This is a genomic window from Arthrobacter zhaoguopingii, assembly GCF_009828595.1.
Lineage (GTDB): Bacteria > Actinomycetota > Actinomycetes > Actinomycetales > Micrococcaceae > Arthrobacter_D > Arthrobacter_D zhaoguopingii.
On the sequence record NZ_WPNY01000004.1, the window covers coordinates 111,835 to 167,385 of the forward strand.

Here is a 55,551-nt window from a genome sequence, read left to right on the forward strand (position 1 = left end):
CCCCACGTCCAGGCCCGTTGCGCAGTCGATTGTAGGACGATCCGCGGCGCATCGGCTGCTGCAATGGTGGATATTAAGGTATTGGTGGACTGGAGCCACCCGGTGCCATCCCTGCCCGCTCCGGGCGGAGCACGCACCTCCACGCAGGCGGGGCCGGTGTTCAACCGATGCCCTTCTGCTGGTTCCCGACTCTACTCCCCGCCGTCAACTCAGCCGCCTCGAACGCCACGGTTTTGCTGGGTAGTTACCTTTCCGGCAGGAGCCCGCGCCCGCGGATCCCGCGCCGAACCCTGCAGGGGCCGCGCCGGGCCCCTGCGGTGTGCGGCGACGGCCGTCATACCATCGTGAGGACCATCCCCGGGTCGGCCAGGACGGTGCCGACGTCGGCGAGGAACCGCGAACCCTGCTCGCCGTCGACCAGTCGGTGGTCGAAGGAAAGGCTCAGGGTCATGACGGACCGCAGCGCGATCTGACCCTCGTATTCCCAGGGCATGCGGCGGACGGCTCCCATGGCAAGGATCGCCGCTTCCCCTGGGTTGAGGATCGGCGTTCCGGCATCGATGCCGAAGACACCGATGTTCGTGATGGAGATGGTGCCGCCCGAAAGGTCCGCCGGCCCCGTCTTACCGGCGCGTGCGCGCTCGGTGAGGCCCGTCAGCGCTCCCGCCAGTTCCAGCAGGCTGAGGTCGTGGGCGTCCTTGATATTGGGCACGAGCAGTCCACGCGGGGTTGCGGCGGCGATGCCGAGGTGCACGTAGTTGAACTGCACAATGTCCCCGGCGGCTTCGTCCCAGCGGGAGTTCAGCGTCGGGTTGCGCTGCAGGGCGATGCACACGGCCTTCGCGACGATTGTCAGCGGCGTGATCCGCACACCCGCGAACACCTTCGATTCCTTGACCCGGCCGATGAGTTCCATGGTGGGAGTGACGTCGACGGTCAGGAACTCGGTCACGTGCGGCGCGGTGAAGGCGCTGGCCACCATGGCCGCCGCCGTGTGCTTGCGCATCCCCTTGATCGGCGTGCGCGTCTCCCGGGCGGCCTCCCGCGCTCCGGCCGGTGAGGAGGTGGCCGGTGAGGGGATGACCGATGCCAGCGCGACGCTGCCCGCACCCGACGCGGAAGCTGGCTGCGCGGCTGCCAGGACGTCGTCCCGGGTGATCAGCCCGCCGGGTCCGGTGCCCGGAACTCCCTCGAGGCGGATGCCGAGATCGCGTGCGAGCTTCCGTACCGGAGGAGTCGAGCGCGGACGCTCCCTGCTGATCATTGGAAGGACCGGGGAGGCGGAATGCGGACCGGCGGATTCGAGGGCAGGCGCCACGGCAGCGGCCTCGGCGGCAGGGCGGGCAGGGACGGCAGGAACGGCCTCGATCATCGGCACGGACCCGGGAATTGCGGCCAACCCGGGAAGGGCGGATCCTCCGGCAGGATTCGCCCCACTCGACAGCTGGGCCTCGAAGCGCCGGGCGCGCCGTTCGGGCCGCCCGCCCTTCTCGACAGCGGCACCGTAGCCGACGAGGTTCGGCTCACGCTTGGCGGGGGCGCCTGTGTCCCCGGCGGGCGCGGCGCTGCCGGTGGAGGAGGGCGCTCCCGCGGGCCCGGCCACCTCGAAGGACACCAGCGGCGCGCCGACCTCGACGACGGTGCCAGGCTGTTCGTGAAGCTCGGCGATTACCCCTGCGTAGGGCGAGGGCAGCTCGACGACGGCCTTTGCGGTCTCCACATCGGCAATGATCTGGTTCAGCTCGACGGTGTCCCCCACCGCCACATGCCAGTTGACGATTTCAGATTCCGTGAGGCCTTCGCCCAGGTCCGGAAGCCGGAACTCCTTGATCACGCCTGCCACTACCTTTCGAGTCCGCTCAGAGAGTTGGGCCGGCCGAGCACGCGGTCGACGCCGTCGAGGATGCGGTCGAGGTCCGGCAGATGGTGGAATTCGAGCTTGGAGTACGGATAGGGGATGTCGAACCCCGTGACCCGGACCGGCGCGTGCTCAAGGTGGTAGAAGCACCGCTCGGTGATGCTCGCGGCGATCTCCGCCCCGAGGCCGCCGGACTGCGCGGCCTCGTGGGTGATGACGAGGCGCCCGGTCTTCCGGACGGAGGTTTCGACGGTCTCGAAGTCGATGGGTGCCAGCGAGCGCAGGTCGATGACTTCCACGGAGACGCCGTCGTCGCCGGCGGCCACTGCGGCGTCGCGCGCGGTGGGAACCAGTGGCCCGTAAGTCACCAGGGTGACGTCGGAGCCCTCGGTGACGACGCGTGCCTTTTCCATGCTCGAGGCCGCCGGGTCGGAGCCCTCGTCCACCTCGCCCTTGACGTGGTAGCGGCGCTTGGGCTCGAAGTACAGCACGGGGTCATCGGAGCTGATGGCCTGCTGGATCATCGTGTAGGCGTCCTGCGGGTTCGACGGGCTGATCACGCGCAGGCCGGAGGTGTGGGTGAAGTAGGCCTCGGGCGATTCCGAGTGGTGCTCCGGGGAACCGATGCCGCCGCCGAAGGGAACCCGGATGGTGATCGGCATCTTCACCGCGCCCTGGGTGCGGTAGTGGATCTTCGCTACCTGGCACACGATCTGGTCGAACGCAGGGTAGATGAAGCCGTCGAACTGGATCTCGACGACGGGCCGGTAGCCGCGGTAGGCCATGCCGACGGCGGTGCCCATGATGCCGGCCTCCGCGAGCGGAGTGTCAAGGACCCGGTGGGCGCCGAAGTCCTTCTGCAGTCCGTCGGTGATGCGGAAGACGCCGCCCAGCTTGCCGATGTCCTCGCCCATGAGGATCACCTTGGGATCGTTGTCCATGGCCCGGCGCAGGCCCGCGTTGATCGCCCGGCCGAAGGTAAGAGTGGACATCAGGAGTTCCCGTCGGAGGATGCGCTGTCGGCAAAGGATGAAAGGTACCGCTCGTAGTGGTCCTGCTGGCGGTCAAGCCAGGAGTTCGGGGTGCTGTAGACATGCTTGAACACGTCCGACGGTGCCGGTTCGGACATGCCCAGGCAGCCGGCGCGCAGCTCGGCGGCGACCGCATCGGCCTTGGCCTTCACGGTGGCGGTGAAGGCCTCATCGAACAGGCCTTGAGAGTCGAGGTGCGCCTCGAGGCGCTTCAGCGGGTCCTTCGCGGCCCAGTCCTCCAGTTCGTTGGCGTCGCGGTACCGGGTGGGGTCGTCCGCCGTGGTGTGCGGGCCCATCCGGTAGGTCACCGCCTCGATGAAGGTCGGGCCGCCGCCGGAGCGTGCCCGGGCGAGCGCCTGGCGGGTGACGGCGAGGCAGGCGAGCACGTCGTTGCCGTCGACCCGCACGGAGGGGATGCCGAAGCCGGGGGCGCGGTTCGCGATCGGCACGTGGGCCTGGAGACCGACGGGCTCGGAGATGGCCCAGTGGTTGTTCTGGCAGAAGAAGATGACCGGGGCCTGGAAGCTTGCGGCGAAGACCATCGCCTCGTTGACGTCGCCCTGGCTCGTGGCGCCGTCGCCGAAGTAACTGACCGCCACGGCGTCGTCGCCGTCGTTGAGGATGCCCATCGCGTAACCGGTGGCGTGGAGGGTCTGGGCTCCGATGATGACCTGAGGGGTGGCCATATTGATGGCGTAGGGGTCCCAGCCCGAGGAGGCGTTGCCGCGCCAGACGCGCAGGATGTCGGTGAGGTCCACGCCCCTGCAGTAGGCCACGGCGTTCTCGCGGTAGCTCGAAAAGACGAAGTCATCGCTGCGCAGCGCGCGGCCCGAGCCGATCTGCGCCGCCTCCTGGCCCAGCAGCGGCGGCCACAGGGCCAGTTCGCCCTGGCGCTGGAGCGCCGTGGCCTCGGAGTCGATCCTGCGGACGACGACCATATCCTCGTAGAGGCCCTGCAGCGCGGCGCCGTCGATATCGGCGACCAGCGCGTCGTAGGCCGGTTCCGCAACGCGGACGCCGTCGGCGGTGATCAGCTGGATGAGTCCGGAGCCCGGCTCCCCCGGGCCGCCGGGAACGGATTCGATATTTTTCAGAGCCACAATTGCACTTCGCCTTCACTGTCAGGCCGGTCCGTCCGCGGCGCCTCAGCACCTCCAGGACACCCCGGGCGCCATTACCCGAAGTACCTGTGACCCTACTCACACACCACAGGTGGCACAACCGAAATGTTATTCGTTGAGCATTATGCTCTATTTCCGGCGGTCCAGACGTGTTATCGTTGCGCACTATGCAACCCCTCGATGGCACCGATCTCCGCCTGCTCCTCGCGATGGCCAAGGACCCCCGGCGGACCGTCGTCGCCCTTGCCGAAAAACTGGGGCTCTCACGCAATACGGTGCAGGCCCGCATGACCCGGCTCGAGCAGAAGTCGGTCTTCCTCTCCTTCGAACGGCGCATCAATCCCGCCGCCCTGGGTTATCCCCTGATGGCCTTCATCCATGTCCACGTCCAGCAGCAGAAGCTCGCCGAAATCACCGCCCGGATCAGCGAGATCCCGGAGGTGATCGAGGCCTACGGCCTCAGCGGGCAGGCCGACATCCTCGTGCGCGTCGTCTCGGCGGACGCCGAGGACCTGTTCCGGGTGAACGGGAAGATCCTCGCCTGCGACGGCGTCGAACGCTGCGACACGTCCCTGGCGATGGGTGAACTCGTTCCCTTCCGGGTCGAGCCCCTGCTGCACCGTGGGCCGCGCCCGCCGTCCTGACCGATGCCCCGGCAGGCGGCGGTGGCACCCGGATGCCTCGGCGGAGCCCTACTGCGGCGGGCACCGGCGGGCACGCTTCTCTTTTCCCTTTTGGTTCATCCCGGCCGGGGCTAGGGTCGAAACACCGCCGGGTGTCCCGGCGGAACGGCGCACTGCACAGGTGCAACCACGCCTGCGAAGGAGTAGATCATGGCCCCCGAATCAGAAGATCCGTCGAGCCCGGTCCGTGACGGACTCAGCCAGGGGGCCAACCCCGTGCCCCGCGAACGGACCGAACAGACGGCCCCTGCCGACGACGCGGATGGCTCTGCCAACCTCGACTTCGACTTCAGCGGCGCTGATGAGGCGGGCCAGCCCGAGGAGGCTCCCGGGCTCAACGTCGCTGCTGGCCCGGCCGAGGAGGCCGACCGCGAGTCCGGCGATGAGGAGGACCTCACCACCGATATCAGCCCCAGCGACTAGCTCGGACACGGCACGGGCCGGTACGGCCCTTGCCGCCCGGACGCCGAAGGGCCGCAGCACCACCATTGGTGCTGCGGCCCTTCGTCGATGCTGGTCGGGGAGATGGTTGCCCGCGCCCTAGTGGTCGACCGCCTTCTCGGCGCCCACACCGGTGAGCGAGCGGACCTCCATCTCCGCCTGGACGAGGGGATCCTCGGTCCTCTTGGACAGCGTGGTCCCGAGCCAGCCGAGGAAGAAGGCCAGCGGAATCGACACGATGCCGGGGTTGTTGAGCGGGAAGATCGAGAAGTCGGCTCCCTTGATCATCGACGTCTCGCCACCCGATACCACCGGGGACAGCGCGATCAGCAGGATCGCCGAGCCGAGGCCGCCGTACATGCTCCACATGGCGCCCTGGGTGTTGAACTTCCGCCAGAACAGCGAGTAGAGGATGGTCGGCAGGTTCGCACTCGCGGCGACCGCGAAGGCGAGGGCCACCAGGAAGGCGACGTTCTGACCGGAGGCCCCGATCCCGCCGAGGATGGAGAGCAGGCCGATGACGACGACGGTGCGCCGTGCGACCTTGACCTCGCCGTCCGGGTCGACATTGCCGCGGCGGATGACGTTCGCGTAGATGTCGTGGGCGAACGACGCCGCCGCCGTGATGGTCAGGCCTGCGACCACGGCGAGGATCGTGGCGAAGGCGACGGCCGAGATCAGGCCCAGCAGCAGCGGTCCGCCGAGCTCGAAGGCGAGCAGCGGGGCCGCCGAGTTGACACCGCCTGGCGCCGCGACGATACGGTCGGCACCGATCAGGGCGCTGGCGCCGTAGCCCAGCACGAGGGTGAACAGGTAGAACGCGCCGATGAGCCAGATGGCCCACACCACCGAGCGGCGGGCCTCCTTGGCCGTCGGCACCGTGTAGAAGCGCATCAGGACGTGCGGCAGGGCCGCCGTGCCGAACACGAGGGCGAGCGCCAGGGAGATGAAGTCGAGGCGGGTGGTGCCGGTCAGGCCGTACTGCAGGCCCGGGCTGGTGATCGCCGCGTTGCCCGAGGTTTCGATGGCCGCGCCGAGCAGGGTGGAGAAGTTGAAGTCGTGGATCGCGAGGACCCACACGGTCATGATGAACGCACCCGTGATCAGGAGGAAGGCCTTGATGATCTGCACCCAGGTGGTGCCCTTCATGCCGCCGATCAGGACGTAGATGATCATGAGGATGCCGACGACGGCGATCACCAGGGACTGGCCGACGCGGTCGTCGATGCCCAGCAGCAAGGAGACGAGGCCGCCGGCACCGGCCATCTGGGCCAGCAGGTAGAAGAAGCACACGGCGAGGGTGGTGATGGCCGCCGCGATGCGGACCGGTCGCTGCTGGAGGCGGAAGGAGAGGACGTCGGCCATGGTGAACTTGCCGGTGTTGCGCAGCAGTTCCGCAACGAGCAGCAGGGCCACGAGCCAGGCGACGAGGAAGCCGATGGAGTAGAGGAACCCGTCATAGCCGTTGATGGCGATGGCGCCGACGATACCCAGGAAGGAAGCTGCGGAGAGGTAGTCCCCCGCGATCGCCGTCCCGTTCTGCGGGCCCGTGAAGGAGCGGCCTGCGGCGTAGTAGTCGGCAGCGGTCTTGTTGTTGCGGCTGGCCCGCAGCACGATCACCAGGGTGATTGCGACGAACAGGCCGAAGATCGTGATGTTCAGCCACGGCTCGCCGACGCGGGTCGACTCGGTGGTCTGCAGGGGCAGGAACGGACCTGCAGAGAGGGGACTGATCATTTCTTCCCGCCTGTCGGATCGCTGAATGCTTCGGGGGCGGCACTCTCAAGCTCGTGCCGAAGGTTGGCCGCGATGGGATCGAGCCGCCGGTTGGCGTAGCTGACGTACCACATGGTGATGGCGAACGTGCTGACGAACTGCGCCAGCCCGAGGAGGATGCCGATATTGACGTTGCCGAAGACCGGGGTGGCCATAAATTCGTGGGCGTAGTCGGCCAGCAGCACGTAGGCGAAGTACCACAGCAGGAACGCCACGGCCATGGGGAAGACGAAGCTGCGGTGCCGCTTGCGCAGTTCACGGAACTGCTCGCCCTCCTGGACCTCCGTGAAGTCGACGGCCGGCTGGTTGGCCGTACCTGCGGTGTGGGCACCGGCTGCCGGGGCCCCCTGGTGTGCCGGGGCGCCGTCGGTCCGGCCGGTCTCCGGAGTTCCGCCGTCGGGGCCCGGCGATCCCCCGTCCGGTTCGATTGGGTGCGAACCCATTGTTCCTCCTCTGCTTGGACTTTTCCCTGCTGTGCCGGCGGCATTGCCGGGCAGGGTCGACCTGCGATGTGACTTCACTCACTCTCACTCCTGCCGGCGCGCTTTTCCAGCACTGCGCAATGCCCCCGCGCCCAATGGGCGGCGCGCTGCGCCGAACGGTCAAAGGCTCGATGTCAGTGCCGGGATATCGGGCCGGGATGCCAGGCCGGGATGCCAGAGGAGACGTGTCAGAGCGGCGTTGCCAATTGTGGAATCGGCGCCGGCCTTCAGCTGCCGGCCCGTCGGCCGCCAACCCGCCGGGCCCGCCGCCCGTCGTCGACCGAGCCGTTACTGTAGAGCCATGGTCAGCCCCGCCGTCGACACCGCCCTGGTGTTCGCCGTCGCCGCCATCACCCTCGCGGTCGTCGGTTCGGTCGGGTTCCGGTTGTCCCGCTCCTTCCGGGACCTCGGATCCGACGCCGACCGCGCCACCTACACCACCCTCCACACCGCAGCGCTCGCCTCCGAACACCTGCGGGAGGGACTGACCCCGGCGGGGGCCTCCAAGGCGAGCCGCCACCTCCGGGGCCTGCTGCGGTGCGACACCCTCATGATCACCGATGAGGCGGCCGTGCTCGGCTGGGACGGCGCACGCACTCTTCCGGCCGGGGTGATGGACGCGATCGGCGGGTCGCTGGCGAATGGACGCACGCAGATCGTGCGCCGGCCCCAGCTGGAGCAGGCGGGCATCACCGGCCTGGGCGAGCTCGTCGTCGCACCGATCCGGGTGGACCAGCGGGTGGTCGGGACCGTCGGCGCTTTTGCCGCAGAGGCCAATGCCGGCCTGGTGCGCGCAACGAACGAACTGGCGGGCTGGGTTTCGACGCAGGTGGAACTGGCGGAACTCGACTCCTCGCGCCGGCTGCTGATCGAGGCCGAGGTCCGGGCGCTGCGCGCCCAGATCAGCCCGCACTTCATCTACAACTCGCTCAACGCCATCGCCTCGTTCATCAACACCGACCCGCAGCGGGCCCGGGACCTCGTCGTCGAGTTCGCCGACTTCACCCGCTACTCCTTTCGGCGCCACGGCGACTTCACCACTGTGGCCGAGGAACTCCGGAGCATCGACCGGTACCTGCTCCTTGAGCGCGCCCGCTTCGGCGACCGGCTGAAGGTCCGGCTTGAGATCGGCCCGGAGGTGCTGGGCACGGTCATCCCGTTTCTGAGCCTTCAGCCGCTCGTCGAGAACGCGGTGCGGCACGGCCTTGAGTCGAAGGAAGGCACCGGGCACATCACCATCACCGCCCGCGACGCCGGGACCTTCGCGGAGGTCACCGTCGAGGACGACGGTGTGGGCATCGAGCCCGATCACCTCCGCTCCGTCCTCGCCGGCCACGCCGACGGGGTCCACGTGGGCCTGCGCAACGTCGATTCGCGGCTGCGCCAGGTGTACGGCGACGACCACGGCCTGATCATCGACACCGCCCCCGGCGCCGGCACCCTGATTACGCTGCGGGTCCCGAAGTTCCAGCCCGGGAACCGCGCCTGAGCGTACGCTAGGGATCATGGTCAACGTGGTCATCGCCGACGATGAGCTTCCGGCAGTGGAGGAGCTCGCCTTCCTGCTCTCCCAGGACAGCAGGGTCCGGACCATCCACCGCGCCTCGAGCGGCGCCGAGGTGCTGGCCACCCTCGAGCAGTCCGACGTCGACGCACTGTTCCTCGATATCCACATGCCCGCCGTGTCCGGACTCGATATCGCACGCTCGATCGCTGCCCTCGACCGTCCGCCCGCCGTCGTCTTTGTCACCGCCGACGAGGACCGGGCGCTTGAGGCGTTCGACCTCCGGGCCGTCGACTACCTGCTGAAGCCGGTGCGGCGGGAGCGGCTGTCCGAATCGGTCCGGCGCATCTGCGAACTCGCCGAGGGAAGCGCTGCGGCACCGGAGGTCATCACGGTCGATCAGGGCGGGATCAGCCGGAGGATCCGCCGCGATGAGGTCCGCTACGTCCAGGCGCAGGGCGACTACGCCCGGCTTCACACTCCCGGGGCGAGCTACCTAATCCGCATTCCGCTGAACGACCTCGAACGGCAGTGGGCCGATGCCGGATTCCTGCGCATCCACAGGTCATACCTCGTGGCCATGGACCAGGTGCGCCTGGTGCGCCTGGGCGCGGGGCGCCCCAGCGTGACCGTCGGCGACACCGAACTGCCGGTGAGCCGCAGGCACCTGCCCGGGGTCCGCGAGCAGCTCGAGGCGACCCGCCTGCGGCCCGGCCACTAGACCGCCCGCCGTGACCACCCCCGGGCCGCACCGGCCGCCCCCTGCCCCCGACTCCGGGCCCCCCGCCCGGGTGCGGGTCACCGCCCCGCGCACCAGCGCCCGGCCCAGTTCCGGGACCTACCCGGTGACCCGCGAGGTGGCCGAACACTCGGCGGTCGGTGAGGTCTTCGTCGCCTCCCTCATCCGGTCCCAGCTGCGCCTGGCGCTCGTGGTGGCCGGCGGATTCCTCATCATCCTGATCGGCATCCCGGTCCTGCTCGGGCTGTTTCCCTCGATCCGGGAGGTCACCGTGCTCACCGTGCCCGTGCCCTGGCTGCTGCTCGGGCTCGGGGTCTACCCGCTGTCCATCGCCTGCGCGGCCCTGTACGTCCGCAGCGCCTCACGCAACGAAAAGCGGTTCCAGGACCTGATCGATGAGGGCTGACGAAGTGGGCGACGCCTTCGGGCTCAACCCCGCCGTCGGGTACGCCGCCCTGCTGCTCGTGGCGGTGACAACGCTCCTGATCGGAATCTACGGGCTGCGCATCTCGCGGACCACCGGCGACTTCTACGTGGCGTCCCGGACGGTGCGGCCCTGGTGGAACGCCTCGGCCATCGGCGGGGAGTACCTCTCGGCTGCCAGTTTCCTCGGCGTCGCCGGGCTGATCCTCATCTCCGGGACCGACGCCCTGTGGTTCCCCATCGGCTACACCGCCGGGTACCTCATGCTGCTGCTGTTCGTCGCCGCACCGCTGCGCCGTTCGGGGGCCTACACCATCCCCGACTTCGCGCAGGCACGGCTGGAATCCCTTCCGGCCCGCCGCGTCACCAGCCTGCTCGTGATCATCGTGGGCTGGCTGTACATCGTGCCGCAGCTCCACGGGGCCGCGCTGACCGTGAGCATCACGACGGGGCTGCCGGCCTGGGTGGGCCCGCTCGCCGTCGTCGTCGTGGTGTGCGCGGGCGTGATGGGCGGCGGGATGCGCTCGATCACCTTCGTCCAGGCCTTCCAGTACTGGCTCAAGCTCACGGCGCTGGCCGTGCCCGCCGTGTTCATCCTGCTGCGCCTGGGCGTGGAGGGCCTGCCCGTGACCGACGGCGGCGCCGCGTTCACGGCGGACCTGAACACCACCGCCGGTGCCTCCCTGTACAGCACGAGCTCCCTGGTGATCGCGCTGCTCTTCGGCACCCTGGGGCTGCCCCACGTGCTGGTGCGCTTCTACACCAATCCCGACGGCGCCTCGGCACGGCGCACCACCCTCATCGTGCTGGCCCTGCTGTCGGTGTTCTACCTCTTCCCCACCCTCTTCGGCATTCTCGGGCGCATCTACACCCCCGACCTCGCGGTGCCGGGGGCGGCCGATGCCACGGTTCTGATGCTGCCCGGAAGGATCTTTGACGGCGCCGCCGGGGACGCGCTGACGGCGTTGGTCACTGCCGGGGCGTTCGCCGCATTCCTCTCCACCTCGAGCGGCCTCGTGGTCTCGCTGGCCGGCGTCGTCAGCCAGGAGTTCTTCTCCGGCAGCGTTCGGGGGTTCCGCCGGGCCGCCGTCCTCTCAACCCTGGTGCCGCTGGTCCTGGCGCTGCTGACAGATTCCCTGGCGCTTGCCGGCAGCGTGGGCTCGGTCTTCGCCTTCACCGCGTCAACGTTGTGCCCCCTGCTGCTGCTGGGCATCTGGTGGCGCGGGCTGACCGACGCCGGCGCGGTGGCCGGCATGCTCGCCGGCGCGGTCCTGTGCGGGGGCTCGATCCTCGCGGCCGCGCTCCTCGGCCCGGAGGCGGCGTCCCTCGACTGGCTCCGGCAGCCCGCGCTCTGGACGGTGCCGGCCGCGTTCCTCGTGATGATCGTCGTGTCCCGGGCGACCCGGGGCAGGCGGCCGGCGGGCACCTCCCGCGTGCTGGCGAGGCTTCACACACCGGAGGCTCCCGGGCCCCGGCTCGCCGGCCCGAGGACCGAGCCGTCAGTCGATTGACGCCATGAGTTCGACGACCCGGTCAAGGAAAGCGTCGACTTGGTTCTCCTCGTAGCCGGCGGGCCCCACTGTCTCCCGGAAGACGGCCCGGCGCACCACGTCGACGCTCAGCGGCAGATCGTTCTCGAAGTACCGCAGCAGCTGGTCGCACAGGGCGTCGACGTCCCCGGTGTTGTAGCTCAGCGCCTTTTTCCTGGTCGGCCTGCGGAAGCGCTCGCCGGGGGCCCGGTGGAGCCGGCCGCGCAGGACGGCGGAGGCGCGGCCGATCTGCATCAGCCAGGCGTCTTCACCCTTGGCCTCGATCAGCTGGTCGCGTTCCCGCTGGGCGAAGGCGTCCTCGAGCCGGTCGAGTGCGGCGTCGACGTCCTGCGGCTCGTAGCCGCCCTTCGCCGGTTCGAACACGATGGCGCGGACCTGGGCGCTGGTGATCGGCCCGTCGCCGGATTCACCGCTGTTGTAGAAGTTGCGGGCCTGGACCAGGAAACGGTCCACCTGCCGGGTGTTGTAGCCATAGCTGCGCCGGCCGACGCGCGCAAAAGGTGAGCTGCCCTGGCGAGCATCGTCCATGGTGCCTGTGTCTTTCTGCTGAGACCAAAAAGGCTGGCGGAATCCCCGTCCGCTAGATCAGCCCTGGTACCAATGTAGCGGACAGCAGGAACGCCATCGGCGAGGCGAAGACCACCGAGTCGAGCCGGTCCATGACTCCCCCGTGGCCGGGCAGCATGGTGCCCATGTCCTTGACGCCGAGTTCACGCTTGATCATCGACTCGGCCAGATCGCCGGCGGTGGCCGCCGCAACGATGGCCACGGCAAGGACCAGACCCACCCAGAGCGGCTGGTCAAGCAGGAAGACCGCGCACAGCGCGCCGATCACCATGGCGCCGCCGACCGAGCCGCCGAAGCCCTCCCAGGACTTCTTCGGACTGATCTTCGGCGCCATGGGATGCTTCCCGAAGAGCACGCCGACCAGGTAACCGAACGTGTCGTTGGCGACGACCAGCAGCAGGAGCGTCGCGATGAGCAGGTACCCGCCGGGAAGCTGGAGCAGCAGCATCGCAAAACTGAGCATGAAGGGCACCCACAGGAGGGTGAAGGCGCCGGCCATCACGGCCCGCGGCGCCCCCGGTGCGGGGTCGAGCGACCGCCACAGCAGCAGGGCCAGGAATGAGAAGACCGAGGCGAAGGCAAGGCTCTCCGCGCCACCGAAGTAGGCGGCGAAGGGCAGCGCCACGCTTGCGGCCACCGCCGGAACCAGGGGCATGCCGATGCGGCGCACCGCAAGGGCGCGCGAGACCTCGAGGACGCCGAGGACGCCCAGCACCGTCACCAGTGCGACGAAGGCGAGCGGGAAGAAGAGGAGGCCGCCAAGGACCAGGATCATCAGGCCCACCCCGACCCCGATAGCCGCCGGCAGGTTCCGGCCGGCCCGCGAGGGCGCTCCGGGCTCGCGCGGCGGCCGGCGTGACCGGCGGAAAAGGCGTGGACTGCGCTTGCGCGCCTCACGCAGTTCGCGCCGGGTCACTGGTCCGGCCGGCGCTGCGGCCGCGGGCGACCCGGACGTGCCGGGATGCACGGTGGCCGGAAGGGGCCCGGGGGTTTCCGGAACGGCCGGCGTGGGATCCGCGGGGACGGAGGCGGTACCTCCGGCCGGGCCGGTGCGGGGACCGGCGGCCGTGCCGGCCGCCGGCGCGGCGCCGGTCACCCGCGGGACTGCGGTTGAGGCAGCGGACGGACTGGGCGCGCTTCCACCGGGTGCGTCCCGGGCGGCGCCGTCACCCGAGGGGACGTTGCCGCCCACTGAGGGCTTAGGAACATGCATCAGACTTCGAGGAGCTCGGCTTCCTTACGCTTGAGCATGTCGTCGATGGTGTCAGTGTGGGACTTCGTCAGGGAGTCGAGTTCCTTTTCGCCGCGTGAACCCTCGTCCTCGCCGGCGTCGCCGTCCTTGACGGCCTTGTCCAGGCCGTCCTTGGCCTTGCGGCGGATGTTCCGCATGGAGATCTTCGCGTCCTCGGCCTTGGTGCGCACGAGCTTGACGTATTCCTTGCGGCGCTCCTGGGTGAGCTCGGGGAGCACCACCCGGATGACGTTGCCGTCGTTGGAGGGGTTGGCGCCCAGATCGGAGTCCCGGAGGGCGCGCTCGATGTCATTGAGGGCGGCCCGGTCGAACGGGGTGATCAGCAGGGTGCGCGCTTCGGGGTTCTGGAAGGAGGCGAGCTGCTGCAGCGGCGTCGGGGCGCCGTAGTAGCTGACCATGACCTTGGAGAACATCGCAGGGTTGGCCCGCCCGGTCCGCACTGTCGCGAAGTCGACCTTCGCCGCTTCGACGGCCTTGTCCATCTTCTCGGTGGCCTCTAGCAAGATCTCTTCGATCACGATGTCTCCTTAGCTCTGCGTTCAGTTGCCCGGCAACCGGTCCAGTGTTCAATCCTAGTTCACCGACCGGACCCCGGGGCCCGGATTCGGAGCCCGCGGGCTAGTTGGTGACCCGCGTGCCGAGCTTCTCGCCGCGGATGGCGCGGGTGACGTTGCCCTCGCCCTCCATACCGAACACCACCATCTCCAGGTCGTTGTCCTTGCACATGGTCATCGCGGTCTGGTCCATCACCCGGATATCGCGGCGGAGGGCCTCCTCGTAGGAGAGGGTGATGAGCTTCTCCGCGGAGGGATCCTTGTGCGGATCGGCCGTGTAGACGCCGTCGACCCCGCTCTTGGCCATCAGCACCTCATCGGCGTGCACCTCGAGCGCACGCTGGGCCGCCACGGTGTCGGTGGAGAAGTACGGCAGTCCCGCGCCGGCACCGAAGATGACCACGCGGCCCTTTTCCAGGTGGCGGATGGCGCGCCGGGGAATGTACGCCTCGGCGACCTGCCCCATGGTGATTGCGCTTTGGACCCGGGTCTCGACGCCCGCCTGCTCCAGGAAGTCCTGGAGTGCGAGGCAGTTCATCACCGTACCGAGCATGCCCATGTAGTCGGCGCGCGAGCGGTCCATCCCGCTCTGGGAGAGTTCGGCGCCGCGGAAGAAGTTTCCACCGCCAACGACGATCGCCACCTCCACCTCGCCCACGGTGGCCGCAATCTGCCTGGCCACGGCCCTCACCGTTTCCGGGTCGACGCCAAGCTTGCCGCCCCCGAACACCTCGCCGGAAAGCTTGAGGAGCACCCGCCGTCGTCCGTTCTTGCCACCCGTGATTGCCGGTTCAAGGTTGTCCATGATGCCTCCCAGGGCGTAAAGCGGTGCGTTCTGCACAATCGATAAAAGAATACGGTGCGCCGCGTGGGCGCGAAAAAGGGTGGCCACCAGCGGCGGCCACCCTTTCCATTGTTACAACCGATCCGGCGTGTGGACCTACGCGCCGACGCGGAAGCGGGCGAAGGCAGTGGCCTTCACTCCGGCGTCGCTGAGGACCTGGGCGATCGACTTCTTGGTGTCCTTCGAGAAGGGCTGGTCGACCAGGACCGAATCCTTGAAGAAGCCGGTCATGCGGCCTTCGACGATCTTGGTGAGCGCCGCCTCGGGCTTGCCCTCTGCGCGGGCGGTCTCCTCGGCGATACGGCGCTCCGACTCCACCAGGTCCGCGGGAACCTCGTCGCGGGTCAGGTAGGTCGGGGTGTACGCGGCGATGTGGAGCGCGACGTCGTGGGCGGCCTCGACGGCAGCGGCACCTTCACCCTCGACGGCGAACAGCACGCCGACCTGGGCGGGGAGGTCCTTCGAGGTGCGGTGGAGGTAAGCGTCGACGACGGCACCTTCAACGCGGGCCACGCGGCGGATGTCGACCTTCTCGCCCAGCAGGGCGCCGGCCTCGATAACGTGCTCCGACATGGGGCGGCCGTCGACCTCGAAGGCGAGCAGCGCGTCGACGTCGGTGGCGCCCGAAGCAATGGCGGCGTCGAGGACCTTGTTGGAGAAGTCGATGAAGGGCCCGGCCTTCGCGACGAAGTCGGTCTCGCAGTTGACCTCGACCATGACGCCGACGCTGCCGTCGACGCGTGCGGCGACGAGGCCTTCGGCGGTCGAGCGGCCTTCACGCTTGGTGGCGCCCTTGAGGCCCTTGATGCGGATGACCTCGAGGGCCTTGTCCGGATCGCCGTTGGCCTCGTCGAGGGCCTTCTTGACGTCCATCATGCCTGCGCCGGTGCGCTCACGGAGGGCCTTGATATCAGCGACGGTGTAATTCGCCATGGAAAACTCCTAAATTCTGGTTGATCTGCGAAGAAGAGGATCCCTGCCGGCGCTCAGCCGGTGGAACATGCGTAAGGGGCGCGGAATCACCCACACCCCTTACGCAAGAGAACTACTTGGTGTCGGCTGCGGCGTCCTCGGCGGGAGCTTCCTCAGCGGCAGGAGCTTCGGCGGCGGGGGCCTCGGCAGCAGGAGCTGCTTCGGCGGCGGGGGCCTCGGCAGCAGGAGCTGCTTCAGCGGCGGGAGCTGCTTCAGCGGCGGGAGCCTCGGCGTTGGCCTCGGCGGCGCCCAGCAGTTCGCGCTCCCACTCGGCGAGGGGCTCTTCGGCTGCGGCGGCGTCGGTGCCGTTGGCGCGGTTGTTGCGGGCGATGAGGCCCTCGGCAACGGCGTCGGCGACAACACGGGTCAGCAGGTTCACGGCGCGGATGGCGTCGTCGTTGCCCGGGATCGGGAAGTCGACCTCGTCCGGGTCGCAGTTGGTGTCGAGGATTGCGACGACGGGGATGTTGAGCTTCTTGGCCTCGTCAATGGCGAGGTGCTCCTTCTTGGTGTCGACAACCCAGATGACCGAAGGGGCCTTCGTCAGGTTGCGGATACCGCCGAGGTTGCTCTGAAGCTTGGTGAGCTCACGCTTCAGGAGAAGGAGTTCCTTCTTGGTGTGGCCCGAGCCGGCAACGTCGTCGAAGTCGATCTCTTCTAGTTCCTTCATGCGCTCGATGCGCTTGGAAACCGTCTGGAAGTTGGTGAGCATGCCGCCGAGCCAACGCTGGTTGACGTAGGGCTGGCCGACGCGGGTGGCCTGGTCGGCAATCGCTTCCTGGGCCTGCTTCTTGGTGCCGACGAACAGGACGGTTCCGCCGTGGGCGACAGTGGCCTTGACGAACTCGTAGGCGCGGTCGATGTAGGACAGCGACTGCTGCAGGTCGATGATGTAGATGCCGTTGCGCTCGGTGAAAATGAAGCGCTTCATCTTCGGGTTCCAGCGACGGGTCTGGTGGCCGAAGTGGACGCCGCTGTCGAGCAGCTGGCGCATGGTTACTACTGGCATGGGATGCCTTTCGTTTCAGCAGGGCGTGCGCGCGACATGGCGCTTCCGCTGCTTTGTTGACGGTTATTAGCGTTCCGCCCGGGATGGGCGGTCCTCCTGGCGCCTGGTCGTTGGAAAACCCACTCCCCCAACCGGATCGCTCCGGACCGCTGGGATAGTGCCCCGCACGTCGTCGAGACGAAGGCGGGTCGCAGGCACGCGTAGTCAGCCGGCACATCTCCTGCGCGGTTTGGTGGTGTTCCAGAACGCGGGGAAAACGGCAGACTGCTCCGTCAAGTGTACTACAGCGGTGTTATGCCTCCGGACGGCCCGGGTGCCTCCCGCACCGGGCCGGACCCTGAAGCCACGAGCGGACCCGAAAACGACGAGCGGACCCGAAATATCTGCCCCTTTTGTCGCTTTCGGGTGCGCCGGCCGCTTTCAGGTGCGCCGGGTCGCACCCGAGCCGCGACGGCATCCCTGGGCGGTCCTGGAATCCGGTTTCCACATACGAGCCGCGGACAACCACGCACGCGTTGAGGGAGCGCATCGTCGAGGGCATGAGGCTGACCCCCGCATCCCTGGTTCGCCCACCGAGGAATCACCTTCACCCGGCGGCCGCCGGGCGCGAGATGGATCCCGGTCCCCCAACCCCGCCGATCCGGGCCGCTCCAGGCGGGTCCGCACAGCTGTCCCGGAAGGACCTCTGGCCGGACTCCTGCGGGATTGCAACGTGGTGGCTGCACCGGCGGTTGATGATCGCCCTGATCGCCGTGGTGCTGTCGGCTTCGGCAGGACCGGCAGGACCGGGGATGACGACGGCGGGGCCGGAAGGATCGGCTGAACCGACGGCACTGTCTCGGCCAGAAGGCTCGGCCGGGCTGGTGCAATGGGCCAGCCCGGTCGAATCGACCGAACCGATGGCACGGTCCGGGTCGGGAGGCTCTGCCGGGCTGATACAGATGTCGGGTCCGGGAGGGTCGGGAGGCCCTGCCGGGCTGATACAGATGTCGGGTCCGGGAGGGTCGGGAGGCCCTGCCGGGCTGATACAGATGTCGGGTCCGGGAGGGTCGGCGGAACCGATAGCGCTGTCCGGGCCGGGAGGTTTTGCCGGGCTGATACAGATGTCGGGTCCGGGAGGTTCTTCCCGCACGGAGTCCCTGCAGGGCGCACCGGCGGGCGACTACGTGCCGCCGTGGTCCTGGCCGCTTCCGCCCGTCCCTGCCGTCACCCGCCACTTCATCCCGCCGCCCGAGCCGTGGCAGTCGGGCCACCGCGGGGTGGATCTTGCGGTCGGACCGGGGAACGACGTGCTCAGCCCGGCCGATGGAGTTGTGACCTTCGTTGGCATGGTCGCCGGCCGGCCGGTGCTCAGCATCGGCCATGAAGGAGGCCTCGTGAGCAGCTTCGAGCCGGTGAAGAGCACGCTCACCAAGGGAGCCCAAGTGGAGCGGGGCCAAAAGGTGGGCACTCCCGCGGGGCCGCCGCACTGTCCCTTCGCCTGCATTCATTGGGGCGTTCGCCGTGACGGAAAGTACGTCAATCCGCTCAACTACGTCACCGATCGCCGCCCGTCGGTCCTGCTTCCCCTCCCGGGGGGGCTGAGATGACGCCCCGAACGCAGGAGACCCCCGGAATCCTTATGATCCCGGGGGTCTGCGCGGCCAGCTGGCTGCTACACGAACGCGGCGATGCCGGTGATTGAGCGCCCCGCCACCAGTGTGTTAATTTCCTGAGTTCCTTCGTAGGAGTAGATCGCCTCGGCGTCCGAGAAGATCTTCGCCATTTCGTAGTCGGTGACGATGCCGTTGCCGCCGAGGATGTTCCGCCCTGCCGCGACGCTCTCGCGCATGCGCGCCGTCGTGAACGCCTTGGCCAGCGCGGAGTGCTCGTCCTTGGCCTGGCCGAGGTCCTCGAGCTGGGAGAGCCGGACCATCATGCCCATCGAGCTCATCGCGTTGCCCAGGATCTGCACCAGCTGCTGCTGCACCAGCTGGAAGGACGCGAGCGGGCGGCCGAACTGCTGGCGTTCCACCGCGTACCGGCGTGCCACATCGAACGCCGCCATCTGCTGACCCACCGCCTGCCAGCCGACCGACAGCCTCGTCACCTTGAGCACCTTGTTCGTGTCGCGGAAGCTGTTGGCCCCCTTGAGGTGGAAGTCATCCGAAACCACAACGTTGTCCAGGACGATATCGGCGTTCTCCACCGACCGCAGTGCGATCTTGTTCTCGATCCTCGTGGCCGAGTAGCCGGGGAGGGTTGTGTCGACCATAAAGCCCTTGACCTGGTTGTCCTCGACGTCGCGGGCGTAGATGACGACCCAGTCGGAGAAGGTCGCGTTGCCGATCCAGCGCTTGGCACCATTGAGGATCCAGTTGCCGCCGTCGCGGCGGGCCGTGGTCCGGGTCCCCCCGGCGACGTCGGAGCCGCCCAGGGGTTCGGTCAGCCCAAACGCCCCAATCTTGCGGAAGGCGTAGATGTCCGGCAGCCACTCCTCCTGCTGCTCCTTGGAGGCCAGTGCTTCGATGGAGCCGGTGAACAGCCCGTCGTGGACGCCCATGAACGTCGCGATGGAGGTGTCGGCGCGGGTGAATTCCGAGTGCACGATGCCTGCGAAAAGGTTCGAGTAGCCCTGGCGACGGATGGGGCTGACGACGTCGAGCTCGGCAAGCTTGGGGATGATGCTCTTGGGGAACACGCCCTCGTTCCACCAGCCGATGGCGTTCGGGCGGACTTCGGCGTCAAGCCACGTCCGTATTTCGGCCAGCCGCGAGCGCTCCTTGTCGCTCAGCAGGGCTTCGAATGCGAGGAAATCGCCGTCGGCATAGGGCAGGTTGTTTAGGTCGATCTGGAGCTTGCTCATGAGGGTTCCTTCGTCCCGATCCTCAACGATCAGGAATGTCGGCCGGCCGGTGCTGGTGGCGCGCGGGGCGCCGTTCACCAAGGTTACCCGTCGGTAACATAGTGCGCCAGTAGGAGCCGGAGGGCGTGCCGCGGGGATGGCAACGGAACGTCGGACACAGGGAACGTCGGACAGGGGACGGCGAACAAAAAGATCCCCGGAACCTTCTGGTTCCGGGGATCTTCCGTGTAGGGCTGCTGGGGCTTGAACCCAGGACAAACGGATTATGAGTCCGCTGCTCTAACCAGCTGAGCTACAGCCCCGCGTGCCGGGCGACGACGGACGCGCCGGCGGCACGGTTTATTGTATCCGCTCGGCCGGAGCCGATTGCCGCCCCGAAATGGAACGGGAAAGCCGGTCCTGCCGAGGCCACGGGCCGGGCTCGCACCGGGGCGCGGGGAGGAGCCGGCGAGGGACACAAACCGGAACTACGCGAGTTCGACCTCCACGCTGAGCCCGTAGTAGAGCCGTTCGAAGGTTTCGAGGGTGGCGTCGATGCTGTGCTTCTCGACGAGGGAACGGCTTGCCTTGCCCATCCGCTCCCGGTCGGCGTCCGGCAGGGTGACGAGTTCGGTGATGCGGCGGCCCAGCTCGTGGCTGTCGTAGGGCGTGAAGAGATAGCCGTTCTCGCCGTCGGCCACGAGGTGCGGCAGTGCCATTGCATTGGCCAGCAGCACCGGGGTCGACGCCGACATCGCCTCGAGCGTCACCAGCGACTGCAGTTCCGCGGTGCCGGGCTGGCAGAAGATGTCGGCGCGGAGGTAGGCGAGGCGGAGTTCCTCGTCACTGACCAGCCCGAGGAACTTCACGCGGTTCCCGATTCCGAGGCGTTCGGCCTGGGCCTGCAGCGCCCGCTTGACCTCACCACCGCCGATCACCTCGAGGTGGACGTCCAGCTCGGCGGGGGTTTTCGCCACGGCGTCGATCAGCACGTCGACGTGCTTCTCTTCGGCCAGGCGCCCGACGAAGAGTACCGTCGGGTGCTTTCGCGGGGGCAGCTGCTCGCCGGGGCGCGGCTCGTACGCCGCCGCGTCGATGCCGTTCGAGATCGGCAGTACCCGGCGCAGGAACGCGTGATCGTGCATCGCCTTGGCCGCCAGCGGGGTGGGCGTGGTGACGGCGTCGGCCTTGCCCATCACCCGGCCCATGTCGCGCCAGGAGTTCTTGGCGACGATGCGCTTGAACCACTCGGGGAAGGGCAGGAACGGGTTGAGGTTCTCCGGCATGAAGTGGTTCGTGGCGATCACCCGGATGCCGCGCTTCACCGCTTCGTAGAGGGTGTACTCCCCCACCATGTAGTGGCACTGGACGTGCACGACGTCGGGCTGGACGCGGTCGAACAGCATGCTGATATCGCGCTTGATCTCCCACGGCAGGCAGATGCGCCAGTAATCGTGGGTGGGCACGCTGTGCGAACGGAGCCGGTGGACCGTCCATGCCCCGGCCGGCTCCTCGGTGTAGCTCCGGCCGTTGGCCGGGTTAGGCGCCAGGACGTGCACGTTGTGGCCGCGGGCGGCCATCCCCTTGGCCAGGCGGTACCCGAACTGGGCGGCGCCGTTGATATTGGGCGGGTAGGTATCTGCGGCAATCAGGACGGTCAGTGGCTTGGTACCAGCCGGATAACTCACTTTGGATCCCCTACGTAGGTGTATCGGTAGCGGCAGAGCGCCGTCGTCGTCAGCGCCGCCGCCTCACGACATCAGGATGATGGCGCGATAACGCAACCACTCCAACGATAGCAATCAATGCGGCCCCGGCCATTCCAATCGCGGTGACGGTGGGAACCTCTGGCTTGAGTTCCCCCAGAATCGTAATGCCGACGGCGATTCCCACGATCGGGTCGATCACCGTCAGCCCGGCGATCACGAGGTCCGGCGGGCCTGTGGCGTAGGCGCTCTGCACGAACCACGACCCGAGCAGGGCGGCGGCAACCAGCGCGACGACGCTATACCAGGGGACGTTCAGAAGGAACCGCCCGTTGGGGTCGAGCAGGTGCGTCGCGACGATCTTCGTCAGCACCGCCACAAACCCGAAGAGCACTCCGGCGCCCAGGATGTAGGCGAAGGCGTTAAGCCGCCGGCGCGCCACCAGGCCAAGGGAGCCAAAGACGACGACGGCGAGGGTGAGCAGCAGCACCGCCGACAGTTCCTGGTTCACGCCCACGCGGTGCTCCTCCCGGGTGACGTTCACCGCGAGCAGGACGAACAGGGCGCTGCCGGTGACGCAGGCGGTGATCGCGGCCACGGTGGGCCGGTTGAGCCGGATCCCCTGGTCCTTGGAGTTGATGATGGTGGTGATCACCAGGGCGACGGCGCCAATGGGTTGGACGACGGTGAGGGTCGCCATGGCCAGGGCGACGACGTTCATCCCCATTCCGGCCACCAGCAGGGCGAGGCCGAACACCCAGCGGGGGTTGCGCATCAGGCGCAGGAGGGCGGCGGAGCCAAGCGCCAGGCCTCCGGTGTTCGCACGCACGGCGCTGCCCTGGCGCTGGGCGCCGAGGGCGAGGCAGGCAGCCCCCAGCAGGGCGAGGAGAATCGCGACAAGCGTCATGGGCGCACCGGTTGCCGCCGCTGCCCGCACCCTCCGCCTGGCCCCCGCCGGTGGGGGGTCGCCCGCGGCGGATCAGCCCTCACGTGCCGTCTCTGCCGCCGGCTGGGTCAGTTGCCGGCCGGCCGCGCGCTCGGCGCGGTGGAGGCGGTGGGCCGCGGTGAAGTACCCGTAGAAGGCGATCAGGTGGCCCACGCAGCCCGCGATCAGGAGCCCATGGGCGACCGCCAGGAGCGCTGGGTCGTCATACCCGGGCACCCGGTGAAGGAGCAGCAGCGGCGAGCCGAGCAGCAGCAGGGCCGTGCGGATCTTCCCCACGACGCTGACCCGCAGCCGCAGCCGGCTGCCGAAGAGGATCAGGGCGTTGGTGATGAGGATGGCGTCGGGGATGACGATGGACCACACCAGCCAGGCTGGTGCCACTCCGTCGACGACGAAGGTGATGGCAACGATGATGAGGGCCGTGCGGTCGGCGACCGGGTCGAGCCACTGGCCCACCGAGGACACCTGGTTGAAGCGCCGGGCGAGGTAGCCGTCAACCCAGTCGGTTGACCCGACGAGCACCAGGGTGACCACAGCCGGACCATACTGGTCGGTGATGATGAACCAGACGAACAACGGAACCCCGAGGAACCGGACCAGCGTAACGGCGTTGGGCAGGGTCCACGCGGTCGCCAGCACGGGCCCTTCTCCGCCGGGACGCGTGCCGGCGCCGATAAGTCGAATCACTAAGTGCCTCCACTGCCATTATGCAGGCAGATCCGGGCCGATCCGCTATTTGGCAGCCAGGCGGCGGACCATCACGGCCAAAGCCACGAGGGAAGCGCCAAGGACGCTCAACGGCTGCCAGCGGTCCTTGAGCTCGATCGTGTGCGGAACGGGCTTCTCGACGGCGGTCGCGGCGACGGGGGTACCCTTCCGTTCGGCGCGCTCCGCGCGGGTCTGCGCGGCGCGCGCCCTGACCTTCTCGCGGTTCTCGGCGAAGCGGCTCTTGACGTCGAGGCGGCTCCCCAGCGAATCGCGGGCCTCGGCGATGTGGATCCGGCGCTCCCCGGAGCGTCCGCGCAGTTCTTCGTACGAGGGCGTGGGCTCCTTGGGCTTGCGCTCCTGCGCCTTCTCGGCCTCCTCCTGCTCGTCCTTGGGCTTCTTGACGTCGAGCGTCGCGGGGTCGAAGCTCCGGCCTTCGCGCAGGACACCGATGTCGTACCGTACGCCGCGGATCGCGTCCTCGGGCAGCAGCGGGAGGGCCTTCTTGAAGCGCGAGACACCGATGAGGCCGATGATCGCCGCGAGGACGAGGAACAGCGCGGCAACCAGCAGGGCGGCGAGCCAGGCCGGCATGATCGTCGCGAGGCCCATGATGCCCGCCACGAGCAGGGAGATCGCGAAGGCGACGAGAAAGACCACAGCGACGGCGAGGAACGCAGCCGCGACCCCGGCCTTGATTCCCTTTTGCTTCATCTGCTCCAGAGCCAGCGAGTATTCGTCGCTGAGCTGGCGTGGGGTGAGCCGCGCGAAGAGCCGAAGAATGCCAAAGAGGGAAAGCGAGCCGGTTGACCGCTTGCCGCGTGTACTAGCCGAGCTGCTCATACGCCCTGCCTCCATTCGTGATCCTGCTGCCTGAGAGATACTGACCCTAAAATTACCACCGGTGGGAGGAGGGTCAGCCGTAAATTGTTTCCTCTGCGTACTTGCGGACGGCTCTTGCTCCGGCTGGACCGGCCCGCTGCCCGCATTCCCAACACACTACGTCAGTGGGAAGCCTGCTTAGCACCCATTTCCCCGGGAGACGTTCTAAGATATCCAAGACACTGGTTCGCCACAGCAACTAAAAGGCGGGCCTGATGCGGCCTCGATCCGTCGGCCCACGTCATGAAACGGCGCAGCGCGGCGCCTCCCTACCGTTTCGATCCCCCGGTGGAATAGCGTTGCTGACGACCGGGGCCGCCCGAGCCACCCCGAACCACCCCGTCCCGATAGGTATCCCTTGACCACCCCGATCTCCCCCGGCGACAGCCTCTCCCGCAGGGAGAAACTGATTTACGTTGGCATTCTCGGCGCCCTGACGGCGCTGGGCCCCTTCACCATCGACCTCTACCTTCCGGCCTTCCCCGCGCTGCAGCGCGACTTAAACGTCACGGAAGCCGAGGTCCAGCTGACCCTCACCGGCACGATCATCGGTCTTGCCGTGGGCCAGCTCATCGTGGGCCCGCTCAGCGACAAGGTCGGCCGGCGGATGCCGCTGATCCTGGCCACCTCGCTCCATGTCGGAGCGTCGATCGGCGTAGCGCTGTCCATGGACATCAGCATGCTCATGTTCTTCCGCGTCCTGCAGGGCGTGGGTGCCGCGGGCGGCGGCGTCGTGGCCCTGGCCACGGTCCGCGACCTGTTCAGCGGGTATGCACTGGTGCGGATGTTCTCCTACCTGGCCCTCGTCAACGGTATGGCCCCGATCTTCGCCCCGGTGATCGGGTCGCAGCTGCTGGTGGTGGTGGACTGGCCGGGGATCTTCTGGTTCCTGGCCGCCTACGGGATCCTGGTGATTGTCGCCGTTTCGGTCTTCATCATCGAGACGCTTCCGCCGGAGCGCCGGAAGAGCTCCGGCTCGACCGCGCTCCAACGGTACCGCGCGGTGCTCACGGACCGGATCTTCCTCGGGGTGCTGCTGGTCGGCGGAATGAACTTTTCGGGCCTGTTTTCCTACCTGTCGGCATCGCCGTTCCTCTTCCAGAACCTCTACGGGCTCAGTGAGCAGCAGTACGGCCTGCTGTTCGGGATCAACTCCCTCGGCATCGTCGCCGGCGTGCAGATCAGCTCCCGCGTGCTGCGGAGATACGGGCCGCAGTGGGTGATTGCCGCCGCCACAGTCGTCATGCTGGTGATGTCGCTTCTGATCCTGGCGTTCGACCAGCTGGGGCTGGGCCTGTGGGGCACCGCGGTCCCCCTGTGGTTCTACATCATGGCCGCCGGATTCGTCTTCCCCTGTGTACAGGTGCTTGCCCTCTTCAACCACGGCGCACAGGCCGGCACCGCCGCCTCGATCCTCGGGGCAGTGACCTTCGGTCTGGCCGGTGCCGTTTCACCGATCGTGGGCGTGCTGGGCATCGACAGCGCCACCCCCATGGCGGTGGTGATGGCCGCCTGCATCACCCTGGCCATCGTGGCCCTCTGGACGATCGTGCGGCCACGCAGCGTGCCCGCGCTGGCCTAGCCGCCGGGCGCACATTCCCGGCACGACGGAGGCCGGAGGGCCCGGGAGCGCCGCCCCGGTCCGCTCAGTCCGCCGTTCGGGCGGCCTGGGCCTCGGCGGCCCGGGCGATGTTGCGGGCCATCGGTTTGAAGATGAAGTTGTGGAAGGGCAGCACCGCGAGCCAGTAGAGGCGCCCTGAAAGCCCACGGGGAAAGAAAACTGCGCGCTGCCGGTAGGTGCTTCCGGTGCCATCCGGTTCGACGCTCAGTTCAAGCCAGGCCCGGCCGGGAACCTTCATCTCCGCCCGCAGGCGGAGCCGCTCCCCCCTGACCAGCTCCTCTACGCGCCAGAAGTCGAGCGCTTCGCCGGTGAGGAGTTCGTCGGCGTCCCGTCGGCCCCGGCGCAGGCCGACGCCGCCGACCAGCTTGTCCATCCACCCCCGGGCGGCCCAGGCGACGGGCCAGGAGTACCAGCCGTTCTCGCCGCCGATGCCTTCGACGACGTTCCACAGCGCTGCGGCCGGGGCGGACGAGCGGTAGGTCTGCAGGTCGGTGAAGACGGTGTGGCCGGCCCACTGCGGGTCCGACGGCAGCGGGTCCGCCACGGCGTCGGAACTCGAGGCACCCGCCCAGCTGGTTTCGACCTCGCCGCCGCGCATCTTGCCGAGCGCCAGGTCGACCGCCGTGCGGTAGCCCGTCAGTCCGCCGTCGGGCACGGGGATGTACTCGTCGATGTCGTGTTCGGCGGTGATGGCGTCGTGCTGGAGCGACTCGATGAGAGGCATGGCCATCACCCGCGGAATGGGAGTGACGAGGTTCACCCAGTGCCCGGCCAACCGCGGGGTCAGTACGGGCAGGGCCAGGATCGTCCGGCGGGGCAGGCCCGCCGCCTCGGCGTACTGGTTCATCATCTCGGCGTAGGTCAGCACCTCCCGTGAACCGATGTCGAAGGTCCGGTTCACGCCCGCGGGGAGGCCCAGGGCACCGATGAGGTACTGGATGACGTCGCGGACGGCGATGGGCTCGATCCGGTTCAGCACCCACTTGGGCGCGGGCATCACGGGAAGGACGTCGGCAAGGTGGCGGATCATTTCGAAGGACGCGGATCCCGAACCGATGACGACGCCGGCCTGGAAGGCGATGGTCGGGGTGCCCGACTCGAGCAGGATGCGTCCGACCTCGGTGCGCGAACGCATGTGGGTCGACAGGGCCACCCCGTCGGGGTGGAGCCCCCCGAGGTAGATGATGCGCCCGACCCCGGCGGAGGTCGCAGCGGAAGCCACAGTGGCCGCGATCGATGATTCACGGCGTTCGAACCCGCGGCCCGACCCCATTGAGTGAACCAGGTAGTAGAGGGCGTCGACGCCTTCGCAGGCGGCCTTCATGGTCTCAGGATCCTGCAGGTCGCCCTGGACGACCTCGACACGCTCGGCCCAGGGGACGTCCTTGAGCTTTTCGGGCGTGCGCACCACCACCCGGACGGTGTGGCCTTCGTTCAGGAGGCGCGAGACGAGCCGTCCACCGATGTAGCCGGTGGCGCCCGTGACGAGGATGACACTGCCGTGGGAGTTCATGGCTCAACCCTACGCCCGCAGGACCCTCCATCAGCAGGGCCCCGGTGCCGCAGCAGCCGCACCCCGCGAGGATGCACGGCAGGCCGGCCGGGCCGAGGCGGCCCTCGAGCGTTCCGCGCTGGCCTCGCTGCGGTAACCGGGAACCCGGGAGGTTCGAACCCAGGAACCGGACCCAAAAAAGAAGGGCCGTTGACGGGAAAACCCGTCAACGGCCCTGATTGCTCCTCCGACTGGACTTGAACCAGTAACCCTTCGATTAACAGTCGAATGCTCTGCCAATTGAGCTACGGAGGAAAGCGGCAGATACAACTTTACATACGAAACCGGGTGAAGTGAAATTGGCGCCGGATCAGTCCGGCCGGAGCTGCCGGCGCTGCATCTCGAGGTCCATCAGCTCACGCTGCAGCTGGTTGTAGAGCACCGGATCGGCGGCCGGATCCATGCGCTGAAGCTGCCCCAGTTTCTCGGCCTTCTGCTGGGTGATCCGCAGCTCGGTCAACCGGTTCAGGATGTCCCGGCAGTACACGGCCATGGCATCGGCGTCCTTTGCCGGCAGGGGACGCACGGCGAGCTCGCTCACGAGCGGCCGCAGCACGTCGGGCACCTCCCGGCGCACCCGCTCGACCCACTGCGCGGCATCGGCCCCGGCGGCTCCCGCAGCGAGCACGGCGGTATGCAGCGCGGCGTAGACGGGCACCGAGAACGGGGCGTCGCCGAACCGCTCCCACTGGGTCGCATCGAGCAGTCCCGGCTGCTGCAGCACCACCTCCAGGGCTTCACGCTCCATCCGCGCCATGGGATCGCGCGGATCCGGCCGGGTGAACTGAGGCTGGTCAAGGACCCCCTCCGCGGCGAGACCGTCCTGCCCGGACCCCGGAGACCCCATTTGTGCGTCCCCGGCCGGGGAGGCTGGCCGGTCGCCGCCGGAGGGCCCGCCGTACCCGGCGCGGCCGGATTCCGTACGCCCGGACCCGGAGCCCGCCGAGGCCCCTTGAGTGGCCGACGGCGCCGCACCCTCACGGCGTGCGGCGGCCGAGACGGCCCGCGCCACCTGGTCCTCCCCCACGAACTGCATGCCCAGCCAGCGCGAGAGCTCCCGCGTGTAGGTGGAGCGCAGGGACACGTCGCGGATGCGCGCAACGATGGGGGCTGCATGGCGCAGCGCCTTGACCTGGCCCTCGCCGGTGGTCAGGTCGAAGTTGGCGAACGAGGCCTTGATGGCGAATTCGAAGAGGGGCCGGCGGTCGGCGATGAGGCTCCGCACCGCCTCGTCGCCGCGGGTCTGGCGCAGGTCGCACGGGTCCGCGCCCGAGGGCTCCACGGCGACATAAGTCTGGGCGATGAAGCGCTGGTCCTCCTCGAAGGCCCGCAGGGCGGCCTTCTGCCCGGCGGCATCGCCGTCGAAGGTGAAGACGACCTCTCCCCCGGTGCCGTCGTCGGAGAGCAGCCGGCGGGCGATCTTGATGTGGTCCGCGCCGAACGCCGTACCGCAGGTCGCGACGGCGGTGCCCACGCCCGCGAGGTGGCACGCCATCACATCGGTGTACCCCTCGACGACCACCAGCTGGCGGGTCCTGGCGATGTCCTTCTTGGCGAGGTCGATGCCGTACAGGACCGACGACTTCTTGTAGAGCGAGGTCTCCGGAGTGTTCAGGTACTTCGGCCCCTGGTCCTCCTCGTACAGCTTCCGGGCCCCGAATCCGACCGTGTCGCCGGTGATGTCGCGGATGGGCCAGATCAGCCGGCCGCGGAAGCGGTCGTAGAGGCGCGAGGCGTTCGTCGAGGAGACGCTGAACATGCCGGTGAGCTTGAGCTCGTCGTGCGTGAAGCCCCGCCCGGTGAGGTGGTTCAGCAGTCCGTCCCAGCCCTGCGGGGCGTAGCCCACCCCGAAGTGGGCGGCGGCCTCACGGTCGAAGCCGCGCTCCTGAAGGAACTGCCGTCCGGCGGCCGCCCCGGGGGTCAGCAGCTGGTCGCGGTAGAACTCCGCGGCGATCTTGTGCGCGTCGAGGAGGCGCTGGCGCCGGCCGACGTCCTCCCGGCGCGGCCCGGTGCCCCCGTCCTCGTAGTGGAGCTCGAGGCCCAGGCGTGCGGCGAGTTTCTCCACCGTCTCGGTGAAGGAGGTGTGGTCGAGCTTCTGGAGGAACGAGATGACGTCGCCGCCCTCGCCGCAGCCGAAGCAGTGGTAGGAACCCAGCTGGGGGCGCACGTGGAAGGACGGCGACCGTTCGTCGTGGAAGGGACACAGCCCCTTGTAGGAACCCACGCCCGCGGACTTGAGGGTGACGTAGCCATCGACGATTTCCTTGATGTCGGTGCGCTGGCGTACCTCATCGATGTCTTCGCGCTTGATGAGTCCGGCCATGACAACAGTTTAGGCCCCGCCACTGACACCTTCTGCGGCGGCGCCCCGGCGGGCCCGCTGCGCCCCCGCAGAGGTGTGCGGCGGCCGCGGCCCCGGAACCGCGCTACCAGAGGGCAGGGACGGGCCCGACGATCCTCTCGTGCAGGGCAAGCGCCGAACCGTCAGTGAGGGACGCCACCTGGTCGATCACCACGCGCAGCCGCGCGTCGTCGTCGCCGGCGGCCTGCCAGTCGGCTGCGAAGGACTGTTCGAGGTAGCGGTCCCCGTTGGCGGCCATCTGCGCCACGAGCGAGGAAAGCACCTCGCGCTGGCGTTCGTAGAGCGGCTGCCGGTGATCGGTGGTCATCACGTAGGTGGTGGCCAGGCCCTTCATGACGGCGATCTCGAGCTGCGTCTCCTCGGGGACCACCATCTGCGCCGTGTAGCGGGTAAGCGGGTCCGTGCCGTAAATCGCGCGGGTCGCCTCGAGGGCGCTGAAGCAGAACCGGCCGATCAGCTGGCTGGTCATGTTCTTCAGCGCGGCCATGGAGCGGCGGCTGCCGTCAGCCTCCCGCACCCAGACGGCCGTCTTCTCGAGCCGCGCGAGGGCCGCATCGACGGCGGCCGGGTCGCTGCCGGGCAGGTACCACTGCTGGGTGTAGCCCACCACGCGGGCCCGCGCGTCGGGGCTGTCCATCCAGCGCAGCTGGAGGTGCCCGGCGACGATCGCGTCCTCGACGTCGTGGACCGAATAGGAGATGTCGTCGGCCAGGTCCATCACCTGGGCCTCGAGGCAGGAACGGCCGGCCGGGGCGCCGGAGCGCAGCCACGAAAAGACCGGAAGGTCGTCGTCGTACGCGCCGAACTTGGAGGTGCGGTGCCCGTTGATGAGCGGGGCGTCCGCGGCCGTCCACGGGTACTTGCAGGCGGCGTCGAGGCTGGCCCGGGTGAGGTTCAGGCCCGCCGACGTGCCGTCGGGGCGGATGACCTTCGGTTCGAGGCGGGTGAGCAGCCGCAGGGTCTGGGCGTTGCCTTCGAACCCGCCGATGCCGTGGGCGATCTCGTTCAGGGCCGTCTCGCCGTTGTGCCCGAAGGGCGGATGGCCGAGGTCATGGGCGAGGCAGGCGGCGTCGACGATGTCAGGGTCGCAGCCCAGGGAGCGGCCGAGCTCGCGGCCGACCTGGGCGACCTCGAGGCTGTGGGTGAGCCGGGTCCGTACGAAGTCGTCGGTGTCCGGGGCCACGACCTGGGTCTTGGCGCCAAGGCGCCGGAGCGCCGAGGAGTGGAGGACCCTGGCACGGTCCCGTTCGAAATCGGAGCGGTGGGAGCTCTTGGCGGGCTCGTCGACCCACCGGTGGAGATCCTCGACGGCGTAGCCCGCCGTCAGCGGTGCGGAGGGAAAGCTCATGAGCCCTTCCTGCCTTTCGGCCGGGAGTCGGAGTCGGCGCGGCGTGCCGCGGATCGCCGGACGGCCGGGGAATCAGCCACCGGAGACGTCCAGTTCCGCCGCCGAGATGTCGGCCTGCTGTGCCTCGTTGAGGCGCCGCGACTGGAGCCAGTGCTCCGGCAGTGAGGTCTTCTTCGGGGAGCCGGCCCGGCCGCGGGGGCCCTCGGCGTCGGCGCCCGGATAGGGCGAATCGGCGTCGAGCTCGGCGAGCAGGCCCCGCAGCACCTCAAGCGTCGGCACCGTGGCCAGCCTGGCACGCAGTTCGCCCCCAACGACGTACCCCTTGAAGTACCAGGCCATGTGCTTGCGGATGTCCCGCAGGCCCATCATTTCGCTGCCGAAGGCATCGACGAGCAGCTCGGCGTGGCGGTACACCGTCTCGGCGACCTGGCCCAGGCCCGGCTGGTGGCGCTCGGCGCTTCCCTCGAAGGCGTTCATGAGGTCGCCGAAGAGCCAGGGCCGGCCCTGGCAGCCGCGGCCGATGACGACGCCGTCGACGCCGGTCTCGCGCACCATGCGGACAGCATCCTCGGCGCTCCAGATGTCGCCGTTGCCCAGGACCGGGATGTCGGGCAGGGCGTTGCGCAGTTCGGCGATGGCCGACCAGTCGGCCGTGCCGGAGTAGTACTGCGAGGCGGTGCGGCCGTGGAGGGCGACGGCCGCCACTCCACTGTCGCGGGCGATCCGGCCGGCCTCGAGGAAGGTCAGGTGGTCCTCGTCGATGCCCTTGCGCATCTTGATGGTGAGCGGGATGCCGCCCTTGGAGGCCTCGCGGACGGCGGTCTGCACGATGCCCGTGAACAGGTCGAGCTTCCAGGGCAGCGCCGCTCCGCCGCCGCGGCGCGTCACCTTGGGCACCGGGCAGCCGAAGTTGAGGTCGATGTGGTCGGCCCGGTCCTCCTCGACGAGGATGCGCACGGCGGCGCCGACGGTGGCAGGATCCACCCCGTACAGCTGCACGGAGCGGACCGACTCGTCCTCGTCGTGGGAGATGATCCGCAGGATTCGGGGCTGCGTTCGACCAGCGCCCGCGAGGTGACCATCTCGGAGACGTACAGTCCGCCGCCGTATTCACGGCACAGCCGGCGGAACGCCTTGTTGGTGATGCCCGCCATGGGGGCCAGGATCACGGGGGTGTCCACGGTGATCGGGCCAAGGCGCAGCGGAGGAAGGTCGAGCCGGGTGGCGGGGTCGACGGAACCTGCTGGTGCCACTGCGTCAGCTGCGGCGGGCGCATCGATGGCTGAGGCGTCGACGGCGGGGACGGCGGAACGGAGGGCGGGCCCGGCGGTCCGGGTGGTTACGGCAGTCACCCCTCCATTGTCGCAAGAGCGGGCAAATCGGGCACATCGACCCTCCGGCGGCCCCGGTCCGGCAGTGCCCCCGGCGGGGCCGCGCGGCGTCTCCGGGGCCGCCGCGGTCCCGCTAGTGGGATTCGGCCTCCCGGCGGGCCCGGCGGGAGCCCGCAGGTACCTCCGGTTCCGCTAGTGGGATTCGGCCTCCCGGCGGGCCCGGCGGGAGCCCGCAGGTACCTCCGGTTCCGCTAGTGGGATTCGGCCTCCCGGCGGGCCCGGCGGGAGCCCGCAGGTACCTCCGGCTCCGCTCCGGGCCCGTTCCCGGCCCCCGACGGTGTCCCCTGCAAAGCTTCCTGCGAAGCCGACTGCCGGGCCGGCGCCGGCGTGCCGCCCGGGCCCGCCGGAACGGTGGCCGGGACGGGCGCGGAACCCGTTCCACGTCCGCCGACGGCCTTCACCACTGCGACGGCGATGGCCGTAGTGACCGGGATGGCCAGGACGAGGCCGATGGAACCCACGAGCGTGCGCACCACCTCCTCCGCGAGCTCGCCGCTGGTGAGGGTGTCGATCAGGGCCCGGTCGTAGAGCGAGACAAGGATCAGCACGGGAAGGGCCGCACCGGCATAGGCGAACGCGATCGTGTAGACGGTCGAGGCGATGTGGTCGCGGCCGATGCGCATCGCGCCGGCGAACAGGCGCCGTGCGGGGGTTGACGGCGCAAGTTCGTAGAGCTCCCAGACCGCCGAGGACTGGGTGATGGTGACGTCGTTGAGCACGCCCAGGCCGGAGATGATCAGCCCGCACAGGATGATCGAGGAGATCGACAACTGGTCGGAGGAGTTGACCAGCGCGTACGCGTTGTCGTCACCCACCCCCGTCAGGTGGGCCGTCCCGGTGGCCCAGGCCGCCAGCACCGCGGTGATGCCCAGGCCGAAGATGGTGCCGAGCAGCGCCGTCGAGGTGCGGGCGGAGAAACCGTGGGCGAAGTAGAGCACCCCGATCATGATGGCGACCGACCCCACGAGGCCAAGCAGCAGGGGCGGAGCCCCTTCCACGAGGCCCGGCAGGATGAACTGCGCCAGGATGAACAGCGCCCCGACCAGCCCGAGCATCGCCCGGAATCCCCGCCAGCGGGCGACGGCGACCACCACGACGGCGTAGAGGATGGTCAGGGCAATGATCGGCACCGTGCGGACGAAGTCGACGAAGACATAGGGCGCCGATCCGCCCTGGATGACCCCCTCGAGGTTCAGGTACCGGATCCGGTCGCCGGCCTCGACGGCGCTGGCCTTGGCCAGTTCGGGGGTCACCTCGACGGGCACCGTGGGGCCGCCGGCATCGGGCACCGTGAAGGCGACCAGGCAGGTGAGGGCCTCGCCGCCGGCGTCGACGGTCGGCTGGGAGGACGGGCAGTCCTCGAAGGCCGCCCGCTGCACCGTTCCGGTCTCGAACGTGACCCCCTCGGCGGTCGCGTAGGGGTTGGCCACCGAAATCTCCGAGGTGTCACCCGAGGGCCACAGCAGCCACATGCCGGCGACCGTCAGCAGCCCCAGCGGGAGGAGGAGAGCCGCCAGGAGGAAATTCGCCCGCCGGCGGGTGGCAATCATTGGAGCGGTCGGCTCCGAAGAACCGGCAGTCGAAGTGTGGCTGATACCCACGGACATCCTTCGGTTGGTGGTGCGGAAGTTACGGAAGAGCAAGGTTTTCATACGGAGTCTACGCAGGGTGGACACCCGGGCGGTGCCGCCTAGGGTTGGAGGAAAAGGCATCCGGCGCGCTCCGGTGAGGGCGGCGGCCAGGAGTTGGAGGGGACGCGATGAGCGGGAACGGTGCAGGAAGGGGCGGGACGCCGCGGCGTCCCGGCCGCGCAGCCGTGCCTGCCGACCCGGTCCTGACGGTGCGCGCACCGCGGGGCGGGGTCACCGCCGTCGTCCTGCTGCTTCACGGCGGGCGGGCCCACAGTTTCGACCCGGTGCGCAGCCGGCATCTCAGCCCCTCCCGGATGATCCCCTTCGCCTCGGTCCTCCACCGCCGGGGCGGTCCGCATGGCCTGGCCGTTATGGCACTGCGCAACCGGGTGCGCGGCTGGAACGGCCCCGAGATGTCGGCGCTTCAGGACGCACGGTGGGCCCTCGAGCGCATCCGGCAGCAGCATCCGGGGGTTCCGGTCTACCTGGTGGGGCACTCAATGGGAGGGCTCACCGCGATCTGTGCCGCGGACGACCCGCAGGTCCGCGCCGTGGCGGCCCTCGCCCTGTGGCTTGAGAGCAACACCCCGGTGGACCCCATCAAGGACCGGCACCTGTTGATCGTCCATGGCGACACCGACCGCTGGACCAGCCCCCGCCAGTCCCGCCGCTTCGCCGAGCGCGCCGTGCCCCTTGCCGCTTCGGTGAACTATGTCAGCGTCCGCAACGCCGGGCACTTCATGTTCCGCAAGGTCGGCAGCTGGCACGGCATTCCGGCTTCCTTCATCCTGAGCCGTTTTGCGGCGGACACCGGAGCCGGCGTCGGGCCGGCGCATCTGCGCCTGGCGCGTACCCTGCTGGCCGCCGACGAACCACTGGCCATTCGAGTCTGAGGCGCGGAGTGCCGGCCGGGCAACAGTCACCGGGGCGCGGGACCACCGCCGCCCCTCCACCAACCGGAACAGGGTAGGAACACGATGGGATGGAAACCGAAGCAGAGCGACCGGATGTACCGCGCGGTGGTGCAGGCGGGGCTGCTGACCTTCTCGTCGCTGCGGCTGCGGGTTGACGTCACGGGCACCGAGAACCTTCCGGCCCCGGACCCCCTGCAGGGACGCTCCCGCCGGGCGCTGCCCGGAAGGGGCGCCGTCGTGGCCATCACCCACTTCGGGTACCTCGACTTCGCCTTCGCCGAACTCGTCCTCTGGAAGCATGCGCGGGTGCAGATGCGGTACATGATCACCAAGGCGGCGGCATCACATCCGGTGATCGGCCCGATCGTGTACGGCCTGGGGCACGTCGTCACCGACCGCCGTGCCGGGGCCGCGGCCTACGCCGACGCGCTGGCGAAGCTGCGCGCCGGCGAGTACGTCGCCATCCTCCCCGAGGCCGGAGTGAGCCGCAGCTACACGGTGCGCGAGCTCAAGACCGGGGCCGTGCGGCTGGCGGCGGAGGCGGGCGTGCCGATCATTCCCGTCTCGGTCTGGGGATCGCACCGCCTGCTGACCCGGGGCCATGGCTTTTCGCTTCGGCGCGCATGGAGGTCCCCCGTGCGGATCCACGTGAGCGAACCGATCCGGCAGACGCCCGGAGCGGATGTGGCCGCGGAGACGGAGAAGCTGCGCGCCGAGCTGCAGGACGGCATCGAGCGGTGCATCGAGACCTTCCCGCTGGTTCCGGCACCCGGTGAGTGGTGGCAGCCGGCCCACCTCGGCGGCGGTGCCATGACTGAGACCGAACGGGCCGCAGCAGACGCCCACGACCTCGCCACCGGGCGGTACAGCAGGGGCTGAGCCGCGCCCGACGCGGCCCGCTTCCCCGGGTGCGGGCCGTCAGCCGGCGACGACGAAGGTGGCCGGGGCGGCCTCCACGGCGGAGCCAGCGGCCAGCAGCGGCTCGACAACGTTCACCAGTGCCGTCATCGAATCGTCAACCTCGAGCTGGACCGGGTAGGTGTGGACGAGCATGGCGAGCAGGCTGGCCACCGCGGCTTCCTGCTCCGATGCGGGCAAGGACGTGTCGTACCCGAGCAGCACGTCGGCCGGCGCGTCGGTGCGGGCCGACGTGTAGCTGACGGCGAAGGCCGCAATGGACCCGCCGTCGCTCTTGGGCTTATCCCGCAGCACCACCGCCCCGCCGGCGCCCGTCGCGTCGGCCAGGAGCAGGTTCTGCGCCCGGCCGAGGGTCATCTCCGCCCGGTCCCAGCCGTGGACGGCCGTGTAGAAGGCGGCGACGGCCTGCGTGAGTTCCACCGAGCCGGTCGCTGCCTCCTCCAGCTGTGGCCCGGAGGCGTCCTCGAAGCGCGGGGCCGCCAGGGCGCCCGGCTTCACCACGATCACCCGGGAACGCTGGATGGTCGTGAAGCCGGTGGACTCCGCGAAAGCCGCCCCCGAGGTGCCGGGCTGGACCTTGCTGCGCAGCGCCGTGACGCCCGACGGCGACGCCGCGGCCTCGTGGCGCAGCATCGTCAGCAGGGTCGAGCCCACCCCGGCGCGGCGGTGGTCGGCCGCCACCTCGACATAGCACCACAGCCTCTCCGGGTGCAGGGCCGTCTCATAGGCGAACCCCGCCGCGACCGGAATGCCCTGGTCGAGGGCGGTGATGCACCGGTTCCAGGGTTCCTCCGAGGAGGGCCGGAAGGAGCCGCGGAACTGTTCCGACGGGCTCGACTCCGGGCCGCCCCACAGCTGGAGCAGCTCGAGGTCGTCGCCGTCCTGCCAGGCACGGTACTCGAGGGCCATCAGGCGCCCAGCATCCGCTCGGCGAGGTAGCCCTGGACCTTGTCCAGGGAGACACGTTCCTGCGCCATGGTGTCGCGTTCGCGGATGGTCACGGCCTGATCGTCGAGGGTGTCGAAGTCGACGGTGATGCAGAATGGCGTGCCGATCTCGTCCTGACGGCGGTAGCGGCGGCCGATCGCCCCGGCGTCGTCAAAGTCGATGTTCCAGTTCCGCCGCAGCTGCGCCGCCAGCTCCTTGGCCTTGGGCGAGAGGTCCTCGTTGCGGCTCAGCGGCAGTACCGCCGCCTTGACCGGGGCAAGGCGCGGATCGAGCTTGAGCACCGTGCGCTTGTCTACGCCGCCCTTGGCGTTGGGCGCCTCATCCTCGGTGTAGGCATCGACGAGGAACGCCATGAAGGAGCGGGTCAGGCCCGCGGCGGGTTCGATCACGTACGGGGTGTAGCGCTCATTGGTGGCCTGGTTGAAGTAGCTCAGGTCCGTCCCGGAGTGCTTCGAGTGCGTCGAGAGGTCGAAGTCGGTGCGGTTGGCGATGCCCTCGAGCTCGCCCCACTCCGAGCCGGAGAAGCCGAAGCGGTATTCGATGTCCGTGGTGCCCTTGGAGTAGTGGCTGAGCTTGTCCAGCGGGTGCTCGAAGAGGCGCAGGTTCTCGGGGCGGATGCCGAGGTCGGTGTACCACTCGTAGCGGGTGGAGATCCAGTACTTGTGCCACTCGTCGTCCGTGCCGGGCTCGACGAAGAACTCCATCTCCATCTGCTCGAACTCGCGGGTGCGGAAGATGAAGTTGCCCGGGGTGATCTCGTTGCGGAAGCTCTTGCCGATCTGGCCGATGCCGAAGGGCGGCTTCCGCCGGGAGGTGGTGAGCACGTTGTTGAAGTTCACGAAGATGCCCTGGGCAGTCTCGGGGCGCAGGTAGTGCATTCCCTCCTCGCTGGCGACGGGGCCGAGGTAGGTCTTCATCAGCCCGGAGAAGCTCTGCGGTTCGGTCCAGCGGCCCTTGGTGCCGCAGTTGGCGCAGGTGATGTCGAGCAGCCCGTTCTCTGGGGCCCGGCCTTTCTTCTCCTCGAACTCCTCCTCAAGGTGGTCCTGCCGGTAGCGCTTGTGGCAGTTCAGGCACTCGACGAGCGGGTCGCTGAAGACTTCGACGTGACCCGAGGCCTCCCACACCTGGCGTGGAAGGATCACTGCGGAGTCGAGGCCGACGACGTCCTCGCGCCCGCGCACCATGGACTGCCACCATTGGCGCTTGATGTTCTCCTTCAGCTCGACGCCGAGGGGCCCGTAGTCCCACGCCGAACGCGATCCGCCGTAGATCTCGCCTGACTGGAAGACGAAGCCCCTCCGCTTGGAGAGGGAGATGATTGGGTCGAGAGCTGATTTGGGTGCCGCCATGGGGGTTCTCCGGTCGTCAGCAGGCCGCTGGGTGCGGTCCGCGGGATGGTGGGTGCAAAGCTGCGGATCCTTCCGGGATTTCGCCGTCGATCCGGAAGGGACAGTCCGGCTCCAAGCCTACCGGCACCGGAGCCGAACCCGTCCTACGTGCGCCCGGCCGTCGTCCCGATCCGCCGGCGCCGGGCCGCCGCGGCCGCGGCGCCGCGGGGCCAGGGCAGGGTTGTGAGCACGATGGCGACGAGGGTCAGGAGGGTGCCGGCGACGGTGGCGAAGGCAACGACGCTGCCGGGTGCCGGAACGAACAGGTCAAGGGCCAGCGATCCCACGAGCTGGCCGCCGATCAGGCCAAGGCCCGTGAGCAGGACGCCGAGGCTGCGCACCAGCAGCGCTCCCAGGCCGATGAAGACGCAGCCCATGGGCCCGCCCAGGTAGTACCACCACTCCGACGGCAGGGCGTTGCCGGGCCCGGCGATGGCGACCTTCGCCAGCCAGGCCGCGAGCAGGACCACGGTCCCAGCGATGAAGTTCACCAGGGTGGCGGTGATGGGGGTTCCGTAGTGGAAGGCAGCCGTCCCGTTCATTGCCTGCTGGAAGCTCAGCAGAATGCCGGCGGCGACCGGCAGCAGGACCGGGATCAGCCAGGACGAGGGCTCCCCCGCCGCACCGAACCGGGGTGAGACCGCCCAGATCACCGACACCACCGTCAGCACGACGCCGATGATGCGCATTGGTGTCGCTGATCTCTTGCCGGCGGGGCCGATGCCGAGCCGGTCGACGACGAGTCCGCTCAGGGACTGGCCCATGACCGCGGCCACGGAGAACAGCGCGACGCCGATGAGGCTGATGGTCAGGGACTGGGAGAACACGAAGAACGCCCCGATCGCCCCGGCCGCCAGGTACAGCGGCGGGAACCGGCGCTCGCGCACCGAGGGGCCGATCGCACGGAAGCCCGCCCGGCCGCGCGGCAGCACCAGGGAGATCAGGATCATCACCACCAGCCCGGTGCCGAAGCTCACCAGGGCCGCGGCGACGCCGTCGTCGAGCCGGGCGCCCAGGGCCCCGTTGATGCGCCCCTGGACGGGGATGGCCGTCCCGGCGGCGAGCGCCACCGGGATGCCGATAAGGGGCGGGAGCGGGGCTGAGGAAGTCACCGGTCAAGTTTAGTGGACCGGTGCCGACATCCGGTCGGGCAGAATTGGGTCATGAGCAGTGAACCGAACGGACCCGGCGCGTCGGCCGGCATCAGCGAACTTCCAATTTCCGACGGCATGATCCGGCTGGGACAGCTGCTGAAGCTCGCCTCGCTGGCCGAGGACGGAGCCGAGGCGAAGACCCTGATCGACAATGGGCTGGTCCAGGTCAACGGCGACATCGAGGAGCGCCGCGGGCGCCAGCTCCACCCCGGCGACGTCGTGAGCGTCAACGGCCAGAGCGTGCGGATCGTCGCGGGCTGAGCGCCGGGCCCTTCAGCTCCCGCTGGTTCCCCCGGTCGGTGCATTCAGCACCGTCAGCGTCAGGAACTCCCGGACGTGGGCCAGCTCCTGCTGGCTGATGCTGTGCCCCATGTTGGGGTACAGCACCTTGGTCAGCCGGGTGGTCGAGGTCGCCCAGCGGTGCGTGTACTCGACCATCGAGGAGGCGATCACCTCGTCCGCCTGGTCCCGGCCCCAGAAGAAGGGCACCGAACGGCCCGCCAGCGCCTCGTCCTGGAAGAAGGGATGGCCTTCGGGAGGAACAGCGAACCCCGAGAGGCCCACGACTGTGGCGAAGTCGCCCGGGCGGTGGCGCAGCAGCGAGGTGGCAACGCCCATCCCCATGGAGAACCCCAGCAGGCTGACGCTCGGGTGCGGTGCCCGGATGGCATCGAGCCATTCCACCAGCGGCTTAAGCGCTTCGACGACGGCCTCCACCGAGTACCCGGCGTCCCGGGACAACGGGAACCAGGAGTACCCCTGGTCCTCGGCGGAGGGGGCGCGGACCGAGACGACCGTGAACTCCCCGGGCAGGTAATCGGCGAGCGCCATGAGATCGCGTTCGTCGGCCATATAGCCGTGAAAAAGCACAAGAAGCGGGGTCCCGGCCCGCTCGCTTTCGGGCCGGGACCAGAGGGTGACCGGGTCCCAGGCGGGCGTGGACAGGGGGTCGGGGCCGGTTTTCGTCATCCCCCAATTCTGGCATGCAGGGCGCCCCGGCCGGCCCGCCCCGCCCAGCCGCGGCGCCTTAACCGGGGCTACCTACGGTCGCGTAGGCGGCCCCCTACTTGGCAGGATAAAAGGGTGAGTGAAAAACAGGCAGTATCTGCAGTTGATGAATCCGTACACGTCGAGGGGGAGGCTATCCCCCACCCCTGGCGGCGGTACGTCGCCCTTGGTGATTCCTTCACCGAAGGGATCGGGGACCCCAACCCCGACAGCGTCGGAGGAAACCGCGGCTGGGCCGACCGGGTCGCCGAGGAACTCAGCCGGGGCTGCGGCAGCTTCTCCTACGCGAACCTTGCGGTACGGGGACGGTTGCTGCAGCAGATCGTGGACCAGCAGGTGGAGCCGGCACTGGCCCTCAAGCCGGACCTCGTGAGCATCTCCGCCGGCGGCAACGACCTCCTGCGGCCCGGCGCCGACCCCGATCAGCTCGCCGCACGGCTCGATTCCGCCGTGCAGACCCTCGGCAGCGAGGGTGCGACGGTGGTGCTGTTCACCGGGCCCGACGTGCGCGACACGGTGCTGGGAAAGGTGCGCCTGAAGACCGCCGTGTTCAACGAGAACCTGCGGGTCATCGCGGCCCGGCACGACGCCGTGATCGCCGACATGTGGGCGCTGCGGCAGCTCTCCGATCCGCGGATGTGGTCCGAGGACCGTCTTCACTTCTCCCCTTTGGGGCACCACACGATCGCGATGATGGTCCTCGACACGCTCGCGGTGAACCACACCCTCGAACCGATGCAGGCCAAGCCGCTTCCGCCGAAGAGCTGGCGGCTTGCACGCACCGAGGACGTCGTCTGGGCGCGGGAATACCTGATGCCCTGGATCCTGAGGCGCCTGCGCCACCGTTCCTCCGGTGACGGAATCAGCCCCAAACGTCCGGAGGCTTCGACGATCTTCGGACCGGCCATGCCGCCCGGCGCGGGCCTGTAGGCACGGCCGGACCCTGTCCGCTCCGGCGGCGGCGCCCGCCTGAAGGCCAACTACCTGCCCCGAGATGCCCTCCTACGCTGTCCCATCGGCGTTCCACCTGTTCCTTCGGAATTCCCTTCCTCGGCCCTTGTAAGCGGCATAGCCTGTCGGATTACTAGGATTCGATCGGCTGGGGAGAGTCGGAATGAGAACCACATCGGCACGCATTGGCGTCCTTGCCATCGCCACCATCACCTTCCTCTCAGGATGTTCGGATCCGGGAGCAGCGGACCCGGGCGGGCAGGACCGGCCGGAAGAGATCCGGCTCGGGTACTTTCCCAACCTCACCCACGCTCCGGCCTTGGTGGCCGAGGCCGAGGGCCTGTACGACGAGCATCTGGACGGGGTGGACCTTCGAACCCAGACCTTCAGCGCCGGGCCGGAGGCGATTGAGGCCCTGTTCTCCGGTGCCATCGACATGACCGTCATCGGCCCCAACCCCACCATCAACGGCTTCACCCAGAGCCAGGGCAAGGCGCTGAAGGTTCTTGCCGGTGTCGCCTCCGGCGGCGCGGGGCTGGTGGTGCGGCCGGGGATCGACAGCGCCGAGGACCTCGAAGGCGCCACCCTCGCCACCCCCCAGCTGGGCAACACGCAGGACGTGGCGCTGCGGACCTGGCTCGAGGGCGAGGGACTCACCGCAGACACCGAGGGCGGCGGCGACGTCAGCATTAAACCCCAGGAGAACTCGGCCGCCCTCCAGTCCTTCGTGGCCGGGAACATCGACGGCGCCTGGGTGCCCGAACCGTGGCTGACCCGCCTCATCGAGGAGGGAGATGGCCGGCTGCTCGTCGATGAAGGGGAATTGTGGCCGGACGGGCGGTTCGTCGTCGCCAACCTGGTCGTCCGCACCGAGTTCCTCGAAGAGCACCCCGACACGGTCCAGGCGGTGCTTGAGGGCCACCTCGACGCACTGGCGTTCATGGAGGAGGACCCCGAGGGCGCCCAAAAGATCTTCAACGACAAGATCGAGGAGCTCACCGGGCAGCGGGTAAAGGACGAGTACCTCGAGGCCGCCTGGGGAAACGTCGAGTTCACCTTCGACCCGCTCCCCGAGACCCTCGTTACCGGAGCCGGCCACGCGGTGTCGGTGGGCCTGCTCGAAAAGGTCGAGCTCGAGGGCCTCTACGCACTTGATCCCCTCAACACCGTGCTCGAGGACCGAGGACTGACCGGGGTGAAGGAGCCGTGATGCGCCTGGGAACAGCCGGCGCACGGGACCGGATGCCCGCCCCGGACGCCACCACGGCACGCACCGCCACCTCGCTGCGCGGGGTCGGCAAGGACTTCCGGGGCGCCGCCGGTGAAAGCGTCGCCCTCGACAGTGTCGACCTGGACATCGACGCCGGGGACTTCGTCTGCCTCCTGGGACAGTCCGGGTGTGGCAAGTCGACCCTGCTGAACCTCATCGCGGGCCTCGACTCCCCCAGCCGGGGCAGCATCGAGGTGGGCGGCCGCCGGGTCGGCATGATGTTCCAGGACGCCAACCTCTTCCCGTGGCTCACCGTGCGGGGAAACATCGAACTGGCGCTGCGCCTGTCCGGCGTGCCGGCCCGGGAGTTCGGTCCCCGCGTCGATGAACTGCTCGAAACGGTGCGGCTGCCCCGGGCGGGCTCGATGCGCCCGCACGAGCTGTCCGGCGGCATGCGCCAGCGGGTCGCCCTCGCCCGCACGCTCGCCCAGGACTGCCAGATCCTCCTCATGGACGAACCCTTCGCCGCCCTGGATGCGATCACCCGCGACGCCATGCACGACGAGACCGAACGCATCTGGCTCGAACGGGAGCTGACGATCGTCTTCGTCACGCACAACGTCCGGGAGTCGGCCCGGCTGGGGAACCGGGTTTTGGTGATGGCACCTGACCCCGGACGGATCGACTCCGAACTCCAGATCGGGCTGCAGCGGCCCCGTCGGATGGAAGACCCCGGCGTCGCCGACCGCGCCGCCGAGCTGCACCGGCGCCTTTCGGGAAGGAACGAGCCATGAGCGACATCGACGCCGGCCGCCTGGTGGGCAAGACAGCGGCACCCGCGCGCCGGAGCCGCTCCGCCGGGTCGGAGGGCCAGCGCGGCGCCTCCCTCGGCTCCCGCATTGTCCGCCGGAGCTGGCCGCCCCTGCTTGCGGTGATCATGACCCTGCTCCTGTGGGAAGGTGTCTACCTCAGCGGCTGGCGCCCCAGCTACGTCCTGCCCGACCCGGCGACCGTCCTGCAGCGCACCGGCGAGATGGTAGCCAGCGGCAAGTTCTGGCAGGCCCTCGGCACGACGATGTTCCGCGCGGCGGCCGGCTTCGGCCTGGCCCTCGGCATCGGCACCTTCATCGGCCTGGTCGTCTCGTTCTCCCGGACCCTCCGGGCAGCGATCGGCTCGATGATCACCGGGCTGCAGACCATGCCGTCCATCGCCTGGTTCCCCTTCGCGATCCTCCTCTTCGGCCTCTCGGAAAGCGCAATCCTCTTCGTGGTGATCCTCGGGGCGGCCCCGTCCATCGCCAACGGCATCATCTCCGGCATCGACGACGTGCCGCAGGCCCTCATCCGCACCGCGACGGTGCTCGGCGCCCGGGGTCTGAGCCTCTACCGGTATGTCGTGGTTCCCGCGGCCCTTCCCGCCTACCTCTCCGGGCTGAAGCAGGGCTGGGCCTTCGCCTGGCGCTCGCTCATGGCCGGGGAGCTGCTCGTCATCATCGCGTCCAAGCCCTCACTGGGCGTGCAGCTGCAGTTCCACCGGGAGTTCGCCGACACCGCCGGCCTGATGTCCGTCATGATCATCATCCTGGCCCTCGGCATGCTCATCGACGGTGTGCTCTCCCGGGTGTCCAACGGCGTGCGGGCGCGGCGCGGCATGGGGCCGGTCTCCTGATGCCTGCCTCTTCCAGTGGGGGTAGGCGTCAATGCAGGTGACAGCGCGCGCCGACTACGCCCTCCGGGCCGTCATCGAACTGGCCTGCAGCGAGCAGGAAGTGCTCACCCGGGATGCCCTGGCCAGCCAGCAGCACATTCCGGCCAAGTTCCTTGAATCGATCCTCGGGGAACTGAGCCGTTCGGGCCTGCTCACCTCCCGCCGCGGATCCGGCGGCGGGTATTCCCTGACCCGGCCGGCGACGGAAATCACCCTTGCCGATGTTCTCCGGTCCGTGGACGGTCCCCTGGCCGGGGTGCGGGGAGAGAGCCCGGAGCAGGTTACCTACCCGGAGTCCACCAGCAGCCTGCGCGATGTGTGGGTGGCCACCCGGGCCAGCCTGCGCCTGGTCCTTGAGACGACCAGCGTCGCCGACGTCGCCCGCGGCGAGCTTCCCGTCCCGGTCCAGGAGCTGCTGACGCTGCCCGGAGCGTGGGAACGCCGCTGAATCCTGTCAGGGTGGCCGCGCCCCGGCTCGTCAGGATGGCCGGCGACGCGCCGCAGGACGCCTAGGAGTCGAGGGAGACCTCCCCGCGGGCCACGGCGTCGGCACAGGCGCTGAGGTCCGGTCCCGGCTGGAAGTCGACGAACTGCGGCTGGAGCTTGGCGAAGAGGAATTCGTAAACTTCCTCCCTGCTGCGGCCGCCGAGGGTCTCCACCGCCTCCCGCACCGCCTCCTGCAGCGCACGGTCCGCGTCAAACAGGATCTTCTCGCGGGCTTCCTCGTTCCAGCCGATGCTGTTCAGGTCCATGAACCGTCCTTCCTCGCGGACGCCGCCGGCCGGCGCCGGGGCGTGCTCGGCACCACTGTAGGGGCGGCCGGTCCGGCGCGCCCAGCGTTTTTGCGGACGCTACCTGGGGTAGAAACGGGCGCGCAGGTGTGCGTCGAGCTGCCCGATCTCGGTCAGGAAAGCGTCGTGGCCGATCGGTGAGGAAATGGTGTGGACGGGAACCTGGCCCGGGAGGGCGTCCGCGAGGGCGTGCGCCTGCTCCGGGAAGTACAGCCGGTCCGAATCCACGGCGGCGACGAGGACCTCGGCGGTCACCGCGCCGAGCGCCTGCCGCAGGGCGCCCCGGCCGCGTGCGGCGTCGTGGCTCATCAGCGCCTCGGTCAGCACGAGGTAGCTGTTGGCGTCGAAGCGCTGCACGAGCTTCGCGGCCTGGTGGTCGAGGTAACTTTCCACCGAATACCGTCCGCGGTCAGCCGGACGCTGCCCTCCGAAGGGGGCCTCGGCGCCCTGGGCGCTGCGCCCGAACCGGAGAGCGAACTCGGCCTCGGACCGGTAGGTGATATGGGCGATGCGCCGGGCGAGCCCCAGGCCGGCCTCCGGCGGTGGAGAACCGTAGTAGTCCCCGCCGGCGTAGTGCGGATCGAGGCGGATGGCCTGCAGCTGGGCCTGCGCGAACGCGATCTGCTCGGCCGTGCTCGCGGCGGAGCAGGCGATGACGGCGCACCGGGCCACCTGCTCCGGGTACATCAGCGCCCACTCCAGCGCCCGGGCCCCGCCCATGGAGCCGCCCAGCACCGAGTGCCAGCGGCGGATCCCGAGCTCATCGGCCAGCAGCGCTTCGGCCCGGACGGAATCACGGATGGTAATAAAGGGAAAGCGCGAGCCCCAGGGCCGGCCGTCGGGTGCCGGCGTTGAGGGGCCGGTTGACCCGTAGCAGCCGCCGAGCATATTGGCGGCCACGACGAAGTACCGGTCGGTGTCCACGGTGCGGCCGGGACCGACGAGCGCGTCCCACCACCCGTCCTCGTCCGACCCGCCCCGGGCCACGTGGGAGCTGCCAGTCAGGGCGTGTTCGACCAGGACGGCGTTGGAGGCGTCGGAGTTGAGCACACCCCAGGTCTCGTAGGCGAGCTCGACCGCGGGCAGGAACCCTCCGGTCTCGAGGGTGGCGGGGCCGAGGCGGGCCGTCCGGACGACGCCGTCACGCCCGGGGACGCCCGGGATGGGGGCCCGCCCGGGGTAGGCAGGAAGGTAGGCGGTCACGGCCCGCTAGCTTCCCTTCGCCGCACGGAACCCGGCGTCGAGGTCGGCCAGGATGTCCTGGAGGTTCTCGAGCCCGACCGCCAGGCGCACCAGGCCCGGGCGCACTCCCGCGGCCAGCTGTGCCTCGGCGCCGAGCTGGCTGTGGGTCGTGGAGGCGGGGTGGATCACCAAGGAACGGACATCGCCGACATTGGCCACGTGGGAGTGGAGTTCGAGGCCGTCGACGAAGCGCCTGCCGGCCTCGATCCCGCCCGCGATGTCGAAGGACACGATGGCGCCGGTGCCGTTCGGCCCGTACTTCAGCCCGCGCTCGTACCAGGGGCTTGAGGGCAGGCCGGCGTAGGCGACCGATTCGACGTCGTCGTGGAGCTCGAGCCATTCCGCAACGGCGCGGGCGTTGGCGATGTGGCGTTCCATCCGCAGGCTGAGCGTTTCGAGCCCCTGGGCGATGAGGAAGGCGTTGAACGGGGAGATTGCGGACCCGAGATCGCGCAGCAGCTGGACGCGCGCCTTCAGGATGAAGGCGAGGTTCGCCCCCAGGGCGCTTCCGACGCCGAGGTCCCGGGCGTACACCAGCCCGGAATAGCTCTCATCGGGGGTGTTGAAACCCGGGAATTTCTCCGGGTCCCGGCCGTAGTCGAAGCGGCCCGAGTCGACGATGACGCCGCCGATGGCGGTGCCGTGACCGCCAAGGTACTTGGTGGCGGAGTGCACGACGATGTCGGCGCCCCACTCGATGGGGCGGATGAGGTACGGCGTGGACACCGTCGCATCGGCGATCAGGGGGACCCCGTGTTCGTGGGCGATCGCGCTGATCCCCTCAAGGTCGAGCACGTCCTGGCGGGGGTTTGAGACGACCTCGCCAAAGAACGCCTTGGTATTGGGCCGGACGGCGGCGCGCCACTGCCCCAGGTCGTCGGGGTTCTCCACGAAGGTGGTTTCGATGCCGAATTTCCTCAGGGTGTGCCGGAAGAGGTTGTAGGTACCCCCGTAGAGGCTCGGGCTTGCGACGATGTGGTCGCCCGCCTCGGCGAGATTGAGGATCGCATAGGTTTCGGCCGCCTGCCCCGAGGCGAGCAGCAAGGCGCCCACCCCGCCGTCGAGCGAGGCGATGCGGGCCTCAACCACCTCCTGGGTCGGATTGCCGATGCGCGTGTAGATCGGGGCAAGCTCGGTCAGCGCGAACCGGTCGGCCGCGCTTTGGGTGCTGGGGAAGACGAAGGACGTGCTCTGGTAGATGGGCAGCGCCCGTGCCCCCGTGGCGGCGTCGGGCGTCTGCCCCGCGTGGATCTGGCGGGTTTCGAAGGACCAGTTGCTGGACATGGCGTTCCCTGTCGATGAAGGGGCCCGTCCGCCGCCGGAAACCGCCGGCGGGGACCCGCGCTTGCGCAGCGCCGTGTGGCGCTCCGCCAGGTCTTCACCCGGGGCACCCCGCCGCGGTGGAGGGTTGCCGGCCAGCAAGCCGGGGCTGTGTGCTGGCACTCATGACCTTTTCCCCATGAAAGCTGAAACCCGCGGCGGGGGCAATTTGTGACTCCGCGTTAAGTAAGGACTGCCTAAGTCGAGACGCGGATCACAAAGTGCCACTATGTAGCCATGCGCTTGGACCATGTATCTTATGCCTGCGAACCCGACGGACTGGCCGCCACTGCGGACCGGATTTCCTCAGCTTTGGGCGTTGAAGCGGTTAAGGGTGGTGTGCACCCCCGTTTTGGGACCCGGAACATGATTGTGCCCCTGGCCAACGGCCAGTATGTCGAGGTGGTCGAGGTCCTCGACCATCCCGCGTCCAACAAGGCACCGTTCGGCCAGGCCGTGCGCGCGCGTTCCGAGGCCGGCGGCGGCTGGATGGGCTGGGTGGTGGCGGTCGACGACCTCACCCCGTTCGAGGAACGGCTCGGGCGCCAGTCGGTGCCGGGCAACCGGAAGTTCCCCGACGGCCAGGAGCTCACCTGGCAGCAGATCGGCATCAAGGGCCTGATCGCCGACCCCCAGGTTCCGTACCTGCTGCGGTGGGACGACGGGACCGAGGCGCTGCACCCCTCAAACGCCCGCCCCTCGACGGTGCGCCTCGATTCCCTGACCATCGCCGGATCGCGCGCGCGGGTCACCGAATGGCTTGGCACTCCCGTCGAGGCGCCGCTGGGGGACGTCTCCGTGAAGTGGATCGCCCCGAACGGAACGCCGGGACTCATGTCGGTCACCTTCGACACCGGCAACGGCAAGATCGAGTTCTAGTCCGCACGGGGAATAGCCGTCCAGGGGAACGCTGTGGTCGCACGGCTCGCGGTGGTGGTCCCGGCGTTCAACGAGCCCTCCATCGGCAGGACCCTTGAGGGGCTGTACCGCCAGCACACCCGGGACGGCGTCTCCGTCTACGTCGTCGACAATGGGTCGACCGACGATACCCGGGCGCGGGTCGCCGGATTCCTTGCCGGCCGGGACGGCTTCCCGCTGACCGTCCTCGAGGAACCAGTAAAGGGTACCGGGGCTGCCAGCGATACCGGTTTCCGCCGTGCCATCACCGACGGCTTCGAGCTGGTGGCCCGGACGGACGGGGACAGCGTTCCGAGTCCGGACTGGACCGGGCGGATCCTCGCGGGTTTCGCGGCCCACCCGGGCCTCGAATTGCTGGGCGGGAGGAGCGTGCCCCTCGACGACGCCTACCGCCGGGCCGGGGACGCCCTGGTGATCCCGGCCGCCTTCCTTGTCCTGAGGACCGCGCTGGCCGCCGGTCACCTCGACCGCAGCTACCTGAAGCTCGTCGCCGGGCATAACCTCGCAACCCGCGCCGCCGCCTACCAGCGGGTGGGGGGATTTCCGCGCACCTCCATCGCCGAGTGCGACGAGGACATCGAGTACACGCTGCGGGTTGCGCGGACGCTGGGCCGCTCCGCCGTTCGAATCGACCGCGGCCTTGTGGTCGGGACCTCGATGCGCAGGATCCGCGCCTACGGGCCGGCACGGGCAGCCGTGCACCAGCTGCTGCCCGGCCTGCGGGGCAGGCTGGGCAGGGATGCCGATATCCGCTGACGGAAGCGTCGGCGCAGCGGCCTCCGCCGGCGGTGGCGGCCGGGCCCGGTCCGGCCCGGACGCTGGAGCGTGGGGGTGATTCCCGTCCTGACGGAAAGCGGGCGTGTCAAGGTAACCGGAGCACCGAAGTATCCACCCGGGGGGTTGCCGGGACTGGTTTAGTGGAACGTGGCGCCGAAGTTGTCAAGCAGCGAGCAGTCTGCGGGGTCGGGAGTGGTTGCAGGGCGCGAGCCCTGCAACCGTTCTCCTTAGGGCTGGCTTTCCCGTCCGGGGCCGCTAGTCCCCGATGCCGATGGCCGATCCGAGCAGGGCGAAGCCGACGAAGCCGGTGATGTCGAGTGCCGCGTGGGCGATGACCAGCGGCATCACCCGGCCGGTGCGCAGGTAGGCATAGCCGAAGACCAGCCCCAGGATCACATTGCCCACGAACGGCCCGATGCCCTGGTAGAGGTGGTAGCTGCCGCGCAGCAGCGCACTGGTGATGAGGAGCGCCGGGACGGACCAGCCAAGCCGGCGCAGCCGCTCGAACAGGTACCCGACCACGAGGACCTCCTCGAGCACCGCATGGCGCAGGGCCGACAGCACGAGCACGGGCACCGTCCACCAGTAGTCATCGAGGGCCGCCGGGACAATGGCGGTGGTGATGCCCAGGGCACGTCCGGCGGCGTAGACGCCGAGAGTCCCCACCCCCATGGCCACGGCCAGCCCCAGCCCGAGGCCGAAATCCAGGGCCGGGCGCTCGAAGGTGAAGCCGATCCGCCGGAACGCCGAGGCGCCGCCGGCGCTCAGCAGGAACAGGGCCAGGGCGACCGGCACGAGGGCGAAGAATATCCCGAGCAGCTGGTACGCCAGGTCGAAGTACTGCCGGTCATTGAGCACCGGGTTGAGGGTGGTGGTCTGGCCGGCGAGCGGACCGGACGTCGCCTTGTCCAGCAGCCGCACCACCGCGTACACGCCCGACTGTCCGAGTGAGAGTCCCATCACGATCAGGATTTCCGCTGTGATCCGCCGCCGCTCCCGCAGTGCCGGCGGGTGGACGGTGGGTGAGAGAGAGCGCATGGGGTTATCTTTCCAGCGCCCGCCTCCGATTCCCAGCCGCCCTAGCTGAGCCTCACCCCGGCACGCCAGACGGCCCCGGTCAGCGGGATGCCGGGCCGGTACGCGAGGTGGGTGGCGGAGGGGGCGTTGAGCAGCTGCAGGTCGGCCCGGTGGCCGACGGCGAGGGAGCCTACGGCGCGCCGGCCGTCGGCGTCCGTCCCGGCCTCGCACCCGAGGGACAGGGCGCCGCCGTAGGTGGCGGCCCGGACCGCCTCCTGGACGCTCAGGCCCATCTGCAGCACGGCGGTGGTGACGCAGAACGCCATCGACGTGGTGTAGGAGGTGCCGGGGTTGCAGTTGCTGGCCAGGGCGAGCTGGACCCCCGCGTCGAGCAGCCGGCGGGCGGGCGGGAAGGGCTGGCGGGTGGAAAGGTCGCACGCCGGCAGGCAGGTGGCCACGGTGCCCCGCCCCGGAGCGGCCGCCTGCCCGGCGTGTCCCTCTCCCCCGGCCTCCGCGGCGTGCGCGGGATCCCAGCCGGAGGGATCCCAGCCGGACCAGGACGAGGCGAGCGCGTCGATGTCGGCGTCGCTGAGGTGATTGACGTGGTCGACGCTCGCGGCGCCGAACTCGACGGCGAGCGCGGTGCCCTCCCCCGGGCCGAGCTGGTTGCCGTGGACCCGCAGTCCCAGCCCGGCATCCCGGCAGGCGGTGAGCACGGCCCGGCTCTGGTCGGGGGTGAACGCGCCCCGCTCGCAGAAGACGTCGGCCCATTGGACGTAGGGGCGGACGGCATCGAGCATCGGCCCGCAGACCAGCGCGGTGTACGCGTCGGCGTCGATGCCGGCCGGCACGAGGTGCGCGCCGAGGTAGGTCACCTCGTCGACGACGCCCGCGGCGATCCGCGCGCTGCGGGCCTCGTGTTCGACGTCGAGCCCGTAGCCGGTCTTGGTTTCAAGGTAGGTGGTGCCGCCGGAGGCCGCCTCGGCGGTGCGCCCCAGCAGCAGCCGGGTCAGCTCATAGTCCCCCGCGGCCCGCGTGGCCTCGGTGGTCACCGCGATGCCGCCGGCCCGGTACTCGGCCCCGGCCATCCGGGCTTCGAATTCGGCGGTGCGGTCGCCGGCGAAGACGAGGTGGGTGTGGCTGTCGACCCAGCCGGGCAGGCCCGCCCGGCCTTCGGCGTCGTGCACGGTGTCCGCTGCCGGCGCGCCCGCCGCCGGGCCGATCCAGCTGATCCGCTCCCCCTCGAGAACGACGGCGGCGTTGGTGAGGACCCGCTGGTCCGGATCCGACGTTGAGAGTTCGCCGATGTTGGTGATGAGCGTCGAGGTCACGGTGCTGCTGCTCCTAGGTCTGTGCGGCTGTCGCTGCGGTGGGCGCTCCTGCCCGCACCACCGTCCATTTTCCCGAGGACGGCCGCGAGCAGGTCCGCGGGGTCGCCGAGGCCCAGATGCCGCCCTCGGTGGGCGGCGGGGACCCCGCCGATGACGACGTCGGTGACGTCCTGCGCGGTGGCCGAATACACGAGCTGCTCCGGGTCGCTGCCGGTGGTGCGCACCGAGCGGGGGTCGATGGCGACGAGGTCGCACACGGCGCCCGGCTCGAGGCCGGCCGGCGGGCGGCCCTGCGCCCTGAGCCCGCTCCCGGTGCCGGCGGCGAGCAGCTCGGCCGGGGTGAACTGCGGGCGGCCTCCCGTCGCGAGGCGTTCGCCGTGCTCGAGGGCCCGCATTTCGATCCACGGGTCGATAACGGCGTGCTGGTCGGTGCCGAGGGCGATCCGGGCGCCGGCACGCTGCAGCTCGCCGGCGGGGCCGATCCCGTCGGCCAGGTCGGCCTCGGTGGTGGGGCACATCACCACCGTGGTTCCGGCGCCGCCGAGCAGGTCGATGTCGGCGGCCGTGAGGTGGGTGGCGTGCACCGCCGAGAGCCGGGATGTCAGCAGCCCGGTGGAGGAGAGCAGGCCGGTGGGGGTGAGCCCCGTGGCCGCGAGGCAGGCCTCGTTCTCGGCGGGCTGTTCGGAGAGGTGGATGTGGACCGGTACGTCCGTTGGCAGGGCCCCGGCGATCTCCGCGAGCGCTTCCGGTGGGACGGCCCGCACCGAATGGAGGGCCGCGCCGACCGTGACGGCCGACGCGGGGAAACGTTGGGCCATCACCTCCCGCAGCGAGGCGAAGCGGCGCAGCCAGGCGTTGGCTGACGCGTCGGTGAACCGCGCCTGGTCCGGGCCGGCGGGACGTCCGAAGCCGCCGGCGAGGTAACAGGTATCGAGAAGGGTCAGCCGGATCCCGGCGCGGACGGCCGCCCGGGCCAGGGCCAGTTCCATCGCGTGGGGCCCGTCCGGGCCGTCGGCGCTTCCGGCCGTTCCGGAACCCGCCGGAGCCGGGGCCCCCGTCTGACCCGTCGTCCCCGTCGTTCCCGATCCGTAGGGTGAGCCGTCGGGCCGGTGGTGCACGTAGTGGAATTCGGCGACGCTGCTCCAGCCGGTGACGACCATTTCGGCAAAGACCGCGGTGGCGAGCTCCTCGTACAGCTCCGGGGTCAGCTGCCGCGCCGCAGCGTACATCGATTCGCGCCAGGTCCAGAAGCTGCCGGAGGCTCCGTTGTGGGTGCGGCCGCGCAGCACCCGGTGGAAGGCATGGGAGTGGGCGTTGGCGGCGGCCGGGAAGACCACGCCGGGAAGCACGGTGTCCCCTGCCCGCGCGGCGACCCCCGCCTCGAGGGACGCCACCGTCCCGTCGCCGGCGGGCACCACACGGACGCCCCCGACGACGCCGCGGTCCCCGAGCCAGGCCGCCGCGCACCAGAGAGGCGCCGGTGCCGACGTCCGGGCGCCGGACCCGTCCGTCCCGCCGCCGCCGCTCACAGCAGGTCCTCGAGCACATCGGCGAGCGCGGCGGCGCCGGCGTCTGCGTCTTCCCGTTCGACATACTCCTCCGGGGAGTGGCTGACCCCGGTGGGGTTCCGCACGTACAGCATGGCCGAGGGCACGACGCCGGCGAGCACCGCGGCGTCGTGGCCGGCACCGGTGGGCAGGGACGGCACCCCCCCGAGCGAGTTGGCGAGTCCCCGCTGCAGGGCGGGGTCGAAGGCCACGGTGCCGCTGAAGGATTCCTCGGTGAGGATGACCGAACAGCCCTCGAAGGCGGCGGCCTTCTGCGCCCTGCCGTGGATGGTTTCGACGAAGGCGGCGGTGACGGCGTCGTCGGGATGGCGCACGTCGAGCCAGAGGTCGACCCGGGAGGCGATCACATTGGTGCCGCCGGGCACCGGGGTCAGGCGGCCCACGGTGGCGCGGGCGCCGTCCTGGCGCCGGGCGGCCTCGCGCACCGCAAGCACGACCTGCGCGGCAGCGACCATCGGGTCGGCGCGGTCGGCCATCAGGGTGGTCCCGGCGTGGTTGCCCTGCCCCCGCACCGACAGCCTCCACCGCCCGTGGCCGAGGACGAAGGAGCCGACGGCGACGGCGGAGTCGAGGTCGATCAGTCCCCGCCCCTGCTCCACGTGGAGTTCGAGAAAGTCGCCGATGTTTCCCAGCGCCTCCTCGTCCCGCCCCAGCCCGGCCGGGTCAAGGCCTGCTGCACGGGAGGCCTCGGCGAAGGTGGTGCCGTCGGCGTCGGTGAGGCTGCGGGCCCGGTCGGCGTCGAGGGTTCCGGTGAGCAGGCGCGAGCCCAGGCACGCCACTCCGAAACGCGAGCCCTCCTCCTCGGGGAAGACCGCGACCGCGAGGGAGCGGTTCGGCTGCACGCCGCGCCCGCGCAGGAGGTCGACCGCGGCCAGCGCCGAGGCGACCCCGAGAGGCCCGTCGAAGGCTCCGCCGCCCGGCACGGAGTCGAGGTGGCTGCCGGTGACCAGCGATCCCTTCCGCCCTGTCCCCGGGACGTCCCACCATGCCCACAGGATGCCGTTGCGGTCGGTTTCGACGGCCAGCCCACGCCGGCCGGCCTCGGCGGCGAACCACTCGCGCAGTTCGCTCTCCGCGGCGGAGTACACCGGCCGGGAGTACCCGCCGCGGCGGGCGTCGCGGCCGACACCGTCGATCGAGTCGAGAAGGGTTGAGACGGATTCCATGGAGCCTCCGGGCAGAACGGCTGCGGGCGGTACCGGTAATGGCACCGGTGGGTGCGGTGCGGTGCGGTGCGGTGCGGTGCAGTGGTGCGGTGCGGTGCGGTGCAGTGGGTGTGGTGCGGTGCGGGCGGAGGCGGGCCGCGGCATGCCGCGGGTGGACCCTGACCATTACTCCTGCATGGGGATGCGCACGCCGCGTTCGGCGGCGACCTCGGCGGCCCGGGGGTAGCCGGCGTCGACGTGGCGGATCACGCCCATGCCGGGGTCGTTGGTCAGCAGCCGCTCCAGCTTCGAGGCGGCCAGCTCGGTGCCGTCGGCCACCGAAACCTGCCCGGCGTGGATGGAGCGGCCGATGCCGACCCCGCCGCCGTGGTGGATGGAGACCCAGGTGGCTCCGGAGGAGGTGTTGAGCAGGGCGTTGAGCAGCGGCCAGTCGGCGACGGCGTCCGAGCCGTCGGCCATGGCTTCGGTCTCCCGGTAGGGCGAGGCGACCGAGCCCGAATCGAGGTGGTCCCGGCCGATGACGATCGGCGCCGACACCTTCCCCTCGGCGACGAGGCGGTTGAAGAGGAGGCCTGCCTTGGCGCGGTCGCCGTAGCCGAGCCAGCAGATGCGTGCCGGCAGGCCTTCGAACTCGACGTGCTCGGCGGCGGCCTCGAGCCAGCGGTGGAGGTGCGTGTTCTCCGGGAACAGCTCCTTGAGGGCGGCGTCGGTAACGGCAATGTCGGCCGGGTCCCCGGAGAGGGCGACCCAGCGGAACGGCCCGAGTCCCTCGCAGAACAGCGGGCGGATGTAGGCAGGGACGAAGCCGGGGAAGTCGAAGGCCCGCGCATAGCCGCCGGAGCGTGCTTCGTCGCGGATGGAGTTGCCGTAGTCGAAGACCTCGGCGCCGGCGTCGAGGAACCCGACCATCGCCTCGACGTGGCGGGCCATCGAGGCCTGCGCCTTCTTGGTGAAACCCACCGGGTCCGCCACGGCCTCCCGCGCCCAGTCCTCCAGGGCGACGCCTTCGGGGAGGTAACTCAGCGGGTCGTGCGCGGAGGTCTGGTCGGTGACGATGTCGATGTCGATTCCGCGCCGGAGCAGCTCCGGGAAGACCTCCGCGGCGTTGCCAACGACGCCCACCGACAGGGCTTTCCGGTCCGCCTTCGCCGCGAGGACGGAGGCGACGGCATCGTCGAGGGAGTCGGCGACGGTGTCGAGGTAGCGCTTGGCGACGCGGCGGCGCAGGCGCGAGGAGTCGACGTCGACGATCAGCACCGCTCCCCCGTTGAGGGTGACGGCCAGCGGCTGTGCCCCGCCCATGCCGCCGCAGCCGGCGGTCAGGGTCAGGGTCCCGGCGAGGGTGCCGCCGAAACGCCGAGCGGCGATCGCGGCGAAGGTCTCGAAGGTGCCCTGCAGGATGCCCTGGGTGCCGATGTAGATCCAGGACCCGGCGGTCATCTGCCCGT

At 69.6% G+C, this 55,551-nt stretch carries 51 protein-coding genes, 2 tRNA genes, 1 pseudogene and 1 riboswitch (1 of these 55 only partly in view); of the genes and pseudogenes, 19 read left to right on the forward strand and 35 right to left on the reverse strand.

Going from position 1 to position 55,551, the window contains the following annotated elements; genetic code table 11:
- Positions 1 to 334 precede the first annotated feature (334 nt).
- Genes GVV86_RS07290 through pdhA form a run of 3 tightly spaced genes read right to left on the reverse strand, consistent with a single transcriptional unit; the run spans position 335 to position 3,989 of the window.
- Positions 335 to 1,834: a dihydrolipoamide acetyltransferase family protein gene (locus GVV86_RS07290; RefSeq protein WP_159615951.1), complete on the reverse strand. Its 1,500-nt coding sequence runs from the start codon at positions 1,832 to 1,834 to the stop codon at positions 335 to 337.
- An 8-nt stretch (positions 1,835 to 1,842) separates the two neighbouring features.
- Positions 1,843 to 2,850, reverse strand: coding sequence for an alpha-ketoacid dehydrogenase subunit beta (locus GVV86_RS07295; protein ID WP_159615949.1), 1,008 nt, complete (start codon positions 2,848 to 2,850; stop codon positions 1,843 to 1,845).
- Positions 2,850 to 3,989: a pyruvate dehydrogenase (acetyl-transferring) E1 component subunit alpha gene (gene pdhA / locus GVV86_RS07300; RefSeq protein ID WP_246669905.1), complete on the reverse strand. Its 1,140-nt coding sequence runs from the start codon at positions 3,987 to 3,989 to the stop codon at positions 2,850 to 2,852. Before pdhA ends, GVV86_RS07295 begins: the two co-directional genes overlap by 1 nt.
- Before the next feature lie 188 nt (positions 3,990 to 4,177).
- Here pdhA and GVV86_RS07305 point away from each other — a divergent pair, with 188 nt between their 5' ends.
- Complete coding sequence (locus tag GVV86_RS07305; RefSeq protein ID WP_133403273.1) at positions 4,178 to 4,654, forward strand: Lrp/AsnC family transcriptional regulator; 477 nt, start codon at positions 4,178 to 4,180, stop codon at positions 4,652 to 4,654.
- Positions 4,655 to 4,843: 189 nt separating this feature from the next.
- Entirely contained in the window at positions 4,844 to 5,116 is a 273-nt protein-coding gene (locus tag GVV86_RS07310) for a hypothetical protein (protein WP_159615947.1), read from the forward strand.
- Between the two features lie 117 nt (positions 5,117 to 5,233).
- Here GVV86_RS07310 and GVV86_RS07315 read toward each other — a convergent pair whose 3' ends face one another.
- Both GVV86_RS07315 and GVV86_RS07320 read right to left on the reverse strand, forming a co-directional pair.
- Positions 5,234 to 6,871, reverse strand: coding sequence for a solute symporter family protein (locus tag GVV86_RS07315; protein WP_159615945.1), 1,638 nt, complete (start codon positions 6,869 to 6,871; stop codon positions 5,234 to 5,236).
- Positions 6,868 to 7,353 (reverse strand): DUF485 domain-containing protein, encoded by a 486-nt coding sequence (locus GVV86_RS07320; RefSeq protein WP_159802309.1) that lies wholly within the window; start codon positions 7,351 to 7,353, stop codon positions 6,868 to 6,870. The genes GVV86_RS07315 and GVV86_RS07320 overlap by 4 nt, the downstream gene beginning before the upstream one ends.
- 340 nt (positions 7,354 to 7,693) lie before the next feature.
- Here GVV86_RS07320 and GVV86_RS07325 point away from each other — a divergent pair, with 340 nt between their 5' ends.
- Genes GVV86_RS07325 through GVV86_RS07340 form a run of 4 tightly spaced genes read left to right on the forward strand, consistent with a single transcriptional unit; the run spans position 7,694 to position 11,569 of the window.
- A complete protein-coding gene (locus tag GVV86_RS07325) occupies positions 7,694 to 8,881 on the forward strand; it encodes a sensor histidine kinase (RefSeq protein WP_159802311.1) in 1,188 nt (395 codons plus the stop codon).
- Between the two features lie 16 nt (positions 8,882 to 8,897).
- Complete coding sequence (locus GVV86_RS07330) at positions 8,898 to 9,617, forward strand: LytR/AlgR family response regulator transcription factor (protein WP_159802313.1); 720 nt, start codon at positions 8,898 to 8,900, stop codon at positions 9,615 to 9,617.
- Positions 9,618 to 9,627: 10 nt separating this feature from the next.
- Positions 9,628 to 10,041, forward strand: coding sequence for a DUF485 domain-containing protein (locus GVV86_RS07335; RefSeq protein WP_159802315.1), 414 nt, complete (start codon positions 9,628 to 9,630; stop codon positions 10,039 to 10,041).
- A complete protein-coding gene (locus GVV86_RS07340) occupies positions 10,031 to 11,569 on the forward strand; it encodes a sodium/solute symporter (protein ID WP_159802317.1) in 1,539 nt (512 codons plus the stop codon). The genes GVV86_RS07335 and GVV86_RS07340 overlap by 11 nt, the downstream gene beginning before the upstream one ends.
- Here the strand turns inward: GVV86_RS07340 and GVV86_RS07345 are convergent.
- The 6 genes from GVV86_RS07345 to rpsB form a co-directional block, all read right to left on the reverse strand.
- Complete coding sequence (locus GVV86_RS07345) at positions 11,558 to 12,136, reverse strand: DivIVA domain-containing protein (protein ID WP_159802319.1); 579 nt, start codon at positions 12,134 to 12,136, stop codon at positions 11,558 to 11,560. The two genes, GVV86_RS07340 and GVV86_RS07345, sit on opposite strands and share 12 nt — an antisense overlap.
- Before the next feature lie 52 nt (positions 12,137 to 12,188).
- Positions 12,189 to 13,076, reverse strand: a complete 888-nt coding sequence (locus GVV86_RS07350; protein WP_159616183.1) for a phosphatidate cytidylyltransferase — start codon at positions 13,074 to 13,076, stop codon at positions 12,189 to 12,191.
- Positions 13,077 to 13,387: 311 nt separating this feature from the next.
- Positions 13,388 to 13,945, reverse strand: coding sequence for a ribosome recycling factor (gene frr / locus GVV86_RS07355; protein ID WP_159615931.1), 558 nt, complete (start codon positions 13,943 to 13,945; stop codon positions 13,388 to 13,390).
- 100 nt (positions 13,946 to 14,045) lie between these two features.
- Positions 14,046 to 14,786 carry a UMP kinase gene (gene pyrH, locus GVV86_RS07360; RefSeq protein WP_159615929.1) on the reverse strand — a complete coding sequence of 247 codons (741 nt, stop codon included), beginning with the start codon at positions 14,784 to 14,786 and terminating at the stop codon, positions 14,046 to 14,048.
- A gap of 135 nt (positions 14,787 to 14,921) precedes the next feature.
- The gene (tsf, locus tag GVV86_RS07365; RefSeq protein ID WP_159615927.1) at positions 14,922 to 15,758 is read right to left on the reverse strand and encodes a translation elongation factor Ts; all 837 of its coding nucleotides are present in this window, start codon (positions 15,756 to 15,758) and stop codon (positions 14,922 to 14,924) included.
- Positions 15,759 to 15,870: 112 nt separating this feature from the next.
- The gene (gene rpsB / locus GVV86_RS07370; protein WP_159615925.1) at positions 15,871 to 16,806 is read right to left on the reverse strand and encodes a 30S ribosomal protein S2; all 936 of its coding nucleotides are present in this window, start codon (positions 16,804 to 16,806) and stop codon (positions 15,871 to 15,873) included.
- Positions 16,807 to 17,909: 1,103 nt separating this feature from the next.
- Between rpsB and GVV86_RS07375 the strand changes: the two genes are divergently transcribed.
- Complete coding sequence (locus GVV86_RS07375) at positions 17,910 to 18,395, forward strand: M23 family metallopeptidase (RefSeq protein WP_246199570.1); 486 nt, start codon at positions 17,910 to 17,912, stop codon at positions 18,393 to 18,395.
- A 65-nt stretch (positions 18,396 to 18,460) separates the two neighbouring features.
- On the opposite strand, the gene GVV86_RS07380 is transcribed toward GVV86_RS07375, so the two are convergent.
- From GVV86_RS07380 to GVV86_RS07405, 6 genes are all read right to left on the reverse strand, one after another.
- Positions 18,461 to 19,651, reverse strand: a complete 1,191-nt coding sequence (locus GVV86_RS07380; RefSeq protein WP_159802323.1) for an acyl-CoA dehydrogenase family protein — start codon at positions 19,649 to 19,651, stop codon at positions 18,461 to 18,463.
- Between the two features lie 228 nt (positions 19,652 to 19,879).
- Positions 19,880 to 19,953, reverse strand: a tRNA-Ile gene (locus tag GVV86_RS07385).
- Between the two features lie 165 nt (positions 19,954 to 20,118).
- Positions 20,119 to 21,318: a glycosyltransferase gene (locus GVV86_RS07390; protein WP_159615919.1), complete on the reverse strand. Its 1,200-nt coding sequence runs from the start codon at positions 21,316 to 21,318 to the stop codon at positions 20,119 to 20,121.
- Between the two features lie 49 nt (positions 21,319 to 21,367).
- A complete protein-coding gene (locus tag GVV86_RS07395; RefSeq protein ID WP_159615917.1) occupies positions 21,368 to 22,243 on the reverse strand; it encodes a DMT family transporter in 876 nt (291 codons plus the stop codon).
- Positions 22,244 to 22,315: 72 nt separating this feature from the next.
- Positions 22,316 to 22,969 carry a CDP-alcohol phosphatidyltransferase family protein gene (locus tag GVV86_RS07400; protein WP_159615915.1) on the reverse strand — a complete coding sequence of 218 codons (654 nt, stop codon included), beginning with the start codon at positions 22,967 to 22,969 and terminating at the stop codon, positions 22,316 to 22,318.
- A gap of 45 nt (positions 22,970 to 23,014) precedes the next feature.
- On the reverse strand, positions 23,015 to 23,830 hold the full coding sequence (locus GVV86_RS07405; RefSeq protein ID WP_159615913.1) for a phage holin family protein: 816 nt from the start codon (positions 23,828 to 23,830) through the stop codon (positions 23,015 to 23,017).
- 397 nt (positions 23,831 to 24,227) lie between these two features.
- On the opposite strand from GVV86_RS07405, the gene GVV86_RS07410 reads away from it, so the two are divergent.
- On the forward strand, positions 24,228 to 25,451 hold the full coding sequence (locus GVV86_RS07410; RefSeq protein WP_159615911.1) for a multidrug effflux MFS transporter: 1,224 nt from the start codon (positions 24,228 to 24,230) through the stop codon (positions 25,449 to 25,451).
- A 64-nt stretch (positions 25,452 to 25,515) separates the two neighbouring features.
- Here the strand turns inward: GVV86_RS07410 and GVV86_RS07415 are convergent, their stop codons facing one another.
- A complete protein-coding gene (locus tag GVV86_RS07415; RefSeq protein ID WP_159615909.1) occupies positions 25,516 to 27,003 on the reverse strand; it encodes an SDR family oxidoreductase in 1,488 nt (495 codons plus the stop codon).
- Here GVV86_RS07415 and GVV86_RS07420 point away from each other — a divergent pair.
- Positions 27,002 to 27,139: a hypothetical protein gene (locus tag GVV86_RS07420; protein WP_159615907.1), complete on the forward strand. Its 138-nt coding sequence runs from the start codon at positions 27,002 to 27,004 to the stop codon at positions 27,137 to 27,139. The genes GVV86_RS07415 and GVV86_RS07420 overlap by 2 nt on opposite strands.
- A gap of 85 nt (positions 27,140 to 27,224) precedes the next feature.
- On the opposite strand, the gene GVV86_RS07425 is transcribed toward GVV86_RS07420, so the two are convergent.
- The 5 genes and pseudogenes from GVV86_RS07425 to GVV86_RS07445 form a co-directional block, all read right to left on the reverse strand.
- A tRNA-Asn gene (locus GVV86_RS07425) sits at positions 27,225 to 27,297 on the reverse strand.
- Positions 27,298 to 27,352: 55 nt separating this feature from the next.
- Entirely contained in the window at positions 27,353 to 29,365 is a 2,013-nt protein-coding gene (dnaG, locus tag GVV86_RS07430; protein ID WP_159802325.1) for a DNA primase, read from the reverse strand.
- Between the two features lie 103 nt (positions 29,366 to 29,468).
- Entirely contained in the window at positions 29,469 to 30,752 is a 1,284-nt protein-coding gene (locus tag GVV86_RS07435; RefSeq protein ID WP_159615904.1) for a deoxyguanosinetriphosphate triphosphohydrolase, read from the reverse strand.
- Positions 30,753 to 30,824: 72 nt separating this feature from the next.
- Positions 30,825 to 32,032 (reverse strand): annotated as a pseudogene (gene dusB / locus GVV86_RS07440) (tRNA dihydrouridine synthase DusB).
- A gap of 302 nt (positions 32,033 to 32,334) precedes the next feature.
- Positions 32,335 to 33,693, reverse strand: a complete 1,359-nt coding sequence (locus tag GVV86_RS07445) for a YibE/F family protein (RefSeq protein ID WP_246669906.1) — start codon at positions 33,691 to 33,693, stop codon at positions 32,335 to 32,337.
- A gap of 209 nt (positions 33,694 to 33,902) precedes the next feature.
- Between GVV86_RS07445 and GVV86_RS07450 the strand changes: the two genes are divergently transcribed.
- Together GVV86_RS07450 and GVV86_RS07455 are read left to right on the forward strand one after the other, a co-directional pair.
- On the forward strand, positions 33,903 to 34,667 hold the full coding sequence (locus GVV86_RS07450; protein ID WP_159802327.1) for an alpha/beta hydrolase: 765 nt from the start codon (positions 33,903 to 33,905) through the stop codon (positions 34,665 to 34,667).
- An 84-nt stretch (positions 34,668 to 34,751) separates the two neighbouring features.
- Positions 34,752 to 35,567: a lysophospholipid acyltransferase family protein gene (locus GVV86_RS07455; RefSeq protein ID WP_159615902.1), complete on the forward strand. Its 816-nt coding sequence runs from the start codon at positions 34,752 to 34,754 to the stop codon at positions 35,565 to 35,567.
- Positions 35,568 to 35,606: 39 nt separating this feature from the next.
- Here the strand turns inward: GVV86_RS07455 and GVV86_RS07460 are convergent, their stop codons facing one another.
- The 3 genes from GVV86_RS07460 to GVV86_RS07470 form a co-directional block, all read right to left on the reverse strand.
- Complete coding sequence (locus GVV86_RS07460; protein ID WP_159615901.1) at positions 35,607 to 36,515, reverse strand: GNAT family N-acetyltransferase; 909 nt, start codon at positions 36,513 to 36,515, stop codon at positions 35,607 to 35,609.
- Positions 36,515 to 37,903 (reverse strand): glycine--tRNA ligase, encoded by a 1,389-nt coding sequence (locus tag GVV86_RS07465; RefSeq protein ID WP_159615900.1) that lies wholly within the window; start codon positions 37,901 to 37,903, stop codon positions 36,515 to 36,517. The genes GVV86_RS07460 and GVV86_RS07465 overlap by 1 nt, the downstream gene beginning before the upstream one ends.
- 143 nt (positions 37,904 to 38,046) lie before the next feature.
- Entirely contained in the window at positions 38,047 to 39,054 is a 1,008-nt protein-coding gene (locus GVV86_RS07470; RefSeq protein WP_159802329.1) for a DMT family transporter, read from the reverse strand.
- Between the two features lie 51 nt (positions 39,055 to 39,105).
- Between GVV86_RS07470 and GVV86_RS07475 the strand changes: the two genes are divergently transcribed.
- Positions 39,106 to 39,357 (forward strand): RNA-binding S4 domain-containing protein, encoded by a 252-nt coding sequence (locus tag GVV86_RS07475; RefSeq protein ID WP_159615893.1) that lies wholly within the window; start codon positions 39,106 to 39,108, stop codon positions 39,355 to 39,357.
- A gap of 12 nt (positions 39,358 to 39,369) precedes the next feature.
- On the opposite strand, the gene GVV86_RS07480 is transcribed toward GVV86_RS07475, so the two are convergent.
- Positions 39,370 to 40,065 (reverse strand): alpha/beta hydrolase, encoded by a 696-nt coding sequence (locus GVV86_RS07480; protein WP_159615891.1) that lies wholly within the window; start codon positions 40,063 to 40,065, stop codon positions 39,370 to 39,372.
- A gap of 174 nt (positions 40,066 to 40,239) precedes the next feature.
- Here GVV86_RS07480 and GVV86_RS07485 point away from each other — a divergent pair, with 174 nt between their 5' ends.
- From GVV86_RS07485 to GVV86_RS07505, 5 genes are all read left to right on the forward strand, one after another.
- A complete protein-coding gene (locus GVV86_RS07485; RefSeq protein ID WP_159802474.1) occupies positions 40,240 to 41,034 on the forward strand; it encodes an SGNH/GDSL hydrolase family protein in 795 nt (264 codons plus the stop codon).
- A gap of 184 nt (positions 41,035 to 41,218) precedes the next feature.
- Positions 41,219 to 42,265, forward strand: coding sequence for an ABC transporter substrate-binding protein (locus GVV86_RS07490; RefSeq protein WP_159802331.1), 1,047 nt, complete (start codon positions 41,219 to 41,221; stop codon positions 42,263 to 42,265).
- Between the two features lie 32 nt (positions 42,266 to 42,297).
- Positions 42,298 to 43,059 (forward strand): ABC transporter ATP-binding protein, encoded by a 762-nt coding sequence (locus tag GVV86_RS07495; protein ID WP_159802475.1) that lies wholly within the window; start codon positions 42,298 to 42,300, stop codon positions 43,057 to 43,059.
- The gene (locus tag GVV86_RS07500; RefSeq protein ID WP_159615885.1) at positions 43,056 to 43,934 is read left to right on the forward strand and encodes an ABC transporter permease; all 879 of its coding nucleotides are present in this window, start codon (positions 43,056 to 43,058) and stop codon (positions 43,932 to 43,934) included. Before GVV86_RS07495 ends, GVV86_RS07500 begins: the two co-directional genes overlap by 4 nt.
- 31 nt (positions 43,935 to 43,965) lie before the next feature.
- Positions 43,966 to 44,421 (forward strand): RrF2 family transcriptional regulator, encoded by a 456-nt coding sequence (locus tag GVV86_RS07505; RefSeq protein WP_159615883.1) that lies wholly within the window; start codon positions 43,966 to 43,968, stop codon positions 44,419 to 44,421.
- Between the two features lie 61 nt (positions 44,422 to 44,482).
- On the opposite strand, the gene GVV86_RS07510 is transcribed toward GVV86_RS07505, so the two are convergent.
- The 3 genes from GVV86_RS07510 to GVV86_RS07520 form a co-directional block, all read right to left on the reverse strand.
- Complete coding sequence (locus GVV86_RS07510; protein ID WP_159615881.1) at positions 44,483 to 44,725, reverse strand: hypothetical protein; 243 nt, start codon at positions 44,723 to 44,725, stop codon at positions 44,483 to 44,485.
- A gap of 99 nt (positions 44,726 to 44,824) precedes the next feature.
- Positions 44,825 to 45,967, reverse strand: coding sequence for a homoserine O-acetyltransferase MetX (gene metX, locus GVV86_RS07515; protein ID WP_425513922.1), 1,143 nt, complete (start codon positions 45,965 to 45,967; stop codon positions 44,825 to 44,827).
- Positions 45,968 to 45,973: 6 nt separating this feature from the next.
- Positions 45,974 to 47,290: a bifunctional o-acetylhomoserine/o-acetylserine sulfhydrylase gene (locus tag GVV86_RS07520; RefSeq protein ID WP_159615879.1), complete on the reverse strand. Its 1,317-nt coding sequence runs from the start codon at positions 47,288 to 47,290 to the stop codon at positions 45,974 to 45,976.
- A 52-nt stretch (positions 47,291 to 47,342) separates the two neighbouring features.
- Positions 47,343 to 47,457: riboswitch (SAM riboswitch) on the reverse strand.
- Between the two features lie 106 nt (positions 47,458 to 47,563).
- Between GVV86_RS07520 and GVV86_RS07525 the strand changes: the two genes are divergently transcribed.
- On the forward strand, positions 47,564 to 48,205 hold the full coding sequence (locus GVV86_RS07525) for a VOC family protein (protein WP_159615877.1): 642 nt from the start codon (positions 47,564 to 47,566) through the stop codon (positions 48,203 to 48,205).
- A 33-nt stretch (positions 48,206 to 48,238) separates the two neighbouring features.
- A complete protein-coding gene (locus tag GVV86_RS07530; RefSeq protein WP_159802333.1) occupies positions 48,239 to 49,000 on the forward strand; it encodes a glycosyltransferase family 2 protein in 762 nt (253 codons plus the stop codon).
- A gap of 276 nt (positions 49,001 to 49,276) precedes the next feature.
- On the opposite strand, the gene GVV86_RS07535 is transcribed toward GVV86_RS07530, so the two are convergent.
- The 5 genes from GVV86_RS07535 to hutU all read right to left on the reverse strand — a co-directional run.
- Positions 49,277 to 50,059 carry a CPBP family intramembrane glutamic endopeptidase gene (locus tag GVV86_RS07535; RefSeq protein WP_159802335.1) on the reverse strand — a complete coding sequence of 261 codons (783 nt, stop codon included), beginning with the start codon at positions 50,057 to 50,059 and terminating at the stop codon, positions 49,277 to 49,279.
- 41 nt (positions 50,060 to 50,100) lie between these two features.
- Entirely contained in the window at positions 50,101 to 51,369 is a 1,269-nt protein-coding gene (locus GVV86_RS07540) for an amidohydrolase family protein (RefSeq protein WP_159802337.1), read from the reverse strand.
- Entirely contained in the window at positions 51,366 to 52,898 is a 1,533-nt protein-coding gene (locus GVV86_RS07545) for an amidohydrolase family protein (RefSeq protein ID WP_159802339.1), read from the reverse strand. The genes GVV86_RS07540 and GVV86_RS07545 overlap by 4 nt, the downstream gene beginning before the upstream one ends.
- On the reverse strand, positions 52,895 to 54,103 hold the full coding sequence (locus tag GVV86_RS07550) for an allantoate amidohydrolase (RefSeq protein WP_159802341.1): 1,209 nt from the start codon (positions 54,101 to 54,103) through the stop codon (positions 52,895 to 52,897). The genes GVV86_RS07545 and GVV86_RS07550 overlap by 4 nt, the downstream gene beginning before the upstream one ends.
- Positions 54,104 to 54,268: 165 nt before the next feature.
- On the reverse strand, positions 54,269 to 55,551 hold the 3' portion of the coding sequence (gene hutU / locus GVV86_RS07555) for a urocanate hydratase (protein ID WP_159802343.1). Its footprint extends 415 nt past the window's final position; the window shows 1,283 of its 1,698 coding nt (coding positions 416-1,698); its start codon lies beyond the right edge, outside the window; its stop codon occupies positions 54,269 to 54,271.

What these genes read in the sequence shown, in the direction of transcription:
- GVV86_RS07295 (WP_159615949.1), bottom strand. Translation starts at nt 2,850, where the DNA reads ATGTCCACTCTTACCTTCGGCCGGGCGATCAACGCGGGCCTGCGCCGG.
- GVV86_RS07305 (WP_133403273.1), top strand. Translation starts at nt 4,178, where the DNA reads ATGCAACCCCTCGATGGCACCGATCTCCGCCTGCTCCTCGCGATGGCC.
- GVV86_RS07310 (WP_159615947.1), top strand. Translation starts at nt 4,844, where the DNA reads ATGGCCCCCGAATCAGAAGATCCGTCGAGCCCGGTCCGTGACGGACTC.
- GVV86_RS07315 (WP_159615945.1), bottom strand. Translation starts at nt 6,871, where the DNA reads ATGATCAGTCCCCTCTCTGCAGGTCCGTTCCTGCCCCTGCAGACCACC.
- GVV86_RS07320 (WP_159802309.1), bottom strand. Translation starts at nt 7,353, where the DNA reads ATGGGTTCGCACCCAATCGAACCGGACGGGGGATCGCCGGGCCCCGAC.
- GVV86_RS07325 (WP_159802311.1), top strand. Translation starts at nt 7,694, where the DNA reads ATGGTCAGCCCCGCCGTCGACACCGCCCTGGTGTTCGCCGTCGCCGCC.
- GVV86_RS07330 (WP_159802313.1), top strand. Translation starts at nt 8,898, where the DNA reads ATGGTCAACGTGGTCATCGCCGACGATGAGCTTCCGGCAGTGGAGGAG.
- GVV86_RS07340 (WP_159802317.1), top strand. Translation starts at nt 10,031, where the DNA reads ATGAGGGCTGACGAAGTGGGCGACGCCTTCGGGCTCAACCCCGCCGTC.
- GVV86_RS07345 (WP_159802319.1), bottom strand. Translation starts at nt 12,136, where the DNA reads ATGGACGATGCTCGCCAGGGCAGCTCACCTTTTGCGCGCGTCGGCCGG.
- pyrH (WP_159615929.1), bottom strand. Translation starts at nt 14,786, where the DNA reads ATGGACAACCTTGAACCGGCAATCACGGGTGGCAAGAACGGACGACGG.
- tsf (WP_159615927.1), bottom strand. Translation starts at nt 15,758, where the DNA reads ATGGCGAATTACACCGTCGCTGATATCAAGGCCCTCCGTGAGCGCACC.
- rpsB (WP_159615925.1), bottom strand. Translation starts at nt 16,806, where the DNA reads ATGCCAGTAGTAACCATGCGCCAGCTGCTCGACAGCGGCGTCCACTTC.
- GVV86_RS07375 (WP_246199570.1), top strand. Translation starts at nt 17,910, where the DNA reads ATGTCGGGTCCGGGAGGTTCTTCCCGCACGGAGTCCCTGCAGGGCGCA.
- GVV86_RS07380 (WP_159802323.1), bottom strand. Translation starts at nt 19,651, where the DNA reads ATGAGCAAGCTCCAGATCGACCTAAACAACCTGCCCTATGCCGACGGC.
- GVV86_RS07395 (WP_159615917.1), bottom strand. Translation starts at nt 22,243, where the DNA reads ATGACGCTTGTCGCGATTCTCCTCGCCCTGCTGGGGGCTGCCTGCCTC.
- GVV86_RS07405 (WP_159615913.1), bottom strand. Translation starts at nt 23,830, where the DNA reads ATGAGCAGCTCGGCTAGTACACGCGGCAAGCGGTCAACCGGCTCGCTT.
- GVV86_RS07420 (WP_159615907.1), top strand. Translation starts at nt 27,002, where the DNA reads ATGGCTCAACCCTACGCCCGCAGGACCCTCCATCAGCAGGGCCCCGGT.
- GVV86_RS07415 (WP_159615909.1), bottom strand. Translation starts at nt 27,003, where the DNA reads ATGAACTCCCACGGCAGTGTCATCCTCGTCACGGGCGCCACCGGCTAC.
- dnaG (WP_159802325.1), bottom strand. Translation starts at nt 29,365, where the DNA reads ATGGCCGGACTCATCAAGCGCGAAGACATCGATGAGGTACGCCAGCGC.
- GVV86_RS07435 (WP_159615904.1), bottom strand. Translation starts at nt 30,752, where the DNA reads ATGAGCTTTCCCTCCGCACCGCTGACGGCGGGCTACGCCGTCGAGGAT.
- GVV86_RS07445 (WP_246669906.1), bottom strand. Translation starts at nt 33,693, where the DNA reads ATGATTGCCACCCGCCGGCGGGCGAATTTCCTCCTGGCGGCTCTCCTC.
- GVV86_RS07450 (WP_159802327.1), top strand. Translation starts at nt 33,903, where the DNA reads ATGAGCGGGAACGGTGCAGGAAGGGGCGGGACGCCGCGGCGTCCCGGC.
- GVV86_RS07455 (WP_159615902.1), top strand. Translation starts at nt 34,752, where the DNA reads ATGGGATGGAAACCGAAGCAGAGCGACCGGATGTACCGCGCGGTGGTG.
- GVV86_RS07460 (WP_159615901.1), bottom strand. Translation starts at nt 36,515, where the DNA reads ATGGCCCTCGAGTACCGTGCCTGGCAGGACGGCGACGACCTCGAGCTG.
- GVV86_RS07465 (WP_159615900.1), bottom strand. Translation starts at nt 37,903, where the DNA reads ATGGCGGCACCCAAATCAGCTCTCGACCCAATCATCTCCCTCTCCAAG.
- GVV86_RS07475 (WP_159615893.1), top strand. Translation starts at nt 39,106, where the DNA reads ATGAGCAGTGAACCGAACGGACCCGGCGCGTCGGCCGGCATCAGCGAA.
- GVV86_RS07480 (WP_159615891.1), bottom strand. Translation starts at nt 40,065, where the DNA reads ATGACGAAAACCGGCCCCGACCCCCTGTCCACGCCCGCCTGGGACCCG.
- GVV86_RS07490 (WP_159802331.1), top strand. Translation starts at nt 41,219, where the DNA reads ATGAGAACCACATCGGCACGCATTGGCGTCCTTGCCATCGCCACCATC.
- GVV86_RS07495 (WP_159802475.1), top strand. Translation starts at nt 42,298, where the DNA reads ATGCCCGCCCCGGACGCCACCACGGCACGCACCGCCACCTCGCTGCGC.
- GVV86_RS07500 (WP_159615885.1), top strand. Translation starts at nt 43,056, where the DNA reads ATGAGCGACATCGACGCCGGCCGCCTGGTGGGCAAGACAGCGGCACCC.
- GVV86_RS07505 (WP_159615883.1), top strand. Translation starts at nt 43,966, where the DNA reads ATGCAGGTGACAGCGCGCGCCGACTACGCCCTCCGGGCCGTCATCGAA.
- GVV86_RS07510 (WP_159615881.1), bottom strand. Translation starts at nt 44,725, where the DNA reads ATGGACCTGAACAGCATCGGCTGGAACGAGGAAGCCCGCGAGAAGATC.
- GVV86_RS07520 (WP_159615879.1), bottom strand. Translation starts at nt 47,290, where the DNA reads ATGTCCAGCAACTGGTCCTTCGAAACCCGCCAGATCCACGCGGGGCAG.
- GVV86_RS07525 (WP_159615877.1), top strand. Translation starts at nt 47,564, where the DNA reads ATGCGCTTGGACCATGTATCTTATGCCTGCGAACCCGACGGACTGGCC.
- GVV86_RS07535 (WP_159802335.1), bottom strand. Translation starts at nt 50,059, where the DNA reads ATGCGCTCTCTCTCACCCACCGTCCACCCGCCGGCACTGCGGGAGCGG.
- GVV86_RS07550 (WP_159802341.1), bottom strand. Translation starts at nt 54,103, where the DNA reads ATGGAATCCGTCTCAACCCTTCTCGACTCGATCGACGGTGTCGGCCGC.